Here is a 57,671-nt window from a genome sequence, read left to right on the forward strand (position 1 = left end):
AGGTCGTTGAGGCGGTGCACGGCTTGTTTGCCGATGTCCGAGAGACCGCCAAGGGCGTCGCGGGAATCGTTGAAAAACGGCAACGGTCGCGACGAATCAGCCCAGGCGTTATTGCCCACATAACTGAAGCCGAACATGCGCATGCCGCGTGCCGCCCACTTGTCGAGGGCGTTGAGGTCGTTGCCCAGCGGGTAGGCGTTGAGCATGCTCATGAAAATCGCAAACTTGCCTTCGCCGTGCAGGCGACGGAAATCGTCCGGGGTGTAAGCGATGGCGACCTGATGGGGGTAGTCGCGAACCATCGTGCTGATGATCTTGTAGCGGGTTTCCTGCTCGAAGCGGGCCTCGTCGACGAACCCGGCGGTGGGGCGATGCGGGGCATTGGCACCGTTCCAGATTTCCGGCCAGCCGAAGATGGTCAGCGCAGCGCCGGACAGGCGCCCGCGTCCGGTCTTGACCAGGTCAAACTGGCCGCTGCCGTCCTTGTCGGCTTCGTTACCGGCGGTGCCGAAGTCCATGGGCACAGTGATGTGGCTGTCGAACGAGAGAAGTCGCTCGTGCAGTTCATCCGCCTGTTTCATCACCTTGGCCGGGTAGCCGGGGTTGTCCTTGAACCAGTAATCCCAAGCCGCAAAGCCTGCTCCCGCGCTGATCGCCAGGGCCAGCGGCAGGCCGATGAAAAGAGCCTTTTTCGAACGTGGTTTTGTCATTGCCGTCTCAGTCAGGTGTGCCGCCCCGGTACAGGCGCAGGGGCCTTTCATATCTGGGAAGAACGAGTGGCTGGTCTTGGAATTTAGGTTGTCTCTAAAAGATCGCAGCCTCGTTTCACTCGACAGCTCCTACATGGAACGCAATCCCCTGTAGGAGCTGTCGAGTGAAACGAGGCTGCGATCTTTTAGGCTCACCATAAATTTTCGAGGGCAACAAACGTTCTAGCTTGGATAAAGCCTGCTTCATGGCTGACACAGGTAGGGCAATGACGATTTCTCGACGATGGTTCATGGCGGGCCTGGCGCTGACCGGCGCTGCCGTGCCTGCGGCTTTTTATGGGCATCGCGAATGGACGAAACCGGACCCCACGGTCACCCCCGGCGAGGCTTCGTTCGACGTGGCGGATGTCGCCGGTCAACGGTTGGCGGACACCTTGCGCGGTGTCTGGCAGATACGGTTCCAAGGGCGTGATGCGGGGCTTGAAGGCCTGCCGCCGGATGGGCTGGAGGTGTTTCTCGACATTGGCCAGAAAGGTCGCGGCCTGGTCGGTTTTGTCGATACCGCCGAACGGTTGCGCTCGAACGATGCCCCGCGTTACCGGGTGCTGGGCGATCTGGCCGGTGCCAAACCGGCGCAGCTGAGTTGGCGACTGCTCAGCGCCAACGGTACGCCGGATTACGAATTCAGCATGGCGCTGGATGAAGTCTGGGCCGGGTTTGGCAACGCCGGCAGCGGTACGCTCAGTGGGCGAGTATTGAACCTGGATCGACCGTTGATGATGAGCGCCCAGGACAATCGCTTCATCGCCGTCAAACGGGTATTCCCCGAGGCCCGCGAGCGCGCCGGCCTGAACCCGCCGCTGTTGGCCTGGCTGGTGTCACCTGAGCATCGGCTGTTTCACCAGCTCTGGCATGCGTCCCGGGACAAGTGGCACACCTTGCCGGAAGACAAGCGCAATGCCTTGCGCGGCATTGGCTGGCAGCCTGGCCCGCGAGACAAAGAGCGTGACGCCCGTGGTGCACGCAAGGATCGCAACGGCTCGGGTGTGGATTTTTTCTTCATGCACCGGCACATGCTTGGCACGGCGCGTTCGCTTCAGGACTTGCCGTCGTGGACGCAGTTCCCGTTGCCGCAACCAGAACTGGCCCGCGATCGTATCGGCTTCGCCAACTATTTCGATAACCATGACGGCACGGCGTTGCCCCCGACCTGGCTGGCCGACGACGATGCCGAATACTCGAAGTGGGTCAGCGACATCAAGACAGCCGAGACTTATCACAGCAACTTCCAGGTTTGGGAATCGCAGTATCGCGACCCGCGCTACCTGTCGAAGTTGAGCCTGGGGCAGTTCGGCTCGGAAGTGGAACTGGGATTGCACGATTGGCTGCACATGCGCTGGGCCTCGGTGCCGCGTGATCCGTCCAACGGTCAGCCGGTGCCATTTGCCCGCGACCCATCAGACTTTGCCGCGCGCTGGTTTGCGCCGGAAAACGACTTTCTCGGCGATCCGTTTTCGTCCCATGTAAACCCGTTGTTCTGGCATTTTCACGGCTGGATCGACGATCGCCTGGAAGACTGGTTCCGCGCCCATGAGCGTTTTCATCCGGGGGAGGTCAGTCGGCTGGAAGTCAACGGCGTGCATTGGTTTGCACCGGGTCGCTGGGTCGAAGTGGATGACCCATGGCTCGGCCCGAGTACCCATGGTTGCAGCACAACGCCGGGGTTACAGGCTGGCAAATCAGTGGAAATGGACCCGGAAACCATGAAGCTGGCGCTGCGGATTACCTTTGGCGAGGACGAGAAGAAGCTGAAGGATCTGTTGCGCAAAGTGCCGCAGCGGCCGTGGTATGCGCGGCATTTGAAGGCCAAGCAAAGTCAGGTTTGAAACCGCGTTCAATCGCGAGCAGGCTCGCTCCCACAGGTTATGTGTCATGCCCGAGTCCTGCGGCTAACGCAAAACCCTGTGGGAGTGAGCCTGCTCGCGAAAGCGGTCTATCAAACGCCGCAATTACAACGTCTGCCAACCACCACCCAACGCCTTGTACAACGCAATACTCGCCTGCAACCGCGACAACCGCAGTTGCACATTCAGATCCTGCGCCGCATAGAGCGTGCGCTGGGTTTCCAGCACCGTCAGCAAATCTTCGGCACCGGCCTGATAACGGCTTTGCGCGATGTTGAACGCGGTTTGCGCCTGGCTCAGTTCTTCACCTTGCCATTGCCGTTGTGCGTCCAGCCCGCGAATGCTGTTCAGCGCTTTTTCCACGTCGGCGAAGCCGTTGATGATGGCACCGCGATAGATTTCCAGCAGTTCCTCCTGACGGGCCGTGGCCTTGTCGCGTTCGGCACCCAGGCGACCGTTGTTGAACACCGGCGCAAGCAGGCCGGCGGTGAGGTTGTAGAACGGGCTGCGCAAAATGTCACCGGCGCGGTCGGCACCGGAACCGATGTCCGCGCTCAGGGTCACGCTCGGCAACATGGCGGCGCGGGCGACGGTGACGTCGGCCTGGGCAGCGGCCAGTTGCGCTTCGGCGCGGGCAATGTCCGGGCGACGGCTGAGTAATTGGCTGGGCACACCGGCGTCGATGGCCGGCCATGACAGTTGATCAAAATGCTCCTGGCCTAGAAACAGCTCCTGCACCGGCCGACCGAGCAGGGCGGCGAGGCTGATCTGCGCGTCCTTGGCCTGTTGCAGCACCAGCGGCAATTGCCGTTGCTGGGCCGCCACCAGGCTTTTTTGCTGGGCCAGTTCGAGGGCTGTCGCCGAGCCTGCGTCGAATCGGGTCTGCACCAGTTTCAAAACGCTCTGCGCATTCGCCAGATTCAATCCGGCAATGCGGCTCTGTTCCTGCAATGACAAAGCTTGCGCATAAGTGTTGGCAACGCTGCTGAGCAACGTCAGCTCCACCGTCGCCTGATCGAACTCGCTGGCCTGCAATCCGAACTGCGCACTGTCGCGGGAGGCCTGCTTGCCACCCCAGAAATCAATTTCATAACTGGCGCTGAGGTTGGCGTCGAAGTAATCCACGGCCTTGTTGCTGTTGTCGGCGTCCAGTTGGCTGTAGCCGTTGCCGCGCAGCAGTTTCTGCCGATTGGCGTTGGCGGCGGCCTTGACCTCTGGCAGCAATGAGCCGCTGGCGACGACGGTTTCTGCCTGTGCCTGGCGCACTCGGGCAACGGCGGCGGCCAGGTCGTAACTGCCAACCCGGGCCTGTTCGATCAGGCGATCCAGTTGCGGACTACCGAACCGGGTCCACCATTGCAGGTTGCTGTGGCTGGCTTGTTCACTGGGTGGCGATTGCCACGCGGCGGGCGATTGAAGGCCGCTGTCCGGGCGCGGGGCAGGGCTGCCGCAACCCGCGAGCAACAAACAAAGGGTCAATAGACTGAGTGGCGGCTTCATCGAAAGATCATTCACTGGTAAGGGCCGTGACCGGGTCGAGACGGGCAGCTTTGCGGGCCGGCATGAAGCCGAAGACAACACCGGTGACCAGCGCACAACCGAAGGCGCCCAGCACCGCTATCAAGGAGAATGCGACGGCGACTTCGCTGAGGATCAACACGCCGCCGACCATCAGTGCCAGGGCAATCCCGGCGAGCCCGCCGACCACCGAGAGCATCACCGCCTCGGTAAGGAACTGACGCAGGATGTCCCGTTGCCGTGCACCGGTGGCCATGCGGATGCCGATCTCGCGGGTACGCTCGCGCACGGTCATGAGCATGATGTTCATCACGCCGATGCCGCCCACCAGCAGCGAAATCGCAGCAATCGAACCGAGCATCAGCGACAAGGTATTTTGTGTGCGCGCTTCAGCCTGGATCATCGCGGCGTTGTTGGTCAGCTCGAAATCCTTTTTGCCGTTGTGCAGGCGCAGCATCAGTTGCTCGATGGCTTTTTCCGTGTCCTTGACCTTGCGCGCATCAGCGGCAGCGATAGCGATGTACTCGGGGTTGTGGGTGCCGAACAAGCGCACGCTGGCGGCGGAGTAGGGGATGGCGATGCGGTTGTCGCTGTCGGAATCGCCGGAGCTGGCGCCTTTTTCCGCGAGCACACCGACCACCTGAAATGGCACGTTTTCGATCAGGATGTATTGCCCGATGGGGTTGGCCACGTCCTTGAGCAACTTGGTGCGGACCTTGTGGCCGATCACCGCGACGGCAGCGGCGTTTTGCTCGTCGGCTTCGGTGAAGTAGCTGCCTTCCACCACCGGCCAGTTGAAGATCGCCGGGAAGTTGGTGTCGTTGCCGCCGACGTAGCTCAGGTGGTCGAGGTTGCCAAAACGCACCCCGGCTTCCTGACCGTTGACCGGCATGATTCGCATTACTTGGGGCAGGCTTGCGACGGCTTTGACTTCGTCCAGGGTGATGATACCCAGCGGTGTTCGCGGGTTGGGCGACGAGCCGCTGAGGTAAATGATGTTGGAGCCGAACGCGCCCATTTGTGCCATGACCTGGCGCTTACTGCCCTCACCGACGGCCAGCATCACCACCACTGATGCAACGCCGATGATGATCCCGAGCAGGGTCAGCGCGGTGCGGAACTTGTTGATCCACATCACCCGCCACGCCGCTTGCACGGCATCCAGCAGTTCGCCTTTCCAGGCACCGGTGGCTTGCGCGCCTTCGCTCAGGCGCTTGCGCAAATCGACGGCCTGCAAGGCACCGGGGTTGGCCGTATTCTGCGCGGTGGGGTTGTCACGAGCGCTGTCGCTGATGATCAGGCCGTCACGAATTTCGATGATGCGTTTGGCCCGCGCCGCCACTTCGCGGTCGTGGGTGATCAGGATGACGACGTGGCCCTGGCTCGCCAGCTCGTCCAGCAGGGTCATCACTTCGGCGCCGCTGTGGCTATCGAGGGCGCCAGTAGGTTCGTCGGCGAGGATGATGTGGCCGCCGTTCATCAAGGCGCGGGCGATGGACACGCGTTGCTGCTGGCCGCCGGAGAGCTGGTGTGGACGATTGCCGGTGCGCGTGGCCAGCCCGAGGCGGTCGAGCAGGGCGGCGGCGCGAGCGTGGCGCTCGGCGGCCGGTGTACCTGCGTAGATCGCCGGCATCTCGACGTTTTCCTGGGCTGAACCGGACGGGATCAGGTGGTAGCCCTGAAACACAAAACCGAAGGCTTCGCGGCGCAGCCACGCCAGTTCGTCGGTGTCGAGGGCGGCGACGTTTTCCCCGGCGAAGCGGTATTCACCCGACGTCGGGCGGTCGAGGCAGCCGAGGATGTTCATCAGCGTCGATTTGCCGGAACCGGAGGCACCGACAATCGCCACGAACTCGCCGGCATGGATCGACAAGTCGATGCCGCGCAACACGTGAACTTCGGGGGCGTCGCCTCCGCCGTAGGCTTTGCGGATGGCTTGCAGGTCAATCAGGGGCGTCTGCATTCAGCCGCCACTCCCGTCGGCCGGGCCGATCAACAGGTGATCGCCTTCCTGCAAGCCGTCGAGAATCTGCACCCGCAAGCGATCACTGATGCCGGTGCGGACGTTGCGTTGTTCGATGCTGCCGTTTTTCGCGACCACTTGCGCAGTCTGGCGGTCCGCTTGTGCACCGGCTTGCAGGGCGGCGATGGGGGCGGTCAACACGTCCTTCGCTTCATCGGCGACGAAAAATACCTGGGTGGTCATTTCCGCCATCAGTGCGTTGTCGGTGTTATCGACATCCAGCAGCACGGTGTACAGCACCACCCGGGCGCTGCCGCTTTTGCTGGTACTGGCGGGGCTGCCGCCGCCCTGGCTGGTTTGGTCCAACGGCTTGGGCGGCACCGGCAGAATCTGCCGCACGGTGCTTTTCCAGCGCCGGGTGCCGCCGCTGAGGGTGGTGAACCAGGCATTCATGCCGGGTTTGACGTGACCGATGTCGGCCTCGGAGACCTCGGCCCAAACGGTCATTGGCGACAGTTTGGCGATGCGCAAAATCAGTGGTGTCTGTTGCTGGGCATTGAGGGTCTGGCCTTCACGGGCGTCGAGCGCAACGACGGTGCCGGACATCGGCGCATAAATGCGCGTGTAACCCAGTTCGGCCTGATCGCTGCGCAAGCTGGCCTGGGCCTGGCGGATCTGCGCCTGGAACATGTCGATGCGCGCCTGGGTGGCGCGTAGCTCGGCCTGGGCGGTCTGCACGTCTTCTTCGCGGGTCGCACCACCGGCCGCGAGGTTCTGTTGGCGCTGGAATTTCTGCCGGGCGAGGTCGTGTTGCGCGCGTTGCTCCTGCAGCTGCGCCTTGAGGTTTTCGATGGAGAAACGCCCGGCGTCGAGTTTGGCCTGTTGCGTGGAGGGATCGATTTCCACCAGCAACTGGCCTTCCTTCACCACATCGCCGACTTCCACATGAATCTTGTGGATCTGCCCGGACGCCTGGGCGCCGACGTCGACATAACGTCGCGGTTGCAGGGTGCCGAGCGCCGTGACACTGCTTTCTATATCAGCACGGCTGACCTGCACCGTGGCGAACTGGTCGCGGCCGGGTGCATTGAACTGCCAGGCGGCGACGGCGATAACGGGAATCAGGCTGAGTGCAACAAGCAGGGCGCGTCGGGTCTGACGGGGACGTTTCATGCAGGGTTCCGGCCAAAGGGTATAGGCCCGTCGTACAGCGACGGGAAGCTGTCCTGTAAACGATGAAAGCCCCGCAGAATTTAGCCCCGGACACACGGCGTAACACCTGTAGAAGCTATGTAGAAGCTATGAAGGAGCCGTGTAGGAGCTGTGTAGGAGCTGTCGAGTGAAACGAGGCTGCGATCTTTTGATTTTTTCAATATCAATATCAAGATCAACATCAAGATCAAGATCAAGATCAAGATCAAGATCAAAAGATCGCAGCCTTCGGCAGCTCCTACAGTTGACTATTTGTCGGGCAATACAAAGCAACGCTTTAAATCTATATGAGAATTACTATAAATTACGCACCTCAATTGCCACTATCGTGCCACTGCCGTTTTTTTGGCCGAAACGTTGGCTCAAGGACAGAAACCGCACCCGTGCGGACGGGAGTCATGTTGGAAAACTACTATCGGGAGCTGGTGTGTTTCCTGAACGCCAAGCTCGGCAACCGTCAGGTCGCCGAAGATGTGGTGCATGACGCTTATCTGCGCGTGCTGGAGCGCTCCAGCGACACGCCGATCGAGCAGCCCCGGGCATTCCTTTATCGCACCGCACTGAATCTGGTGATCGACGATCATCGGCGCAATGCCTTGCGTCAGGTCGAGTCGCTCGACGTGCTCGACAACGAAGAGCGCTACTTCAGCCCATCTCCCCTCAATAGCCTCGATCACGGCCAGCGCCTGGACATGCTCCAGCGCGCCCTGGCGGAACTGCCCCGGCTGTGCCGCGAGAGTTTCCTGCTGCGCAAGATCGAAGGGCTGTCGCACCCGGAAATTGCCGAGCACCTGGGCATTTCCCGGGCGCTGGTGGAGAAGCACATCGTCAATGCGATGAAGCATTGCCGCCAGCGGATGCTGCATTGGGATGCGCATTGATCCGCCCTGATTGATAAAAAAACAGTATTAAATTTTGTTTCATTGTCCTCGTTCCCTTCAACAGACGATCTGCTGTCCTACTCAAGGCCGGTCAGGTCACTCAGGTTTATCTCCCCGCCGTTGAGGGGTTCATCCAGAGGACACTGGAAATGACACAGGCAATTGCATCGCCCATCGTTCACGACCTGATCGGCGTCGGTTTCGGCCCTTCCAACCTGGCGCTGGCCATTGCGCTGCAAGAGCGCGGGCCGACCCAGGGTGAGCTGGATGTGCTGTTTCTCGACAAGCAAGCGGACTATCGCTGGCACGGCAACACACTGGTGACCCAGAGCGAGTTGCAGATTTCCTTCCTCAAGGACCTGGTGACCCTGCGCAATCCGACCAGCCCTTACTCGTTCGTTAACTACCTCAAGGCCCACGGTCGCCTCGTGGACTTCATCAACCTCGGCACCTTCTATCCGTGCCGCATGGAGTACAACGACTACCTGCGCTGGGTGGCCGGGAAGTTCGAAAAACAGAGCCGTTACGGCGAAGAAGTGCTGACCATCGAGCCGGTGCTGCACAACCATCAGGTTGAAGCCTTGCGCGTGATTTCGCGCGATTCCACCGGTCACCAGCACGTGCGCACCACCCGTTCAGTGGTGGTCAGCGCCGGCGGCACCCCGCGTATTCCAGAAGCCTTCAAGGCTCTGAAAGATGACAGCCGGGTGTTCCACCACTCGCAGTACCTGGCGCAAATGGCCAAGCAGCCGTGCGTGAATAACCAGCCGATGAGCATCGCGATCATCGGCGGCGGACAGAGCGCGGCGGAAGCGTTCATCGACCTGAACGACAGTTTCCCTTCGGTGCAAGTGGACATGATCTTGCGCGGTTCGGCACTGAAACCGGCCGACGACAGCCCTTTCGTCAACGAAGTGTTCTCGCCGGAGTTCACTGACCTGGTGTTCCAGCAGCAAAGCAGCGAGCGCGAACGTCTGGTCAACGAGTACCACAACACCAACTATTCGGTGGTGGACATCGACCTGATCGAACGCATCTACGGCATTTTCTACCGTCAGAAAGTCTCCGGCATTGCCCGGCACGCGTTCCGTACCCTGACCACGATTGAAAAGGCCACCGCCACCGAACGCGGTATCGAACTGGCGCTGCGCAACAATGCCACCGGCGAAGTCGCGGTTCGTCATTACGACGCCGTGGTGCTGGCCACCGGTTACGAACGGCAGATGCACCGCAAGCTACTGGCACCGCTGGAACAGTACCTGGGTGATTTCGAGGTCGATCGCAACTACAAACTGATCACCGACGAGCGCTGCAAGGCCGGCATCTACATGCAGGGCTTCTGCCAGGCCAGCCATGGCTTGAGCGACACCTTGCTGTCGATCCTGCCGATTCGCGCCGATGAAATTGCCGGGTCGCTGTATGACCATGGCAAGAATCGTGGGCACAGCCGTTCTGTGGTGGATTTGTTGTTGGCCACGGCCAGCTGATTGCGACGCGGCTTGGAAAAAGATCGCAGCCTCGTTTTACTCGACAGCTCCTATATGGGGTCGGTGTGGGAGCTGCAACAGGCTGCGATCTTTTGCTTTTTATGGTCAAGCTGAACCCTTCCTGAAGAACCCCGCAATTCCCCCACCACACGCCAATGCCTGGTTTACTCTGCAAATATCGCGGCGTAAGCTTCGCGCGTTTTCATCCATAGCGGAGACCCACAGTGGGTACTTGTTCGAGTGACAGTAGTCGGCCGGTTGCGATAACCGGCACATCCTCGGCCAGATAACGCGCAGCCTTTTTTGTGCCGTTGTCTCGCCGTAAAAGCGAGCAGCGGCATCCCGATCACGGCCAGTTTCTGGTCTGTGTCCCGACGTCCCTCTCATCGACGCTGAACCGTGCGTGATGTTCGACTGTGTGTCGTCATCGCGGCGCACCGACACGCCTGCTCGACGGTTTCCTGGCCGACCCTGGGGGAACTGCCATGAACCTGACCCTGCTCAAAGAATTCTTCGCCGGATTCCTGCGCACCCGCCACATTGCCCGGCACTTCCGTCGTCTGGCGCTGCTGGAAAACTTCACCGACACCACGGTCAGCCGTGAGGTGCCGCCCACTCTGGCGCAAACCCTGGTCAGCGCCGCCACCAGTGACACCGGCCAGTTGCTGGACACCCTTGGCAGCCACACCGACGGCTTGAGCGAACTCGAAGCCGAGGCACGGCGCGAGCAATTCGGCCTCAACGAAGTCGAGCACGAACAGCCGCTGCCATGGTGGATTCACCTGTGGCACTGCTACAAAAACCCGTTCAACCTGCTGCTGACCTTGCTCGCGGTGATCTCCTGGCTGACCGAGGACATGAAAGCCGCCATCGTTATTTTCTCGATGGTGGTGCTCTCGACCTTGCTGCGCTTCTGGCAGGAAACCAAATCGAACCAGGCTGCCGATGCGCTCAAGGCGATGGTGAGCAACACGGCCACGGTGTTGCGGCGGGACGCTGCTCGCACTGAATTGCCGATCAAGCAACTGGTGCCCGGTGACCTGATCGTGCTCTCGGCGGGCGACATGATTCCCGCCGATTGCCGGGTGCTCAGCGCCAAGGATCTGTTCGTCAGCCAGGCGGCCATGACCGGCGAATCGATGCCGGTGGAGAAATTTCCGCGTCAGCAGGACAGCGACACCTGCAATCCGCTGGACCTCGACAACATCCTGTTCATGGGCACCAACGTGGTGTCCGGCACGGCCATGGCGGTGATCCTCACCACCGGCAACAGCACTTATTTCGGCGCGCTGGCGCAGCGGGTCGGTGCCACCGACCGTGCACCGACATCGTTCCAGACCGGGGTCAACAAAGTCAGCTGGCTGCTGATCCGCTTTATGTTCGTCATGGCACCGCTGGTGCTGTTCATCAACGGTTTCACCAAGGGCGACTGGACCCAGGCGCTGCTGTTTGCACTGTCGATTGCCGTGGGCCTTACCCCGGAAATGCTGCCGATGATCGTCACCTCGACCCTGGCCAAGGGCGCGGTGTTTCTGTCGCGCAAAAAAGTCATCGTCAAACGTCTCGACGCGATCCAGAACTTCGGCGCCATGGACGTGCTGTGCACCGACAAGACCGGCACCCTGACCCAGGACAAGATCTTTCTGGCGCGCAATGTCGATGTCTGGGGCAACGACTCCGATGACGTGCTGGAAATGGCCTACCTCAACAGCTACTACCAGACCGGCCTGAAAAACCTGCTGGATGTGGCCGTGCTCGAACACGTGGAAATCCACCGTGAACTGAAGGTCGGCACGGCGTTTCGCAAGGTCGACGAGATCCCGTTCGACTTCAATCGCCGGCGCATGTCAGTGGTGGTGGCCGAGCGTGAGCAACCGCATCTGCTGATCTGTAAAGGCGCGGTGGAAGAAGTGCTGGCGGTCTGCACCCGAGTGCGTCACGGCGAGTTTGATGAAGCATTGAGCGAAGCACTGCTGGCGCGGATTCGTCAGGTCACGGCGACCTTCAACGCCGAAGGGCTGCGGGTGGTCGCCGTCGCTGCACGGCCAATGATTGAAGGGCGTGACAATTACAGCCTGGCAGATGAACAGGAATTGACGCTGATTGGCTATGTCGCGTTTCTCGACCCACCCAAAGAAAGCACCGCACCGGCGCTCAAGGCCTTGGCCGCCCATGGCGTGGCGGTGAAAGTGCTGACCGGTGATAACGAACTGGTCACGGCCAAGATCTGCCGCGAAGTCGGCCTGGAGCAACAAGGCCTGTTGATGGGCAACGACATCGAACGCATGAGCGACGCCGAACTGGCGGTGGCAGTGGAGACCACCAACGTGTTCGCCAAACTGACGCCATCGCACAAGGAACGCATCGTCCGCCTGCTCAAAGGTAACGGTCATGTGGTCGGTTTCATGGGCGACGGCATCAACGACGCGCCGGCCCTGCGTACCGCGGACATCGGCATTTCCATGGACAGCGCCGTGGACATCGCCAAGGAAGCGGCCGACATCATCCTCCTCGAAAAAAGCCTGATGGTGCTGGAGGAGGGCGTGCTGGAAGGGCGGCGGACCTTCGCCAACATGCTCAAGTACATCAAGATGACCGCCAGCTCGAACTTCGGCAATGTGTTCTCGGTGCTGGTGGCCAGTGCGTTCATCCCTTTCCTGCCGATGCTGCCGATGCACCTGCTGGTGCAGAACCTGCTCTACGACATTTCGCAGATCGCCATTCCGTTCGATAACGTCGATGCCGAAATGCTCGCCAAGCCACAGCGCTGGCAGCCGGCGGATGTCGGGCGGTTCATGTTGTTTTTCGGGCCGATCAGCTCGATTTTCGACATCACCACGTTTGCGTTGATGTGGTACGTGTTCGACGCCAACACGCCGGACCATCAAACCCTGTTCCAGTCGGGCTGGTTCGTGGTCGGCTTGCTGACCCAGACGCTGATTGTGCACATGATTCGCACGCCGAAAGTGCCGTTCCTGCAGAGCCGCGCGGCAATGCCGTTGATGGTCATGACCGGGATCATCATGGCCGTCGGGATTTTCCTGCCGATGGGGCCGTTGGCGCACTACTTCAAATTGCAGGCGCTGCCATCGCTGTACTTTGTGTTCCTGCCGGTGATTCTGTTGGCCTATATGGGCCTGACTCAGGCGGTGAAGGGCTACTACATCCGGCGATTCGGATGGCAATAGCTGCCAACGGTAGGAGCTGGCGCAGGCTGCGATCTTTTGATCTTTCTTTTCAAAAGCCAAGTCAAAAGATCGCAGCCTGCGGCAGCTCCTACAGGAGTACCGGGACGAGGGCGCGGGATTTAGGAAAAGTCCTACAGAAAGCTCAATGGGTCTTCCGTAGCCTTGCGTCCTCACTATTCTGACTCGCTTCCGGGGGCCACGTTGTCGAACAAGTCCTTACGCATTCTGATCGCCGACGAACAGCACTTTAACCGGTTGAGAGTTGAGCGCTGGTTCAACCAGCTCGGTTACTACCGGGTGGCACCGGTGCAAGACCTCGAAGAACTGCTGAGCCTGGTTGAATATGGTTGCCAGCCATTCGACCTGCTGGTCATCAATGCTGCATTGCCGGGCGGGAAGCTGGATTTGCTGGACTTCTGCCTCGATAACCGGCAGTTGGATCGCGTGTTGATCTACGACGGTCAGCAGGCGCAACTGCCGCCCATCCCGCCTTGCGAGCAACAGAAAGTTCAGGTGAGTCACGCTTCGCTGCCTGATTTGCTGTCGATTCAGCGGCTGATGGCGATCATTGATCGACAACGACCGTTTGTCGGCACTGTCATTTCTGTCAGGTAGTTCACCAAGGCTTTCCATGCAACAGTCTACGCGCAGCTACTGCGTCTAATTCGGGCCTTGCCCATGGGCAGTCAGTGCTCAATCGTCGTGTTTTTTACACAGGGAGTTGCCATGAAGTGTGCGCTGATCGTGGACGATCACCCGGTGATTCGCGGCGCAGTCAAAATTTTACTCAAGCTGGAGGGGTACAAGCGCATCCACGAAGCGGCGAGCGGTAATGAAGTGTTGCCGATGATCCGCGAATACAAACCTGAACTGGTGATACTGGACCTGAACATACCATCGCTCGACGGGCTGGATGTGCTCGCACGGATCAAGGCTGGCGAGGTGCCGTGCCGGGTCGTGGTCTTCACCTCTCAGGAACCGATGTTTTATCAGGATCGATGCATGCGGGCCGGTGCCTCGGCCTACGTTGCCAAGACCAACGACCTGCAACATTTGCACAAGGCAATACATGCCGCGTTGGGTGGATACACCTATTTCACACGGCTTCCCACGAGTTCTGTATCGATGAGTACGCTGCAACGCAGCGAAAAACAGATGATCGATAAACTCTCGGATCGCGAACTGTCAATCTTCCAGCATCTGGCCCGAGGCATCAGCAACAAAGCCATTGCCGAAATCATGCACCTGAGCCACAAGACCGTCAGCACCTACAAAACCCGTTTGACGGAAAAACTCAACGTGGAGTCGTCGGTGCATCTGCGCGATCTTGCCCGGCGCAATCATTTGATCTGAATGAAATCCTTCCGACGCCTGCGCCAACTGAGAAACCTTTTTCTGCTGGGCCTTTGCCTGTGGGCAACAAATGTTTGCGCGCAGGTGCAAACACTGGAGTTGCTGGGGCGTTCCAGCGTGGAGGGTTACAGCGCCAGACTGTCGCAAGCCGACACGCGCTGGCTGCAGCAAAAGGGCCGTTTGGTGCTGGCTGTCTCGGCCCCGGACTATCCGCCTTTCGACATCACGACCACGGGTCTTGCGTGGGAGGGGATTACCGCAGACTACGCCGGCCTGCTCAAACAGTTGTTGCAGGTGGAGATTGAGATTCAACGTTACGACTCGCGGGCAGACGCGGTGCAAGCGCTCAAGCATGGAGCTGCAGACCTGCTGGGTACGGCCAACAGTTTTGAAGCGCAAGACCCGCAGTTACAAATGTCCAGCGCCTATGCCGTCGATCAACCGGTACTGGTGACCCGCACCGATACGCCTCAGGTATCGGACCCGACGCTGGGCGGCGAGCGTCTGGCCATGCTCTATCACTATTTGCCCGAGCAAAACGTGCAGCAGTTTTACCCCGAAGCGGATGTTCAGCTTTTTCCCTCGGCGCTGGCGGCGGTGGGGGCCGTGGCTTTCCGTCAGGCGGATGTCTATCTGGGTGATGCGATCAGCGCCCATTACCTGATCAGCAAAAACTACCTCAACAACGTTCAGCTGGCTGATTTCTCGCGCATGGAGTCCGGCCGCTTTGCCTTCGCGCTGACTCGCGACAACCCGCGGTTGCTGCGCATCGTCAACCAGGCGTTATCGGCGATTGCCCCCAATGAGCAGATGAACATTCTGCGGCGCTGGGGGGCCAACGGGGTATCGATGCCGGGCACTCAGTCCTTGCAACTGAGCGTGGCCGAGCAGCGCTGGCTCGAGCAACACCCTCGCGTGCGGGTGGCGATCAACGAGAACATCCCGCCGATTACCTTCATCGACAGTGAGGGCCGGTTTCGCGGTATCGGTGTTGATGTGCTGGCAAAAATCAGCCTGCGTACCGGTTTACAGTTCGACATCCAGGCCATGCGGTCAGTGACCGAGATGTTGCAGGGCATCCAGAGCGGCCAGGTCGACGTGCTGGCCGGGATCGGCCTCAGTTCCCGACGTGAAGAAGCGTTGCTGTTTACCCGGCCATTCCTGACCAGTCCTTCTGTGCTGGTGACCCGGCTAGCACCTGACAGCCCCCGGACGCTGGATGAAATGGCCGGAAAAACCCTGGCGCTGACCCAAGGCAATATTGCCGGTGAGTTCATTCGGCAACACTTCCCGCTGATCCGCTGTGCGGATGCGCCACTGTCGGCAGACGCCATGGCAATGGTCGCGCAAGGCAAAGCCGAGGGTGCCATCAATTCATTGATCAGCGCCCGTTACCTGATTTCCCGGCAATACCGTGATCGCCTGCAAGTGACCAGTACGGTGGGCACCGATCCCGCCCGCAGCACCTTGGCCACCAGTCGCGAGGCGACCGAGCTGCATTCGATCCTGGACAAGGCGTTGCTGAGTATCACCCCTGAAGAAATCGACGAGCTGACACTGCCCTGGCGCAATGACTTGATGGTGGAACAGAGCTATTGGCTGCGACATCGGCAGAGTATTTTCCAGGCCTTCGCTGCTGCTGGCGTCTTGCTCATGATCGCGTTCGCCGGGATCGTCTGGCAGCGCCGACAAATCCGACAGCGCCAACAGTTGCTGGGGCAATTGCAGCAGGCCAAGGACGCCGCCGACGATGCCAATCGGGCCAAGACCACATTCCTGGCGACCATGAGCCATGAAATTCGCACACCCATGAATGCCTTGCTCGGCATGCTCGAACTGGCGCTGAAACGCGCGGACGAAGGCATCACCGACCGCGCCGCCATCGAAGTGGCGTCGAATGCCGGGCAACAATTACTGGGGTTGATTGGCGATATTCTGGACATCGCCCGTATCGAGTCCGGGCATTTGTCGCTGACGCCGGAACGCTGCAATTTGCAGGCGTTGGTGGCGTCGGTGTGCCGGGTATTCGAAGGGCTGGCACGGCAGAAGAACCTGCAATGGCGGGTTGAGCTTGATGATCACAGCAACTGCGACGTAATGATTGATCCCACGCGCTTCAAGCAAGTGCTGTCCAATGTGTTGAGCAATGCGATCAAGTTCACCCGTGAAGGCGAGGTCAACTTGACGCTACGGGTAGCGCCAGCGTCGGCGGAACGCCTGGCGATCAGCGTGCGCATTGCGGACAGCGGCATCGGTATCAGCGCCTTCGACCAGCAGCGCTTGTTCAGCCCGTTCGTGCAGGCCGGGAATAGCGAGCAGTCAAGCCGACAAGGTTCCGGGCTGGGGCTGGTGATCAGCCGCACCTTGTGCGAAATGATGGGCGGTCAGTTGCAGCTCGACAGTGCGTTGGGGCATGGCACGCAGGTCGACATCAGCCTTGAACTGATCGCGCTGCAACCGCTGTCTGCCAATGAAGTACCGGACCACGAATTACCGCAGCCGATCCGAGCCCTGACGATTCTGGTGGTCGACGATTACCCGGCCAATCGCTTGTTGCTCTCGCGGCAGCTGAGTTATCTCAGGCATCAGGTATTGACGGCGGAGGATGGGCGGCAAGGCTTCGAACTGTGGCGTGACCACGAATTCGATCTGGTTATCACCGACTGCAACATGCCGCTGGTCAGCGGTTACGAGTTGGCGGGGGCGATCCGCGATGAAGAGCGATTCAAAGGTATGCCGCCGACAGTGATTCTGGGGTTCACCGCCAATGCGCAGCCTGAGGAAAAAATTCGCTGTATCGAGGCGGGCATGGACGATTGCCTGTTCAAACCGATTCGCCTGGTGGATCTCAGCGCCTGGCTGGCGACTCAGTTTTTGGGCGAGCCGGCCGTAGCGATCGAAGAACCGTCACCTGCGGAAATTGATTTGAGTGGGCTGGAGCGCTACGTAGGTTCGGACCGCGAGCTGATTACCCAGCTATTGCACGATCTGTCCGTGAGCAATCGCGAGGATCGCCAACGCCTGATGCAGGAACATGCCAGCGGCAATCGTCATGGCGTGCAGGAACTGGCGCACCGCATCAAGGGCGGCGCGCTGATGGTCCGGGCGCTAAATCTGGTCGAGTGTTGCGAGCAGCTGGAGCGTGCATGCGGCGAGGGGGATGCCGCACTGATCGACGCGGCCGTCGATCAGTTGCAACACGCCATGGGGCGCCTGGACCATCATTTGAGCCGGGTTGGCGCTTAGTCCCAGTTTGGCGCAATGCCTTTGGGGCTGGTCAAGCGCTGGCCGCGATCCAGCCCGGCGATCAAGGCCATGTCAGACTCGCTCAACTTCAGGGCACCGGCTTCGAGGTTGCTGGCGAGGTTGGCGCGCTTGGTGGAAGAAGGAATCACGGCGTAACCCAGCTGCATGGCCCAGGCGAGGGTGACTTGTGCCGGCGTCGCTTGCAGGCGGTCGGCGATCTGTTGGATGACCGGGTCCTTGAGTACTTCGCCGTAGGCCAACGTCATGTACGAGGTGATCTGGATGCCCTGGCTCTGGGCGAATTCGACAACTTTGCGGTTTTGCAGGTACGGGTGCAGTTCAATCTGGTTGGTGGCGATGTTCTCGGCACCGACGGCGGCGATGGCTTGTTTCATCAAATCGATGGTGAAGTTGGACACGCCGATCTGCCGAGTCAGGCCCAGGCGCCTGGCTTCGAGCAGGGCGCCCATGAACGCCTCGACGGGCACCTGGTCTTCCGGCGATGGCCAGTGAATCAACGTCAGGTCGAGGTAGTCGGTCTGCAGTTTTTGCAGGCTTTCCCTGAGGCTGTCGATCAACCGATCCTTGGCGAAGTTGGCAACCCAGATCTTGCTGGTGATAAACAGCTCTTCTCGGGCGATGCCGCTGGCGGCAATCGCCTCGCCGACCTCGGCTTCGTTTTCGTAGATTTGCGCGGTATCGATGACGCGGTAGCCCAGTTCCAGGCCAGTGCTCACCGAGTCGATGACCACCTGGCCTTGCAAGCGAAAAGTACCCAGACCGAATGCAGGGATAGACATGTATGACTCCAGAGGTTGCAGTGGGAATGGACGCGAGTATCCGCGTCTGTATCCGTGGGAAAAACCTCTGGAGCAGCAAAGCAATGTTTACCGGAAATCAAAGATAAAAAGGATCGCAGCCTCGTTGCACTCGACAGCTCCTACAGGGGAATGCGTACCCTGTAGGAGCTGTCGAGTGCAACGAGGCTGCGATCTTTTGACTTCTTCTTTCATCATCGTTCTACAAATAGAACGATTAAGCTGATTTTTGCGGTCTAGTACCCAATTGGTATCAGTTTTAAGCTCTATTCATGGCTTCAATCACCTCACCAGGAGACACCATGAAAAACCTCATCGGTATCTACACCAGTCCACGCGCCCATTGGGTCGGCGACGGTTTTCCGGTTCGCACCCTGTTTTCCTACGACAACCTGGGCAAACACATCAGCCCGTTCCTGTTGCTGGATCACGCCGGTCCGGCTGAATTTACCCCGACCACCGAGCGACGTGGCGTGGGTCAGCATCCGCACCGTGGTTTCGAAACCGTGTCTATCGTTTACAAGGGCGAAGTGGAACATCGCGACTCCACCGGCAGTGGTGGCAAGATCGGCCCCGGTGACGTGCAATGGATGACCGCCGCTTCGGGCATTCTCCATGAAGAGTTTCATTCCACAGATTTCGCCAGAAGCGGCGGCACCCTGGAAATGGTGCAGTTGTGGGTCAACTTGCCAGCCAAAGACAAAATGGCCGACGCCGGTTACCAGACCATTCTCGACGGTGATATCCCGAGTCTTGCCCTGAAGAACGACACCGGCAGCCTGCGCCTGATTGCCGGTAAGTTCGATGGTCACAGCGGTCCGGCGCGCACCTTCACCCCGATCGATGTCTGGGATATTCGCCTCAATGCCGGCAAGTTGCTCAACCTCGACCTGCACGAAGGACGCAATACCGCATTGGTAGTGCTGCGCGGTACGGTTCAGATCAATGGCCTGGAAATGGCGCGCGAAGGACAGTTGGCCTTGTTCGAACGCAATGGTGATCAACTGAGCCTGCAAGCCAGCGGCGACGCAGTGGTGCTGTTGCTCAGCGGCGAGCCGATTGACGAGCCGATTGTCGGTCACGGCCCGTTCGTGATGAACACCGAGCAAGAGATTCACCAGGCATTCGCCGACTTCCAGTCCGGACGCTTCGGTCAAATGTAGGGTTAAACAAATAACGCTGACCCACATCGCCCTCTGTAGGAGCTGCCGCAGGCTGCGATCTTTTGATCCTGATCTTCGGCAGCTTTCAACTCCCTAAAATCAAGATCAAAAGATCGCAGCCTGCGGCAGCTCCTACACTGTACGATATTTGCGTATTGGCCTGCGCTGGAGCTGCTTGATGCTGTCATTGCTTACCGAACACCCGCTGATTTGCGCGATGTTGCTGATCCTGATCGATCTGGTGTTGTGGCGCTTGATCGGTACCGATGGCCACAATTGGAAACTGGTCTTGCGGGTGGTGATCTTTTCGCTGTTCAGCCTTTTGCTGTTCAACGAAGGCATGAACCCGCTGGAGCCGGCACCCTGGGCTGACAACGTGCCGCTGCATCTGGCGGCTACCGGGCTGCAGATCGGTTGGTGGCTGTTCGGCGCGCGAACGCTGACGGTGCTGATCGGCGCGGTGATGATGCAGCGGGTCGGGCATACCGGGCGATTGTTGCAGGACTTGCTCGGCGCGGTGATTTTCCTGGTCGCGGTCATCGCGGCCCTGGCCTACGTACTCGATCTGCCGGTCAAAGGGGTTCTGGCGACATCCGGTGCCTTGGCGATCATCGTCGGCCTGGCCTTGCAAAGTACGCTCAGCGATGTGTTCTCCGGGATCGTCCTGAACACCACCAAGCCCTATCAACTGGATGACTGGATCGCCATCGACGGCACCGAAGGCCGGGTCATCGACATCGATTGGCGTGCCACGCGGCTGCAAACCTCCCAAGGCAGCATGATCGTGATTCCCAACTCGTTGGCGGCCAAGGCCAAGATCACCAACTTCAGCCGGCCCAGCGATATGTTCGGCGTCTCGATCAGTTTGCAGGTCAGCCCCCATGTCCGGCCGAATACAGTGATCGATGCCCTTGAACGGGCGATGCAAGGATGCCGCATCCTGTTGAACAAGCCGTCACCCAAAGTGGCGCTGAAAAACTCCAGCCCTGCTGGCGCAGAATATGAAATCAGCGGGTTTGTCGCCTCGATGAGCGAAAAGCGCGAGGTGCGCAATCAGCTGTTCGATCTGGCTTACCGGCATTTGCAGGCGTCCGGGGTCAATTTGTTGTCGAGCGTGGAGCCCAACCCGCCGGGCAACCTGTCGCGGCCACGGGCGTTGCTCGACAGTTCGCCGATTTTTTCCACCTTGCGGCAGGAAGAGAAAGAAACCTTCAGCCAGAACATGGCCCTGAAAACCTTTCGCACAGGCGAGGTAATCCTGGCAGCGGGGGAGGTCAGTGATCACTTGTTTATCATTGAGTCCGGCGTCGTGACGGTGACGCTGAGCCGCCACGGTACGCCATTCGAGTCCGGGCGGATGGGGCCGGGCGAAGTGATCGGGGAGGCCGGCATTCTGGAGGACAGTTCAGTACCCGCCACGTTTGCAGCGAAAACGCCCTGTGCGCTTTACCGGATCGAAAAGGCCTATCTCAAGCCCTGCCTGGCTGCCCGCCACGACATCAACGATGCAATGAAGACCTTACTGGATTTCCGTTTGCACAAGGCACAAACGCTGACTCAGGACGTGCCGGTGATTGTGCCGAAGAAAGGCTTTTTGCAGTGGTTGCGTAATCGGGTATGAATGGCCGCTACGCGAATCGCGAGCAGGCTCGCTCCTACAGGGTCATGCGATCAAATGTGGGAGCGAGCCCCGCTCGCGATAGCGGTATCAATAGCGCGACAAATATCGGAATGCGCCTCAGACCCTCGGTTCAACCGATAACCAATAACGCGTCAGACGACTGATGTTCAGCGGCAGGGTATCGCTGAGCAGACGCAGGCTGGCGTCGGTGTCGCGCAGGGAGAATGCCCCCGACACCCGTAACGCCGCGACATCCGGATGACAGCGCAGCACACCTGGCCGGTAGCGACTCAACTCGCCGAGCAATGCGTCCAGACGCATATTGTTGGCCAGCAACATGCCCTTGTCCCAGGAAACGGCGGCGACGTCGAAGCTTTCCGCAACATCGAACCGGCTCAATTTGAAGCTTTGGCGCTCGCCGGCATTAAGGGTCGTGCTCTGCTGCAGCACCTGCGGCGTGACCACCACTTGCCCTTCAAGTACCGACACCTGGCTGCGAGAACCTTCGGTTCGCACACAAAACCGGGTACCCAGTGCACGGGCGATACCTTGGGGCGTTTCGACGATAAACGGGCGGGCGCCGGGATCGGTGGCGGTGCTGATCAGTACCTCGCCGTTGAGCAACATCACACGACGTTCGCGCAGGTTGAAGGCGATATCTACCGCACTGTCGGTGTTGAGCAGCAACTGGCTGCCATCGGGCAATTTCAGGTTTTTCTGTTCACCCACGGCGGTGCGTTGATCGGCGGTCCATTGCTGCCAAGGCAGATGCTGCGAGGCGATGCCCAAGGGACCGGCCATCAGGAACAAACCCAGGCGGGTGATTGTTTGCCGGCGGCTCAAGCCGTCTTTGCGCGAAGCCCGTTGCAGGGTTTTTATCGCGAGATTGGCCGGCACACTGCGAAAATCCCCGAGCAGGGCTTCGGCCCGTTGCCAGGCCTGGGCATGCTCGGCACTGCGGCGGCGCCATTGCTCAATGGCCTGGCGGTCAGACGGGGTAGCCGCACCGGAATGTAACTGGACCAGCCAGTCGGCGGCCTCGCCAAGAATTTGCGGGTTGATCATCGACGAATTCATCAGGCAACACTCAGGCAGGCAATGAATGCCGCGCGCATGTGTCGCTTGACGGTGATCAGCGAGACATTCAGGCGGGTGGCGATCTGGGCGTAGGTCAGGCCCTCAATCTGCGACAGCAAAAACGTGTCACGGGTAACGGCGGGCAGTTCGCGCAGCAACGCTTCGATGCGCCCCAGGGTTTCGAGGATCAGCAGGCGGGTTTCCGGCGACGGTACGTCCGCCACAGGCAGATCGGCGATGATCTCCAGGTAGGCGCGCTCAAGGTCCTGACGCCGCCAGCGGTCAATCACCAGACCTTTGGCAATGTGCGTCAGCAGCGCTCGCGGTTCACTGCCCAAAGGCTTGACCACCTGGCGTGTCAGCAGGCGCAGGAACGTATCGTGGGCCAGGTCCGCCGCATCACAGCGGTTACCCAGTTTGCGGTGCAGCCAACCCTGGAGCCAACCGTGGTGTTCGCTGTAGAGGTTATGGATTTGCTGATTCAAAGGCTGGTCGGCGGACGACATGGCAGGCAGGTACTCAATTCGGGCATCCGTGGCCTGAGTGCAATTAAGAATTGATCGCATTCTAGTGGCCATGACCGATTGATGGCAATTCTCATTTAGTACTTTATTCAAGGACAGTGGTCAGTGGCCTCCTCAACTTCTGAAATATTGGCTATTTGTGCAATGGGTCCGGGAGGCTAACGTATCTACACACCCACTTGCCCTGGAGCACGCCATGAAAGCCCGCATCGATTTCTACACCGCCTCGCCTGACGCCCTCAAGGCGATGATTGCCCTGGAAACCGCCGTTTCGAAACTGCCGCTGGAAAAGACCCTGATCGAACTGGTCAAGCTGCGCACTTCGCAAATCAACGGCTGCGCGTTCTGCCTCGACATGCACAGCGCCGATGCCCGCAAGGGCGGTGAAGACGAGCGTCGTCTGGCCACCCTGTCGGCCTGGCGCGAAACCCCTTTCTTCACTGACCGTGAACGCGCTGCCCTGGCCTGGACCGAGTCCGTGACCCTGGTGAGCCAGACTCATGCGGCAGACGAAGACTACGAACTGGCCGTCGCTCAGTTCAGCGCCAAGGAAATGGTCGACCTGACCGTCGCCATTACCACCATCAACGCCTGGAACCGCCTGGCGATTGGTTTCCGCAAAATGCCTCAGGCCTGATCGTTCAGGCACAGTGTCGAGGCTCAATGCGCATCGGCACTTGGCGCGGCGGGTGGTTGCACCTTGCGCATCAAGGGCACCATCGCCGTGGCGATAATGAAGCAGACCATGATCATCAGAAACGCGTCGCCGTAGGTTTGTGTCTGCGCTTCGCGATAGGTCAACAGCCAGAGTTGATGCAGGCTGGCGGTCACACCAACATCGCCGCTCTGGCCCAGGGCGGCGAAGTTGTTTCCGACCTGGGACAACCACTGGTTGAGCGCCTCGTTGGTGCTGTTGAGGTTCTCCGCCAACCGTGTGAAATGCAGGTTGGTGCGGTCATTGAGAATGGTTGCGCACGCGGCTATGCCGATGGCTCCCCCCAAATTTCTCATCAAATTGAACAACCCTGAAGCATGTTTGAGCCGTGCGGGCGCCAGTCCGCCGAGAGTCAGGGTCACCGCTGGCGGCACCGCCAATTGCTGGGCAATCCCGCGCAGGGCTTGCGGCAACATCAATTCCCTGGCCCCCCAGTCATGGGTGATGGGACTGAAATCCCACATCGATAAAGCGAACAAGCCAAGGCCGGTCATCATGATCCAGCGCAGATCGACACGGTTGGCCAGAAAGGCGTACAGCGGAATCGCCATGATCTGGAACACCCCGGTGGAGAAAACCGCCAGACCAATGTCCAGCGCACCGTAGCCACGCACCCGGCCGAGAAACAGCGGCGTCAGGTAAATGGTGGCGAACAGGCCGATGCCGGTGACGAAGGAAAAGAAACAGCCGAGCGCGAAGTTGCGGTCTTTCAAGGCGCGCAGATCGACGATCGGGTTGGCCACATGCAAGGTCCGGCCAATGAATGCCAGACCAGCCAGGCCACTGATCCACGCTGTGGTCAGAATTGTGCGGTCGCTGAACCAGTTCCAGCGCGGGCCTTCTTCCAGGGTGTATTCCAGGCAGCCGAGAAACAGCGCCAGAAACACCATGCTTATATAGTCGGCGCCTTTGAGCAGCGAGAGTTCCGGCTGGTCAATCTTCACCAGCATCGGCACCGCGACCGCGACGAAAATCCCCGGCAAGAGGTTGATGTAGAACAGCCAGTGCCAGGAGGAAATATCAGTGATAAAGCCTCCGATCACCGGGCCCAGGGTCGGCGCCAAGGACGCCACTGCGCCGATGGTCGCGGCGGCGATTACCCTTTGCTTGCCGGTGAAGAAAAAGAACGCGGTGGTGAACACCAGCGGAATCATCGAACCGCCAAGAAACCCTTGCAGAGCACGAAAGGCGATCATGCTCTGGATGTTCCACGCCGCGCCGCAGAGCAGGCTGGCGAGGGTGAAGCCCACGGCGGAGGCGCAGAACAACCAGCGCGTTGAAAACACCCGCGACAACCAACCGGACAGCGGGATCACGATGATTTCGGCGATCAGGTAGCTGGTTTGCACCCATGCGGTTTCGTCGGTGCCGGCCGACAGCCCGCCGCCAATGTCACGCAACGACGCCGAGACGATCTGAATATCCAGCAGCGCAATGAACATGCCGATGCACATGCTGGCGAAGGCGAAAACCTTGGTCGCCGTCGCCATGTTGGTGGGGTTGAACGGTTGCGCGGGGGCGGCGATTGAACGGCTCATGGTGCGCTGGCCACGGCTGGCGTTTCAGGCTCCTTGCCGGTGTCCACTTCAGCGGTGACCGAAAGGCCTGGGCGCAGATGGCCGAGCACGCCGTCGGCCGGATCGAGGTGGATGCGCACCGGCACCCGTTGCACGATCTTGGTGAAGTTGCCCGTGGCGTTTTCTGGCGGCAGCACGCTGAACTGCGCGCCGCTGGCGGGGGCGAGGCTGTCCAGGTGACCGTGGAACTCCTGCCCGGACAGCACGTCGGCGTGAATGATTACCCGTTGTCCGGGCAACATGCGCGCCAGTTGGTCTTCCTTGAAGTTGGCGTCGACCCACAAACCGCTGCTCGGCACCACCGACAGCAGTTGCGAACCGGCCTGAGCATAAGCGCCGAGCCGTGCCCGACGATTGCCGATCACGCCATCCACCGGCGCCCGCAGTTCGGTGTAGCCAACGTTTAATTGCGCCAGATCACGTTCGGCCTTGGCCTGGATCAACGCGGCGCGAGCTTGCTGTTTTTGGGTTTCGATCACGTTCAACTGACGTTGGGAAGCCAGCAGCTCAGCCTGGGCGCGATTGCTTTGGGCCTGGGCGGTCTTGAAGGTGGCGTTGGCGCGTTGGGCGCTTTCCACCGAGACGGCGTTGGTGGTGACCAGTTTTTTGTAGCGTGCATCGTCGTCCCGGGAGCGGGCGGTTTCGGCGCCGGTGGCATCAATGCCGGCGCGGGCCTGGCCGATAACGGCTTGTTGCAGTTGCTCGGTGGCGTCGAGGTTGGCGAGCAAGGCTTCCTGCGCTGCTACCGCGCCTTCGGCCTTGGCCAGGTTGGCGCGGTAATCGCGGGAGTCGAGACGGATCAGCACGTCACCGGCCTTGACCTTCTGGTTGTCGGTCACCAGCACTTCATCGATGTAACCCGCCACTTTAGGGCCGATCACTGTCACGTCGCCACCGATATAGGCATCGTCGGTTTCTTCGATGAAACGACCGGTTGTCCACCAATGCGCGGCGTACACACCGGCCAGCACCAGCACAGCGATGCCCACCGTCGGCAGCAGCACGCGTTTGATCAGGGGGCGCTTGGGAGTGTTCACCGGCACAGCAAGGTCGGGTTCAACGGTGGGCATGCTGGTCATGGAGAGATTACCTGTCGAAAGCGGCGTTTAATTACGTACGTAATATGACGCATGTCATATTTTGTAGCAATTGGTTTTTGATGCCGGTCGTCAGGTGCTGTGTTGGGTCGGGGGACTGTGCAAAAAACCATGTAGGAGCCGCCGCAGCCTGCGATCTTTTGATCTTGATCTCAACGACAGGATCAAAAGATCGCAGCCTCGTTGCACTCGGCAGCTCCTACAGGGATAGCAGGCATCGCAAATGTTCGGGTGTCCCTTGCCAATGTAGGAGCTGCCGAAGGCTGCGATCTTTTGATCTTGATCTCAACGACAGGATCAAAAGATCGCAGCCTCGTTGCACTCGGCAGCTCCTACAGGGATAGCAGGCATCGCAAATGTTCGGGTGTGTCTTTCCAACGTAGGAGCTGCCGCAGGCTGCGATCTTTTGATCTTGATCTCAACGACAGGATCAAAAGACCGCAGCCTCGTTGCACTCGGCAGCTCCTACAGGGATTGCAGGCATCGCAAATGTTCGGGTGTACCTTGCCAATGTAGGAGCCGCCGCAGGCTGCGATCTTTTGATCTTGATCTCAACGACAGGATCAAAACATCGCAGCCTCGTTGCACTCGGCAGCTCCTACAGGGATCGCAGGCATCGCAAATGTTCGGGTGTGTCTTGCCAATGTAGGAGCTGCCGCAGGCTGCGATCTTTTGATCTTGATCTCAACGACAGGATCAAAAGATCGCAGCCTCGTTGCACTCGGCAGCTCCTACAGGTATCGCAGGCATCGCAAATGTTCGGGTGTGCCTTGCCAATGTAGGAGCTGCCGAAGGCTGCGATCTTTTGATCTTGATCTCAACGACAGGATCAAAAGATCGCAGCCTCGTTGCACTCGGCAGCTCCTACAGGGATTGCAGGCATCGCAAATGTTCGGGTGTGTCTTGCCAATGTAGGAGCTGCCGCAGGCTGCGATCTTTTGATCTTGATCTCAACGACAGGATCAAAAGATCGCAGCCTCGTTGCACTCGGCAGCTCCTACAGGGATAGCAGGCATCGCAAATGTTCGGGTGTGTCTTTCCAACGTAGGAGCTGCCGCAGGCTGCGATCTTTTGATCTTGATCTCAACGACAGGATCAAAAGACCGCAGCCTCGTTGCACTCGGCAGCTCCTACACAGCTCCTGCACGGAGGTGGGGGATTAGGTGCGTTCGAAAATCGCCGCAATCCCTTGGCCACCACCAATGCACATGGTCACCAGTGCGTAACGACCATTGGTGCGATGCAGTTCGTGGATGGCTTTGGTGGCGATGATTGCGCCGGTTGCACCGACTGGGTGACCGAGAGCAATGCCCGAGCCGTTCGGGTTGACTTTGGCCGGGTCCAGATCGAGTTCCTGGCTGACGGCGCAGGCCTGTGCCGCGAAGGCGATGTTGGCTTCGACTACGTCCATGTCGGCGACGGTCAGGCCCGCACGCTTGAGCGCCAGGCGCGTAGCGGGGATCGGGCCCAGGCCCATCAGTTCAGGTTCGACACCCGCATGCGCGTAGCTAACCAGGCGGGCGAGGGGGCGCAGGTTGTTGACCTGAACCGCAGCTCCGGTGGCCATGACCAGCGCGGCGGCACCGTCGTTCAGGCCGGAGGCGTTGCCGGCGGTGACCGAGCCGTCCTTCTTGAACGCCGGCTTCATCCCGGCCAATTGTTCCAGGGACGTGGCGCGCGGGTGTTCATCGACGCTGAACAGTTTGGTGCCCTTGCGATCCTGGATTTCCACGGTAGCGATTTGCTCGCTGAAGTAGCCGTTGGCAATCGCATGAGCGGCGCGCTTCTGGTCTTCGAAGGCCAGCGCATCCTGCATTTCGCGGGTGATGCCGTTGCGCGCAGCGACGTTTTCGGCAGTGATGCCCATGTGAATGTTCTGGAACGGGTCATGCAGGATGCCGAGCATGTAGTCGATGGCCTGAACGTTACCCATGCGCGCGCCCCAACGGGCGGACGGCAGCAGGTACGGGCCACGGCTCATGGATTCGGCACCGGCACCGATGGCGATGTCCGCGTCGCCGAGCAACAGGGTTTGCGCCGCGCTGATGATGGCTTGCAGGCCGGAGCCGCACAGGCGGTTGACGTTGTAGGCCGGGGTTTCTTTCGGGATGCCGGCGTTCATCGCCGCGACACGCGAGATGTAGGCGTCGCGGGTTTCAGTCGGGATCACGTTGCCCATGACCAGATGCCCTACCAGCGCCGGGTCAACGCCGGCCCGTTGCAGGGCGGCTTTCACGGCCGTGGTCGCCAGGTCGGCCGGCGGCACGTCCTTGAGGGAACCGCCAAAGGTGCCGATGGCGGTACGGGCGGCGCTGACAACGTAGATTTCTGGGGTGTTCATGGCTGGTTTCCTTTCGGTGAATTCTTATCAGTACTGCGATTGAGCAGGGCGTTCAAGGCCGTTTTCGCTTCATCGCTGTTCAGGCGCTGGATGAACAACAGGTTCTCCTCGCGCAGGGTGGCTTGCAGTTCGGCCATGCCGGGCTGCTTCATCAATTGTCGGGATAGGCGCAAGGATTCCTGGGGCATGGCCAGTAGACGATGGGCGAGGCGGGTCGCCGCCGCCAGGCATTGCGACCCGTCGTCGAACGCTTCATTGGCCAAGCCCCACGCCACCGCTTGGCTGCCGTCCAGGCTATCGCCCAACAGCAGCAAGCGCGCGGCGCGGGCCTGACCGACCAGACGCGGCAACAGCAGGCTGGCGCCGAATTCCGGACACAAGCCGAGGTTAACGAAAGGCACGCGCAGCTTGGCATTACGGGTCACCAACACTTGATCGCAATGCAGCAGCACGGTGGTGCCGATGCCCACTGCGGCGCCGCACACTGCGGCAATCAGCGGTTTCTGCAGGTGGGTCACGGCGCGCATCAGGCGAAATGCCGGGCTGTCCAGGTGGGTGGGCGGCTGCTCCAGAAAATCCACCAGGTCGTTGCCGGCGGTGAAGCAGTTCGGGCCACCGGTGAGGATGATCACTCGGACTGCATCGTCCTCGTCAGCCGCAAACAGCAGGTCGGCCAGGCGTGTGTACATGCCGTTGGTCAACGCGTTGAGCTTGTCGGGGCGGTCGATGGTCAGCGTCAGCACGCCATCGTTATGTTCTTGTTTGATCAGGTCAGTCATTGATGGCTCTGGCAGAGTCGATTCAGTGGGCACTTTAAGCGTCAGGCAAGCCCCGCAGCTATGACAAAACGGGTCAACCGGCCTGATGCTTTTTGCCATATGGCAGTGCAAACCGGGGCACACACCCATTCGGGGTATGGTGCCGCCCGGTAAATCCGCCAATAGTTGCTGCATCCGCTCATCCAGAGCCGAACTCGCTTGATAAGGTGAATGTGCAATGCGCAAGACACTGAGGGTGATTTCCAGTCTGTTCGTTTTTCCGTTGATGATGAATGCCCACGCCGCCGAAGTGGACGACAGTAAAACGCTGCGGCTCTACAACTGGGCGGATTACATAGGCGAGAAAACCCTGGCGAATTTTGAAAAAGCCAGCGGTATCAAAGTCATCTACGACACCTTTGATTCCTATGAAACGGTGCAGGCCAAGTTGCTGACCGGCCACTCCGGTTACGACCTGATCGTGCTCAATGCGTCCCTTGCGCCGCCGCTGATCCAGGCCAAGGTGTTCCAGCCGCTGGATAAAAAATTGCTGCCGGGCTGGAGCAATCTTGACGGGAAAGTCTTGCATGACCTGCAAGGGTATGACCCTGGCACGGCGTACTCCGCGCCCTATACCTGGGGCAGCAATGGCGTGACCTACAACGTCGACAAGATCAAGGAACGCATGCCGGACGCGCCGATCGGTTCGTTGGCGATGATCTTTGATCCGAAGATCGTTTCGCGCTTTGCTGACTGCGGCGTGACGTTGCTCGATGCCCCCACCGAAGTCATTCCCATGGCCCTTAAGTACCTGGGGCGTGATCCCCTGAGTGCTGCGCCGGAAGATCTGAAAGCCGCGCAGGATTTGCTGTTGTCGGTCAGGCCTTACATCCGCAAGTTCGACTCGGTCAATTACCTGACCAGCCTGCCTAATGGTGACGTGTGCATGGCCATGACCTGGTCCGGCGACTACGCGACGGCCATGGCCCGAGCCGAAGAAGCCAAGAAGGACATCAATCTTGCCTACTTCATTCCCAAGGAAGGTTCGCTGATCTGGTTTGACAACATGTACATCCCGGCCGATGCGCCGCATGTCGCCAATGCCCACAAATTTCTTGAGTACCTGATGCAGCCACAGGTGATGGCCGATGTGAGCGATTTCATCAATTACGCCAACAGCAACGCGGCGGCCACCCCATTGCTCAATGCCAGTGTGCGCAACAACCCGGCGATTTATCCCGATGACGTCATTCGTCAGCGGCTGTTCCCGCAGAAAACCCAGGATGCGAAAGCCATGCGCGCCATGACACGCGTCTGGAGCACGGTGAAAAGCGGGATCTGATCGTTCAATTATTCTCTTTGAGGTTTTTGTATGGCGACTCCAACCAAGAAAGTGTTCTCGACAGCGGAACAGGCGGCACTGGTCAAGGCTGACAAAGCCCATCACATGCACGGTTACCACGTATTCGACGAACACGCCGAGCAAGGCTCCCTGAATATCGTCGCCGGTGACGGTGCCTATATTTACGACACCCAGGGCAACCGCTTTCTCGATGCAGTGGGCGGCATGTGGTGCACCAATATTGGTTTGGGCCGTGAGGAAATGGCCGAGGCGATTGCCGATCAGGTCCGCCAGTTGGCTTACTCCAATCCGTTTTCCGACATGTCGAACAACGTGGCCATTCAGTTGTGCGAAAAACTCGCCAGCCTGGCGCCCGGTGATCTCGATCATGTATTCCTGACCACAGGCGGCTCCACCGCCGTGGACACCGCCTACCGGTTGATCCAGTACTACCAGAACTGCCGAGGCAAACCGGAAAAGAAACACATCATCGCTCGTTTCAATGCGTATCACGGCTCAACCACGCTGACCATGTCCATCGGCAACAAGGCCGCCGACCGCGTGCCGGAATTCGACTACGCCAACCCTCTGATTCACCACGTCTCCAACCCCAATCCGTATCGCGCACCGGACGGCATGGACGAGGCGCAGTTCCTGGAGTTTCTGGTCAAGGAATTCGAAGACAAAATCCTGTCGATTGGCGTGGATAAGGTCGCCGGTTTTTTCGCCGAGCCGATCATGGGCTCGGGCGGGGTGATCATTCCGCCAAAGGGTTACCTCAAGCGCATGTGGGAAGTCTGCCAACGCTACGACATCCTGTTCGTCGCCGACGAGGTGGTCACTTCGTTCGGTCGCCTGGGCAAGTTCTTTGCATCGCTGGATGTCTTCGATGTGCAGCCCGACATCATCACCACTGCCAAGGGCCTGACCTCTGCGTACCTGCCGCTGGGCGCGTGCATCTTTTCCGATCGTATCTGGAAGGTCATCGCCGAACCGGGCACCGGGCGCTGCTTTACCCACGGTTTCACCTACAGCGGCCATCCGGTGTGCTGCACGGCGGCGTTGAAGAATATTGAAATCATCGAGCGGGAAAATCTGCTGGCGCACGTCGACGACGTGGGCGGCTATCTGGAGCAGCGTCTGGCCACGCTCAGCGATTTGCCGCTGGTGGGTGATGTGCGTTGCCAGAAATTGATGGCCTGCGTGGAGTTCGTCGCCGACAAACGTACCAAGGCGTTGTTCGCCGACGAGATCAATATCGGCGAGAAAATCCATTCCCGCGCACAGGCGCGGGGCCTGCTGGTGCGGCCGATCATGCACCTCAATGTCATGTCGCCGCCGCTGATTCTGACCTATGAACAGGTCGATGAAATTGTGGAAATCCTGCGGGTGTGCATTCTCGAAGTGGCGGCCGAGCTGGAAGCGAGCGGCCAGTACTTCGGCCAATGAGTTCGCCACACAGGCTTTTACCAACGCCCTGCGGACCCGCTAGACTGCGGGGCATGACCAAACCAAACGACGATACGCTGATCGCAATGCCCTTCGGGGCATTGCATAAATGGCATGGGGGAATGCGCGAGGCATTCGCCCATATCGACGAGCCTGACGCGCTGCAATATCTGGCGTGCGCGTTGACGCGATTGGTGTCCGTCGAATCGATGATGATCAGCCTGGAGCGCAAGGATCGCGCGCCACAGTTGCTGCATCAGCGCGGTATTCCACAGGAGTATCAGAGCTCGATGCTCGACCGCTATTTTTCCGGGGGCTATTTGCTCGACCCATTCTGCCTGGCGGTGGAGCAGGGGTTGGCGCAAGGGTTCTATCATCTGGAGGAAATTGCCCCGGACAACTTCTTCGACAGTGACTATTACAAGACCTATTACCTGAAGGCGAACTGTTCGGAAGACAGCTACTACATCGTCGATACCGGCAATGACACGAAGATTTCCGTCAGTCTCTTTCAAGGTTCCGGCGGGGAATGCTTGCGGGTTGAACAGCTGAATCTGCTGCGCGCGGTCGAGCCGCTGGTGCGCGAATTTGTCAGCGAGTTCAGTCAGCGTGGCCTGCAGCGCAATAGCGAAATCCAGAGCGAAGAGGCCCAGGGGCTACGCGACGATCTCAAACATCGGGTGCAGTCGGCGTTCGAGCAATTCGGCTGTGATCGGTTGACCGAGCGCGAGCGGCAAGTGGCGCACATGGTGCTGAGGGGGCACTCGGTGAAGTCCACCGCGAGTCAGATGGGCATCTCGCCGGAAACCGTGCGCATGCACCGCAAAAATCTGTATGTGAAGCTGGAAGTGGGGTCGCAGTCGGAACTGTTTGCGTTGTTTATCGAGTGGTTGCGCAAGCATTAAAGTCAAAAGATCGCAGCCTTCGGCAGCTCCTACATGGACGATGAACATCCGCGATTTCGCGGGCGTACACAAACCCTGTAGGAGCTGCCGAAGGCTGCGATCTTTTGATCTTTCTGGGGAGCGAGCAAGCTCGCTCCCCAGAAACTTACTCCTCGCGCTTAACCACCAAGGTCAAAATGTCATAACTGGCCACCAGCTCACCCAACTGGTTGGTCACCTCCACATCCCACGCCACCACCCCTTGCGGGACGCCCTGCGGGCTCTTTTTGCCCTGGTCGATCTTGCGTTTGCAAGTCAGGCGCGCCTGGATGGTGTCGCCGATGCCCACCGGGTTGATGAAGCGCAGGGTGTCGAGGCCGTAGTTGGCCAGCACCGGGCCGACGCCGGGGGATACGAACAGCCCGGCCGCCGCCGACAGCACGAAGTAACCGTGGGCGATGCGCTTGCCGAATTGCGATTCCTTGGCGGCGATGTCATCGAAGTGCATGTAGAAGTGATCGCCCGACAGGCAACCGAAGTTCACCAGATCCGCCTCGGTGACGGTGCGGCGGTGAGTCAGCAGCGACTCGCCGATCTGCAGGTCCTGGAAGAAGCGACGGAACGGATGGACCTCGGTTTCGATGACCTTGGCGCCACGTACGTATTCGCCAGTCACTGCCGCCAGCATGGTCGGCGAACCTTGTACCGCCGCGCGTTGCAGGTAGTGCTTCACCGCACGCAGGCCGCCGAGTTCTTCACCGCCACCGGCGCGACCGGGGCCGCCGTGCTTGAGCTGTGGCAGAGGCGAACCGTGACCTGTGGATTCGCCCGCGCAATTGCGATCCAGCACCAGCAAACGCCCGTGCAATGCAGCCGCTACCGGGATCGCTTTAGCAGCGATCTGTGGATCTTTAGTGATCAGACTCGCCACCAGACTGCCTTTGCCGCGAGCGGCCAGAGCCAGTGCTTCGTCGAGATCGTCGTAAGCCATCAAGGTGCTGACCGGACCAAACGCTTCGATATCGTGGGCGCCGCCTTCGGCATGCGGGTCGCGGGCTTGCAACAGGGTCGGGGCGAAGAATGCGCCCTTGTCGACATGTTCACCACGTGGCTCGAAGCCGTCGCGGACGCCGAACAGCATGTCGCTGCTCTGCAACAGGCTTTCCAGGCGCTCGGCCACGTCTTTCTGTTGATCGTGGGACGCCAGTGCGCCCATGCGCACGCCTTCCACCGACGGGTCGCCGACCACGACTTTGGCCAGACGATCACGCAGGCGCGTGGCGACCGCATCGATGTGTTTGGCCGGGACGATGGCGCGGCGAATGGCGGTGCATTTCTGTCCGGCCTTGGTAGTCATTTCCCGAGCGACTTCCTTGATGAACAGCTCGAACTCTTCATCATCCGGGGTCACGTCCGGCGCGAGGATTGCGCAGTTCAGCGAGTCGGCTTCAGCGGTGAACGGCACCGAATTACGGATCAGGTTCGGGTTGACCCGCAGCTTGGCCGCTGTGTCGGCGGAACCGGTGAAGGTCACTACGTCCTGGCCTTGCAGGCGGTCGAGCAGGTCACCGGTGCCACCGATGATCAATTGCAGACTGCCCGTTGGCAGCAGGCCGGATTCGTCCATCAGGCGCACCACGGCTTCGGTCAGGTAGCTGGTGGCGCTGGCCGGCTTGACGATGCACGGCATGCCGGCAAGGAAGCTCGGCGCGAATTTTTCCAGCATGCCCCAGATCGGGAAGTTGAACGCATTGATGTGCACCGCGACGCCGCCGCGAGGCACCAGGATGTGGGTGCCGGCGAAGGTGCCCATTTTGCTCAGCTGCATCGCCGGGCCTTCATGGACGACGTTGCCCGACGGCAGTTCCCGCGAGCCGAGGCCGGCGTAGGTGAATAGCGTGCTGTTGCCGCCTTCGATGTCGATCCAGCTATCGGCGCGGGTGGCGCCGCTGTGGTGGGAAATCGCGTAGAGCTGTTCTTTGCGTTCGCTCAGGTACAGGGCGATTGCCTTCAAGCGTTGGGCACGCTGTTGAAAGTCCAGCGCCATCAGCCCGCTGATGCCTTGACGGCGGCCGTGCTCGATGGCTTCGGCGAAGTCCGGGCGCTCTTCATGGGTGTACGCGATTTCATGGCCGTCGATGGCGCTGCGCAGCACCTGGGCGCCGTGTTGGCCGATCCAGCGACCAGCGATGAAACTTTGCAGGGTAGGGGCGTGAGACATGTTGGCTCCTGGAATCAAAATATGAGGTTGCCGGGCTTGTTCGAACATGTAGGAGCTGCCGAAGGCTGCGATCTTTTGATTTTTGTTTTCAAAATAAAGATCAAAAGATCGCAGCCTTCGGCAGCTCCTACATGTTCTGCGCGGTGTCAGAGCTGGTCGAAATCCAGCACCACTTTGTCGCTGATCGGGAAGGCCTGGCACGACAGCACGTAGCCGGCGGCCACTTCGTAGTCTTCCAGCGCGTGGTTGCTGTCCATTTCCACTTCGCCTTCGATGACTTTGCATTTGCAGGTCGAGCACACGCCGGCCTTGCACGAGTAGGGCAACTCGGCACCCTGGGCGTTGCCGGCATCGAGGATGCTCTGGCTGTTGCGCGGCAGATCGAACGCCAGGGCGCGGCCGTCACTGATCACGGTGATCTGGCTCACCGCGGCGTCTACCTGACGCGCCGCCTCGCGGGCTTCGCGTTTTTGCTGGCTGCCAGCGGCGGCGAACAGTTCGAAATGGATGCGCTCAGGCGCCATGCCCTTGGCCTTGAGGCTGTCGCGCACGGTCTCGGTCATTTCCTGCGGGCCGCAGATGAACGCGGCATCGAGGGCTTTGACGTCGAGCCAGCGGCTGAACAGTTGCTCGCATTTCTCGGCGTTGATTCGGCCGTTGTACAGGTCGACATCCTGCTGCTCGCGGCTGAATACAAAGATCAGGTTCAGGCGTTGCAGGTAGCGGTTTTTCAGGTCTTCGAGCTGTTCGCGAAACAGCGCGCCGGAGCTGGAACGGTTGCCGTACAACAGGGTGACGCGGCTGTGGGGTTCGGTTTCCAGGGTAGTCTTGATGATCGACAGGATCGGCGTGATGCCGCTACCGGCGGCTACTGCCAGATAGCTGCCATGGCGAGTCGGGTCGAGTTCGACGCAGAAATGCCCGGCCGGCGGCATCACTTCCAGGCTGTGCCCGGCCTTGAGCTGTTCGTTGGCAAATGCGGAAAAACGCCCGCCCGCCACACGCTTGATCGCGACCCGCAGTTCACCGTCATTGACCCCGGTGCAGATCGAATAAGAACGACGGACTTCTTCGCCATCCAACTGGGTACGCATCACCAGGTGCTGGCCCTGGGTGAAGTGAAAGCTGTCTTGCAGATCCTGCGGAATCTCGAAGGCGATGGACACCGCATCACGGGTCTCGGTGCGCACGTCCTTGATGGTCAGGCTGTGAAATTTACTCATTATTGTTCTCCTGCTGGGACGGCCGATCGCCGCTCAGATGCACTTGAAATAGTCGAACGGTTCCCGGCAATCGACGCAGCGATACAGCGCCTTGCACGCGGTGGAGCCGAACTCGCTGAGCACTTCGGTGTGGGCGCTGCCGCATTGCGGGCAGAGGATCACCGGGCTTTCACCGAGCAGGCTGCGTTTGCTGCTGCTGCCTTCGGGCGGTGCGATGCCGTAGGCGCGCAGGCGCTCACGGCCGCTGTCGGTGATCCAGTCGGTGGTCCAGGCCGGGGTCAAGCGGCGTTCCAGGTTCGGTGCGTTGAAACCGGCGTGTTCCAGCGCGGCACGGATGTCGCCCTCGATCACTTCGGTAGCGGGACAGCCGGAGTAGGTCGGGGTGACCACCACATGCAGATGACCGGCCTGCCAGTCGAGATCGCGGACAATGCCCAGGTCGACCACGCTGACCACCGGCACTTCCGGGTCCATGACTTCTGCCAAAATCGCCCACGCGGCGGCCAGGTCAGTCGGTTGTGCCGACCGGGCGCCGAGGTCGCTGGCGATCAACTCACCAGGTTGCATCGGGGTACGCTCGTGGCAGGAATTGCATTTCGGCCAGCAGAATGCCCAGGTGTTCGGTGTGCAGACCCTTGCGTGCATTCAGGTAGAAATAGCTTGGTGCGGCGGGCACGGGCAGGGTAGCGCTGGCGAAAATCGCTTCTACTTTGGCCTGCCAGGCCGCAGCCACTTGCGCGGTGTCCGGGGTGATGCCGGCGGCGCACAGGCGTTGTTCGCTGTCGTCGGCGCTGGTCAGTTCGACGGTGAAACGCCAAACCTCAGGGATCGCCGCGAGCATGCGCTGGTGACTTTCCTTGGTGCCGTCGCCCAGACGCTCGACCCATTCGCCGGAACGGCGCAGATGGTAAGTGACTTCCTTGACGGCTTTGGCGGCGATTCCGGCGATGCGCTCATCGCTGGACTGGCTCAGGCCGCTGAGCACTTGCAGGTGCCAGGCGTCATATAGGAACTGCTTGAGGATGGTCACCGCGTAGTCGCCGTTGGGTTGTTCCACCAGCAGCAGGTTGCGATAGGCGCGCTCGTCACGGCGGAACGCCAGGTGATCGGCGTCGCGGCCGTCGTCCAGCAGTTCGGCGGCGTAATCCAGCCAGTTGCGCGCCTGGCCCACGAGGTCGAGGCCGACGTTCATCAGCGCCAGTTCTTCTTCAATCGCAGGGGCGTGACCGCACCATTGGCACAGGCGCTGGCCCTGGATCAGGGCGCTGTCGCCGAGACGCAGCAGGTATTCGATCAGATCGGTCTTGTTATTCATGGTCGACCTCACATGTGCCCGACTTCGGCCGGCAGATCGTAGAAGCTGGCGTGGCGGTAGACCTTGTCGTCCGAGGGATCGAACAACGGGTCTTTTTCGTCAGGGGACGAAGCGGTGATCAGCGCCGAAGGCACGACCCACAGGCTGACGCCTTCGCTGCGACGGGTGTAGAGCTCGCGCGCGTTCTCGATGGCCATCGCGGTGTCGGCGGCATGCACGCTGCCGACATGCTTGTGGTTGAGACCGTGCTTGCTGCGCACGAAGACTTCGAAGAGGGTCCACTCGGACATTTCAATTACTCCAAATCGTTTGCTTCTGTAGGCGCTGCCGCAGGCTGCGATCTTTTTTGGCGGCTTTGAAACCGTCGAAGATCAAGATCAAAAGATCGCAGCCTTCGGCAGCTCCTACATGGTTTGACCGGCTCCTGTAGGAGCTGGCGTAGCCTGCGATTTTTTGGCGCCCAGGAAGCCGCCGCAGATCAAGATCAGGCAGCGTTCTTGTTTTGTTTTTTACGGGCGTGGGCAACAGCGGCTTCACGAACCCAGGCGCCGTCTTCAATCGCCTTGCGGCGAGTCGCGACGCGTTCCTGGTTGCACGGGCCGTTGCCCTTGAGCACTTCGTAGAATTCGCTCCACTGGATTTCGCCGAAGTCGTAATGGCCGCGCTCCGCGTTCCACTTCAAGTCCGGATCGGGGCAAGTGCAGCCCAGCAGCTCGAGTTGCGGGATGGTCTGGTCGATGAAGCGCTGGCGCAGCTCGTCGTTGCTCTGGCGCTTGATTTTCCAGGCCATGGATTGAGCGCTGTTCGGCGAGTGTTCGTCACTTGGGCCGAACATCATCAGCGACGGCCACCACAGGCGGTTGATCGCGTCCTGGACCATGTCTTTTTGCGCCTGATTGCCATGACGCATCATGGTCAGGAGGATTTCGTAGCCCTGGCGCTGGTGGAAGCTCTCTTCCTTGCAGATGCGCACCATGGCCCGGGAGTAGGGGCCGTAGGAGGTGCGCTGCAATACCACTTGGTTAACGATTGCCGCGCCATCCACCAGCCAGCCCACCGCACCCATGTCGGCCCAGTTCAGCGTCGGGTAATTGAAAATGCTCGAATACTTGGCCTTGCCGCTGTGCAGCTTGGCGATTTCTTCATCGCGGTCGGCACCCAGGGTTTCCATGGCGCTGTACAGGTACAGGCCGTGACCGGCCTCGTCCTGAATCTTTGCCATCAATTGCAGTTTGCGTTTGAGCGACGGCGCACGGGTGACCCAATTGCCTTCAGGCAGCATGCCGACGATTTCGGAGTGGGCGTGCTGGGAAATCTGCCGGATCAGGGTTTGCCGATAAGCATCTGGCATCCAATTCTTGGCTTCGATCTTGATTTCTGAATCGATTTTTTCCTGGAAGGCGCGTTCCTGTTCGGACATCTCCGACAGGTCCTTGATGCGCTTTACGCCGGTTTCTACGAGCTGTGCGTACATGGGGGGTCTCCCGCCTTGAATCTATTCGAGGGCATGGAGAACTTTATAAGCGATACAGAAATTAATATCAAACATAAAATAACGTGTCGTATATGTTTTTGTATCGCTTTGGGATGGATGGTTGGTTTTTGGGATTGGTTATGGGGGAATGTCCGATTCTTCGGTAACGGCATCTTATGGTTTCGCCCTTACGGCGAGTCACTTTGGAAAAGCCCCAAAGTAACCAAAGGGCTCTTGCCCCTTTCGTTCGGTGCCTCGCTAATGCTCGGCATGCCCTCGCTCCGGTCCTGCTCCGTGGGCCCGCCGCGATCGGCCATCCATGGCCGTGCGCGGCTAACCCGGCATCCATGCCGGGTTGCCCACTGCGCAGAACCTGCGCTCGGCCTCTCGATGGGGCAAGAAGATCAAAAGCCAAAGCAAAAGCGAGGCGGCCTGACAGCCGACCTGATTCCAAGCGAACGCATTCCCTGTAGGAGCTGCCGAAGGCTGCGATCTTTTGATCTTGCTGTTGCTGTTGCTGTTGGCTCGGCTTGGAACCCGTCATTTTTTTGCTTTGCCTCCAGGGATAGAGGTAGATCCAAAGCCATGCAAAATTAAAATCAAAAGATCGCAGCCTTCGGCAGCTCCTACAGAGGGAAATGCGTACTCACCCCGACCAGGCCGGCCGGTAGGCCGCCTCGCATGCTTTTGCGATACACGCCTCCTCACGCCCTGAGCCTGGGCGAAGGGCGTGAGGGGGCAAGAGCGCTTGGTTACTTGGGGCCGGGCGGCGTTCCGTTTCTCCAAGTGACCCGCCGTAAGGGCGGAACCAGTAGTCGCCATAACCAAAGAAATGGATATGCACTCAAAAAAAACCCCGCAAAAAGCGGGGCCATAAAGGGTGCAGCAGTCATGCTTTAGGACGTTTATCCAACACGTGGCAAGCCTTGCCCTCAGACCGTTTGATCGAATGAAACGGCTGCAAAACGATCCGCGAACTGATCCCGATATACGTCTTGATGTGTTTACTCAACTCCCCACAAATCGCCTTCTGCTGTTCATCGTTCAGATGCTGATGTTCAGCCTTCAACTCGACATGCACGTCAACGCTGTCCAGGTTGCCATTGCGATACAGATGGATCTCATAGCACTCGGCAAGTTGTTTGACTTTCAGCACCTGCTCCTCGATCTGCGTCGGGAACACGTTGACCCCGCGAATGATCAGCATGTCATCGCTGCGTCCGGTGATCTTGTCGATGCGTCGCATCGGCCGTGCAGTGCCCGGCAGCAGGCGCGTCAGGTCGCGGGTGCGGTAGCGGATCATCGGCAGGGCTTCTTTGCTCAGGGAGGTGAACACCAGCTCACCCATCTGACCGTCCGGCAGCACTTCGCCGGTGACCGGGTCGATGATTTCCGGGTAGAAGTGGTCTTCCCAGATGGTCGGGCCGTCCTTGGTTTCCGCGCATTCCATGGCGACACCCGGCCCCATGATTTCCGAGAGCCCGTAGATGTCCAGGGCGGTGATGCCCAGGCGTTGCTCGATGGCGCTGCGCAGCTCGGCGGTCCACGGCTCGGCGCCGAAGATGCCCAGGCGCAGGGCCAGTTTGTGCGGGTCGATACCCTGGCGCTCGATTTCATCGGCGATGTTGAGCATGTAGGACGGCGTGACCATGATGATGTCCGGCTGGAAATCCTTGATCAACTGAACTTGTTTTTCAGTCTGGCCGCCAGACATCGGGATCACAGTGCAACCCAGGCGTTCGGCACCGTAGTGCGCGCCCAGGCCGCCGGTGAACAGGCCGTAGCCATAGGAAATATGCACTTTGTCGCCCCGACGCCCGCCAGCGGCGCGAATCGAACGCGCGACCACGTTGGCCCAGGTGTCGATGTCGTTCTGGGTGTAGCCGACGACGGTCGGTTTGCCGGTGGTGCCGCTGGACGCGTGCAGGCGCACGATGTCGTGCATCGGTACGGCGAACATGCCGTAGGGGTAGTTGTCACGCAGGTCGGATTTGGTGGTGAATGGAAATTTCGCCAAATCGTCGAGGGACTTGATGTCGTCCGGGTGCACGCCCAACGCATCAAAGCGCTGACGGTACAGCGGCACGTTGTTGTAGGCGTGGTTCAGGCTCCAGCGCAGGCGTTCCAGCTGGTGCTGACGGAGTTCGTCGACACTGGCGGTTTCCAGCGGGTCCAGCACAGGATCAAGCACGGATTGGGCAATTGGCATGTTCATGACTTCACTCGAATTGTTTTTGTGTTCCAGCCCTTTCGCACAAGGGCTTTGAGTGCATGACCCAAGGATACCTCTCGGCTCCTCGGGAATCGCGGTTCTTTAGTGGGATAGACGTTCGATGATCAACGCGATCCCCTGGCCGACGCCGATGCACATGGTGCACAGCGCGTAGCGGCCATTGCGTTCCTCAAGCTCATGCAGGGCGGTGGTCACCAGCCGTGCGCCGCTCATGCCCAACGGGTGGCCGAGGGCGATGGCACCGCCGTTGGGGTTGACCCGTGGATCGGTGTCGCTCAGGCCCAATTCACGCAACACCGCCAGGCCTTGAGCCGCAAAGGCTTCGTTGAGTTCGATGACGTCCACGTCTGCCAGGCTCAGGTTGGCCAGTTCCAGTACCTTGCGGGTCGCTGGCACCGGGCCGATGCCCATGATGCGCGGTTCGACGCCGGCCGTGGCCATCGCCACGACCCGGCCACGGGCAATCAAGCCGTGACGTTTGGCGACTTCCGGGCTGGCCAGCAGCAGCGCGCAGGCACCGTCGTTGACCCCGGAAGCATTGCCGGCAGTGACGCTTCCGCCTTCGCGGAACGGCGTGCCCAGTTTGGCGAGCTGCTCAAGCGTGGTATCGCCGCGCGGGTGTTCATCGTGCTCGACCACTTTGGCCGGGCCTTTGCGCTGGGGTATTTCCACCGCGACGATTTCCTTGGCCAGACGCCCGTTGGCCTGGGCGGCTGCAGCGCGTTGCTGGCTGCGCAGGGCGAAGGCGTCCTGATCGGCCCGGGAGATGTTGAATTGCTCAGCGACGTTCTCGGCGGTTTCCGGCATCGAGTCGATGCCGAAAGCCTTTTTCATCAGCGGATTGACGAAGCGCCAGCCAATGGTGGTATCGAAAATCTCAGCCTGACGGGAAAACGCCTGTTCAGCCTTGCCCATTACCAACGGCGCGCGGGACATCGATTCCACACCGCCCACCAGCATCAACCCGGCCTCGCCACTGCGAATCGCCCGGGCCGCCGTGCCGACCGCATCCAGCCCGGAACCGCACAGGCGATTGAGGGTGGTGCCGGGCACGCTGACCGGCAACCCGGCCAGCAGCGCCGCCATACGCGCGACGTTGCGGTTGTCTTCGCCGGCCTGGTTCGCGCAGCCGTAGATCACGTCGTCGACGCGGCTCCAGTCGACTTGCGGGTGACGGCGCAGCAGTTCGCGCAGCGGCACCGCGCCGAGGTCGTCGGCGCGCACGCTGCTCAAGACTCCGGCGTAACGGCCGATCGGTGTCCGTACCGCATCGATGATCAGGGCGTCATTCATTCGGGTTCTCCTGCGTCAGCACCGGGCCGCGCACTTTGTAGGATTTGCCATGGAACAGGGCGATCAACTGGCCCTGCTGGTTTTCAATACGCACGTCGTAGTTGCCGGTGCGACCGGAGCGGCTTTGCTCGATGCAATCGGCATTCAGCGTGTCACCGAGGCGGGCCGGGGCGATGTAGTCGATGCTGCAACCGATGGCCACCGTGGCCTCGTTGTAGCTGTTGCAGGCGAAAGCGAACGCCGAGTCGGCCAGCGCAAACAGGTAGCCGCCGTGACAGGTGCCATGGCCCTGGAGCATGTCGGCGCGAACGGTCATGCCCACGCGGGCTGCACCTGGGCCGGCGGAGAGCAGGCGCATGCCCATCGCCTGGCTGGCGGTGTCGCGCTCGAACAACGCTTGGGCGCAGGCGCTGGCCAGGTTCATCGCTTCATGGTTAGTCATGGAATGTTCTCCCTTCAGCGATGCGGCGACGCAACAGCAGCGATGGCCGATAGCGTTCTTCGCCATAACTGGCTTGCAGGTTTTCCAGCACGTTGAGGATGTGCGAAAGGCCAATCGCATCGGCCCACGCCAGCGGGCCTTGTGGGTAGTTGACGCCGGCACGCATGGCCAGATCGATGTCGGCGGCCGAGGCGACGCCTTGCAGCAGGGCGTCGGCCGCTTCGTTGGCGAGCATTGCCACCGTGCGCAAAACAGCCAGCGCCGGGCTGTCGCTGAGCGGGCTGACTTTGAAACCGGCTCGTTGCAGCAGGGCAATGCCTTGGTCGAGGGCTAGCGGGTCAATGCCTGCTGCATAGCTGATGGCGATGCGTTGGGCCTTGCTGTAATCGAGGGTCAAATCCAGCAGGATCAGGTTGCGCAGGCCATCTTCACGCGCTCGCTGGCATGCCATGCGCCCGTCGCTCAGGGCCAGCACCGCATCACCGACGCGCAGCAAGCCCGAGCCATCGCGCTGGATGACTTCGACGCCTTGTTCGCGGAGACGCGCAAGCAAACCCCGGGCGATCCCCAGGTCTCCTTCGGCCATGCAGACTTCTACGCTCGCCGTGCTGCTGATCTCAGCGGCTTGCGGGCGTTCTGCGCCCTGGGCGTAGCTGTAGAAACCCTGACCGCTTTTACGCCCCAGACGTCCGCCGTCCACCAGTTCTTTCTGGATCAGCGAGGGCAGGAAACGGGTGTCGTTGTAATAGGCGTCGAACACCGAGCAGGTCACGGCATAGTTAACGTCGTGGCCGATCAGATCCGTCAGCTCGAACGCGCCCATGGCAAAACCACCGGCCTCGCGCATCAGCGCATCCAGCGTTGGGCAATCGGCCGCGCCTTCCTGCAACAGGCGCAGGCTTTCGGCGTAGAACGGTCGGGCTACGCGGTTGACGATAAAGCCCGGCGTGGAGCGGGTGTGTACCGGTTTTTTGCCCCAGGCTTTGGCGGTGTCGTACAGGCATTGCGCCAAGGCTGGATCGCTGGCCAGGCCCGAGACGATTTCCACCAGCGCCATGACCGGCGCCGGATTGAAGAAGTGCAAACCGAGCAGACGTTGCGGGTGATCCAGTTGCGCGGCGATGCGGGTGATCGACAGCGACGAAGTGTTGCTGGCCAGAATGCAGTGTTCGCCACAGATGCTTTCCAGTTGGCGGAACAGCGCACGCTTGACCTCAAGGTTTTCGACGATGGCCTCGATGATCAGATCGCAATCAGCCAGGACTTCGATGGCTTCCACGGCTTGCAGGCGGGCAATGGTCGCGCTGCGCGAGTCTGCGGAGAGCTTGCCGTTCTCGACCCGTTTGCCCAATTGCCGGTCAATACCTTCGATGGCCTGAGCAGCGGCGCCGGGACGGTTGTCCAGCAGCAATACCGGATGACCGGCCTGTGCCGCGACTTGGGCAATGCCCGCGCCCATGGCGCCGGCACCGATCACGGCGATGCGTGCAGAGGTATTCAATGCGCTCATGACTCAGCGTCCCTTGAAGCTAGGGGTGCGTTTTTCCATGAAGGCGCCGACGCCTTCGCGGTAGTCCTCGCTGCGCCCGGCCAGGCGTTGCAGGTCGCGTTCCAGTTCCAGCTGTTCGTCGAAGCTGTTGCTCAGGCTGGCGTTGAGGCTGCGCTTGATCAGCGCCAGGCCGTAGGTCGGCTGGGTGGCCAGGTGTTGCGCGAGTTTCAGCGCTTCGTCGCGCAGTTCGGCGTCTTCGACGCAGCGGTAAATCAAGCCCCATTGCTCGGCCTGTTCGGCGGTCAAACGGTTGCCGAGCAACGCCAGCGCCTTGGCGCGCGCCATGCCGACCAGGCGCGGCAGGGTCCAGGTGCCACCGGAATCGGGAATCAGGCCGATTTTGCAGAACGCCTGAATGAAGCTGGCCGAACGCGCTGCCAGCACCAGGTCGCAAGCCAGCGGAATGTTGGCACCGGCACCGGCCGCCACGCCGTTGACTGCGCAGATCACCGGCATTTGCAGATCACGCAATTGGCGGATCAGCGGGTTGTAGAACTTCTCGATGGACTCGCCCAGGTCCGGCACGGCGCTGCCCGGCGCGACATTGCGGTCGCTGAGGTCTTGCCCGGCGCAGAAGCCGCGACCTTCACCGGTCAGCAGCAGCACGCGCACGTCCGGGTTCTGCCGGACTTGCTTGAGCGCTTCCTTCACTTCGCCATGCATCTGCGTGTTGAAGCTGTTCAGTTGGTCCGGGCGATTGAGGCTGAGGAGGGCGACGCCGGCCTCGATGGAAAACAGGATGTGTTCGAAATTCATGGTCTTGGCGCTCTCTGAGAGGTCGTTCGAATTCAGTGATGGACGGCGGATTACTGACCGGTGAAGGTCGGCGTGCGCTTTTCCTGAAAGGCTGCAATGCCTTCGTCGCGGTCGCGGGTGCCGGCCAGGACAGTGAAGGCGTGGCGCTCGAAACGCAGGCCGCTGGCCAGGTCGGTGTCCATGGCCTTGAGCAATGCTTCCTTGGCCAGCCGCACGGCCAGTGGTGCTTTGCCGGCAATATTGCGGGCGATCTGTACGGCGCGTTCGACGGTGAATTCCGGCTGGGTCACTTCGCTGACCAGGCCAGCGCGTTGTGCCTGACGGGCGTCGATTGGCTCACCGGTCAACACCATTTGCATGGCCATGGATTTGCCGACGGCGCGCAGCAGGCGTTGGGTGCCTCCGGCGCCGGGCATGATCCCGAGGTTGATTTCCGGCTGGCCGAAACGGGCGTCTTCGCCGGCAACGATGATGTCGGCGTGCATCGCCAGTTCGCAGCCGCCACCGAGGGCAAAGCCGTTGACCGCGGCAATCAGCGGTTTGCTGAAGCGGGTGATGGCCTGCCACGACGCCTGGCGCGGGTCGTCGAGGATGCCGACAAGATCGCGTTCGGCCATTTCCTTGATGTCGGCGCCAGCGGCGAAGGCCTTGCGACTGCCGGTGATCACTACCGCGCGGGTATCGGCATCGGCTTGTGCGGCGCTCAATTCGTCCGCCAGTTCGCCCAGCAGTTGGGTGTTCAAGGCATTCAAGGCTTGCGGGCGCTGCAAGGTAATCAGGCGGACGCCGGGCTCGATCAGTTCGACGGCAAGGGTTAGAGGCATGGCAGATGCCCTCACGGTGCGCGCTCGGCGGTGATGCCGGCTTGTTATTGGATCGACCACAGGGGCCGGTTTTGCCCGAGTATACCTGTAACGTGATACGTAAATGCAATACTAAAATTGATTTAATGTGTCTTATTGGTGTGAGTTTGGTTTTATAAGGCAGCTTTTTTGTGAAGGGGAACTGAGAGGATTAACCATATTTTATTGGTTTAAAGGCTCTTTCAGGCCACTTGCAGCGACTGACTGGCCGGCTGCATTTCAAGTGATACGGTTTTTTGTCTTTGTGCTGGTAAAAGCGATGTGATACAAAATAGGCCATTATCGGCATCGCTTTGTGAAGGAACCTTCCATGACCTGCTACAGCCTTGATGGCCTGACCCCGGTGGTTGATCCGAGCGCCTATGTGCATCCGTCCGCCGTGCTGATCGGTGACGTGATCGTCGGCCCGCATTGCTACGTCGGGCCCCTGGCGAGCCTGCGCGGTGACTTCGGGCGGATCGTGCTGGAGGAGGGTGCCAACCTGCAGGACACCTGCGTGATGCACGGTTTTCCGGACAGCGACACCGTGGTCGAGCGCAATGGCCACATCGGCCACGGCGCGGTGTTGCACGGTTGCCGGATCGGCACCGATGCACTGGTGGGCATGAATGCAGTGGTGATGGACAACGCACGGATCGGCCCGCGCTCATTCGTGTCGGCGGCGGCGTTCGTCAAGGCCGGTTTTGAGTGTCCCGAACAGTCGCTGGTCATGGGCGCACCCGCCAGCATCAAGCGCACGCTCAGCGATCAGGAAGTGGCGTGGAAACAGGCGGGCACCCGCGAGTATCAAGCGTTGGCCAAGCGTTGCCTGGAACAGATGCAAGCCTGCGAACCGTTGACCGAACCGGAAGCGGATCGCCCGCGCATCAGCGACAGCGGCCTTCGACCAAAAGGCTGACCCCTGTAGGAGCTGCCGCAGGCTGCGATCTTTTGATCTGGATTTTAAAAAAAACAAAATCAAAAGATCGCAGCCTTCGGCAGCTTCTACATGGATTTTAGGTATATTCCTTTTCTTTTTTAGCTCGGTACGCCCATGTCGTCCCTGACACCGTTGAACCATTTGATTACGCGCTTCCAGGAGCAGACGCCGATTCGCGCCAGTTCCTTGATCATTACGTTGTACGGTGATGCCATCGAACCCCATGGCGGTACTGTGTGGCTGGGCAGCCTGATTCAATTGCTCGAACCGATCGGCATCAACGAACGGCTGATCCGCACCTCGATTTTTCGCCTGACCAAGGAAGGCTGGCTGACCGCCGAAAAGGTTGGGCGGCGCAGTTACTACAGCCTGACCGGCACCGGGCGCCGGCGTTTCGACAAGGCGTTCAAGCGGGTCTACAGCACCAGCATGCCGGCGTGGGATGGTTCCTGGTGCCTGGTGATGCTCTCGCAACTGACCCAGGACAAGCGCAAACAAGTGCGCGAAGAACTGGAATGGCTAGGTTTTGGTGCGATCTCGCCAGCGGTGCTGGCCTGCCCACGCAGCGACCGCACTGACGTCAACGCGACGTTGCTCGACCTCGGCGCCCTGGAAGAAACTATCGTCTTCGAAACCACCGCCCAGGACGTACTCGCCTCCAAGGCCCTGCGTCTGCAAGTGCGCGAGAGCTGGAACATCGAAGAGCTGGCGACCCATTACAGCGAATTCATCCAACTGTTCCGACCGCTCTGGCAAGCGCTTCGCGAGCAGGAAAACCTGCAACCGGCCGACTGCTTCCTGGCACGGATCCTGCTGATTCACGAGTACCGAAAACTGCTGTTGCGCGACCCGCAATTGCCGGACGAGTTGTTACCCGGTGATTGGGAAGGGCGTGCGGCCCGGCAGTTGTGCCGCAATATTTACCGTTTGATCTACGCCAAGGCCGAAGAGTGGCTCAACTCTGCTCTGGAAACGGCCGATGGTCCGTTGCCGGATGTGGGCGAAAGCTTTTACCGGCGGTTTGGCGGACTGAAATAGCACGTCATTGTTCAAGGACCCGAAGCACCCCGATGTCGTGTGGATTGACGTAGACAATAAAAATAAGCCTGCGCGAGGCCTGACATGATTTCTACAATTGCACAGCGCCAAAATGGGTTCGATCAGTGGATCCATCAGATCAACCAGATTTGCGGTGCGTTCAACGCTCAGCCGCTGGGCGGCGGGTTTGCCGGCCAGATCCGCGAGTACCACAGCGATGCGCTCAAGATCAGCGTCGTCGATGCCTGCCAGGCGCGGCTCTTTCGCACGCCGCAGGAAGTCGCGGCGGGCGAGGGCGGCAAATATTTTGCGGTGTTCCAGCTCGATGGTACGGCGGGCATGGCCCAGGGCGACGATAAGGCGATGTTGTCGGCTGGCGACATCACACTGATCGATGCGTCAAAGCCCAGTGACTTTACCTACAGCGAAAACTCCCGGCAGTTGTCGCTGATCCTGCCGTATCAACTGGTCGAGCAAACCCTGCGCTTCAACCAGGTCAAGTGCGGCCAGCGCATCGCCGGGACATCGCCCATCGCGATGTTGTCGCACCGCTTGATCCTTGATGCCACTCGCCAGCCAAACCTGAGCCGCCAGGAAAGCGAAGCGACGCTGGAAGCGGTGGTCAGCCTGTTGCGCCCGGCCATCAGCCAGGCTGACGACAGCTCGGATTTGCACGAGCGCACGTTCCGCAAAACCCTGGGTTTTATTGACCAGCACATTCGCTCGGAAGAGCTGTGTCCGGAATGGCTGGCGCGGGAAGTCGGCATGTCCACCCGAGGCCTGTACCGGATGTTTGCCAAGAAGGGGCTGGTGGTCGCGCGTTACATCAAGAACCGTCGGCTGGACCTGTGCGCCGAATCCCTGCGTCAATCGAGCAAGGAACAGAAGTTGTCGGTGTTGGGGTATTCGTGGGGGTTTTCCGATTCGAGCTATTTCTCGACGGCATTCAAATCGCGCTTCGGTATCGCGCCGGGGGAGTACCGCAAGCAGCATGCTTAATATTTCACTGAAGAAACAAATAACCCTGTAGGAGTGAGCCTGCTCGCGATGAGGGCAGTACATCCAGCATTCATGTTGAATGTTCCGCCGCCATCGTGAGCCGGCTCGCTCCTACAGGGATTTTTGTGTGATCGATAACTTACGGCTTGAGCAACTGACTGAACGCCTCCAGCTCACTTTTCTCCACATCGGAAACCAGCACAAAGCGCATGTGGTTCTCTTGCCAGGACACTACGTTAAAGCCGCGTATCGCCTGACTCTGCGGCGGCTTGTCGGCCTCCTGCGTGGGCAGGATAAACACATTGATAATGTGCTTGTTGCGTCCATAACTCAGGGCCGCGGTGGTCTGGTGTTGCAGATAATCCAGGCGCCCACCCAGCAACGGAAATCCCTGAGTCGCGTAATCGAACACCGGCGGCGAAAAGTCGAGTTTGCCAGTGAACCAGGGCTTCACGGTATGGCGGTCGGACGAAACCACATCGTTCAAATGCTCGCCCATCAACGAGCGAACATGGCTGGAAACCGCCTCATCCATCAACGGCTGTTCGCTGGCCGGCGTCGCGACATAAAGCACCATGGCCAGGGCCAGCGCAGCTGCTGAAAAAACCGGTGCGAACCAGGTTCGCCATCGCGCAATGGTGCGAGTTGCCGGGGCAGCAGGCGCAACGGCGGCGAATACACTGGCCGTCAACGATGCCGGCGCTGCGTAATACGGTGCATGGCGCTTCACGCTAACCATTAGCCGCTTCGCCTGATCCTGCAGCCGCGCACACTCGGTGCACCCGGCCAAATGCCCGGCCACGTCCGCAGCCGTCGGCGGATCAAGTTCTTCGTCCAGATAGCCCTGCATCAGCCTCTGGCAAACCGTGCACTGGAGTTCATTCATGATCGTGCAACTTCAATAGTTCGAGCTTGAGCATGGCGCGAGCCCTGGCCAGTCTCGACATGACGGTGCCGATGGGAATGTCGACCACCAGGGCGATGTCCTTGTAGGGCATGTCTTCGAGTTCCTTCAGCACAATTACCTCCCGAAACGCTGGCGGCAGGGCGCGCAGGGCTTGCTGGATCTGCGCTGCATTTTCTGTGTGAATGGCCAACAGTTCCGGGGTTTGGCTATGGCTCAGTGCCTCGCTTCCTTCGCAAAACCCGTCATCGAAAGCGACCCAGTGGTGTCCGGCCGAGGCCTTGAGCCAGGTGTAGCTTTCATTGCGCACGATGGTCAGAAACCAGGCTTTGGCGTTGCCGTCGGCGAAGCGGTGCAAAAACCTGAAAGCGCGCAGGGCGCTTTCCTGCACGACATCGCGCGCGGCGCTGTCGTTGCCGGTGAGCCAGCGCGCGAGGTTGTAGGCGGCGTCCAGGTGGGGCGCAAACAATTCCTCAAATCGCTTCATAGTGGTTCCCGCACTGTCCCACCTCTATAACCGTGCAGCGTTGCGGTTTATTCCCGGGGAAAAATATTTTTTCGACGGGGAATAAACACCCGTCCGGCCAGGTTTTACCTCGTGTCAGTTTCATCACTGTAGCTCTCCAGCGAGGCAAACCCGATGGACATTCATTCAAAACACCAACGACGGTTCGACGGCCCGTTGAACCCTGATCGCCGAACCTTGCTCAAGTGTTCGGCATGGGCCGGGGCGGGCGTCATCTGGGCCCTGAGCGGCGGTATTCCCCGGGCTTTCGCACTGGATGAGGCGGGTAACGTTTCCGACCCCAAGGCGTTGGCCAGTACGTTCCACTTCGTGCAGATCAGCGACTCGCACATCGGTTTCAACAAGGAGGCCAACCCGGAACCTGTGAAAACCTTGCAGGTGGCCATCGACAAGGTCATCGCGCTGCCAAAACGGCCGTCGCTGATCCTGCACACCGGCGATATCACCCACCTGTCCAAACCCGAAGAGTTCGACACCGCCGCGCAGTTGCTCAAAGGCTTGCCTTCTACCGTGCACTACGTGCCGGGCGAGCATGACACCCTCGACGAGGGCGGCGGCAAGCTCTATCTGCAACGTTACGGCAAGGGCACCAAAGGCAATGGCTGGTACAGCTTCGATGACCACGGCGTGCATTTCATTGCGCTGGTGAATGTCTTCAATTTTCAGGCGGGCCATGAAGCGACCTTGGGCACCGATCAACTGGCCTGGCTGGCCGATGACTTGCGCGCGGTGTCGAGCAGCACGCCCATCGTGGTGTTTACCCATATTCCGTTGTGGACGGTTTATCAGCCGTGGGGTTGGGGCACCGAGGACGGCGACCAGGCGATTGCCATGCTGCGCAAGTACGGTTCGGTGACGGTGCTGAACGGGCATATCCATCAGGTCATTCAGAAGGTCGAAGGCAATATCACCTTCCACACCGCTCGGGGCACGGCTTACCCACAGCCTGCACCGGGTGCGGCACCCACACCAGGGCCGATGACGGTCGCGGCCGATCAACTGCGCAATTATCTGGGGATCACCGACGTGCGAGCGACGCAGGGCGATCATCCGCTGGCATTGATCGATTCGACACTGGTTTAGGGGGAGGGGATCGGATGAAAACGCGAGTATTAGCCGTTTTCTGCCTGATGCTATCGACGCCGGTTTGGGCTCAGGAGGTGAAGATCGATATCAAGGAATTCATGTTCGGGCCCAAGGATTTGACCGTGGCCGTGGGCGACAAAGTGACGTGGGTGAACGACGACGAGATCCCGCACACCGTGGCGGAAACCCACAAACTGTTTCGCTCCGGGGCGCTGGATACGAGTGACAGTTTTTCCTGGGTGTTCAACACGCCGGGGGAGTTTGAGTATTTTTGTGCGCTGCATCCGCAGATGATCGGGAAGATTGTGGTTCGCCAGTAGATCAAAAGATCGCAGCCTGCGGCAGCTCCTACAGGGAAATGCATTCACAATGTAGGAGCTGCCGCAGGCTGCGATCTTTTGCTTTTACTTAGGTGCGCTGAGGTTCAAGGTCGGCGTTTCATCGAAGAAGTTCCACGGCTTCAGCAGCACGTGCACCCACTCGGTCGGCATGATCGGCCATTCCTCAGCCCGCGCGATGTGCGTGGTGCCGGTGGTCAGCCAGACCACGTCGTCGGTGTTTTCAATCGACTGGTTGTCCTTGGTGAACTGCCCAAGGCCCGAGTCTTTGTCCGAGCGGTTCGGGTACTTGCCTTCCGGGTACTTCTCTTCAGGGTTGTAACGGGTCACCCACAGCTGCTTGTCCATGAAGCTCAGGCGGTGGTAAAGCCATTCGTCCTGGCCGAAGTTGGCGCCCTTGGCCACCGGGTGCGTGCCGCCGGCATACGGGATCAACTGATAGGAAACCGGGTTGCCGACTTTGTTTTCCTTGCTGAAGTTGGTCATCAGGCGAACGGTCGACGGGTCGAATTTCTGCGCCGCTTGCTGCTCGGTGCTGACTACTTTGGTTTCGGTCTGCATGGTGCTGGTGCGCGGGCCGCCACGGTCGTTCGGGGCGATAACCGGGTTCACTTCCACCAGCGAGTTGTTTTCACCATCCACGTCCATGTCCAGACGGAAGTTGTAGATGTGCTGGTGCGTGGTGCCGACGATGTTGTGGTCGAGCAGGGTGCCGTAGCGGGTGTCTTCCTTGGCGGTGTCTTCGTGCATGGTCTTGGACTTCACGCCTTTGACTGCTTCGATACCGGTGGCACCGGCGTCGATGCCGATGGTGCCGTTCTGCTGGAAGACCCAGTCGAAGATGTAGTCGTAGTTGCCGACAGTGCTGATCCAGCGCACTACCAGTTCACGACGTTCGGTGCTGAGGTTGGGCTGGCCCATTTCCTGGTGTTTGTACTCGGGGCCGGCATAGCGCTCGAACACGGCCATGGCGCGCGGGATTGCGGTGGGTGCGCCGGTGTAGTCGGCGATGGTGGCGTCCAGCAGCACGGCGTTTTCCGGGGCGTCTTTGCCGCGGGCAATCGGCGAGGTCAGGGTGCCCATGCCGTAGTCGCCTGAATCGAGGTAGGCCTTGAAATACCAGCCGACATCCGGGTCGCCGTAAGGCACGATCATGCCGCCCAGCGAGCCTTCGTACATGATTTTGCGTTTCTTGCCCTTGTCGTCATAGGTGACGGTGGACAGGATCGGGCCAACGCGCGAATCGAGGCGAACGTGGAAGTCCCAGTTCTGCCAGTGAATGCTGTTGCCGGTGATGGTGTAGTTCTTGCCTTCGGGCTCGATGATTTCCAGCGGCTTGACCTGCGTGCCTTTACGTCCGCGACCGTCATACGGCGTCGGCTTCATTGGCACCGGGATAAGCGCTTCGTCTTCGATCTTGATCAGCTTTTTCTGTTCCAGATCGACGATGGCCACCAGGCCCTCGATCGGGTGCGCCCAATAGTTGCCGTCATCGGTATTGAGGTAGCTGACGATTTTCAGCAGGCGTTTGTCCTGCGCCAGACCGTCCTTGCCATCGAAATAGCCGACGGTCAGCGGCGTGGCCACGACCTTTTTCACATCATTGATGCCACGCTTGGCCAGGGCCTGCGCATATTCCGGGCTGTTCTCGACGGCCGATTGCACCGTGGCGAAATCGTCCAGCAGCACCATGCCGTGCGCGCCTTCAATCGGAGCCCAGGACTTGAGGGATTTGCTGTCGAGATCAACCAGCGCTTCGATCACATGCTTGCCGTCCAGCACGACGATATTGGCCTGGCGCGGTTGGGTGACGTTTTGTCCGGTGTAGACGAAGTTCCACACCTGATCCTTTGGCGGCTCCTTGACCGAGACTTCGGTGAAGCGGAAACCGGGTTGGTAATGTTCGGACTTCTTGACGATGTCCACCGCCGCGGTGATTTCGGCTGCCGTCAGCGGGTTGAGCGGGCTAGGGCGGGTTTCAACGACAAAAGTCTTGTCCAGGCCCGACTGGAACACCTGGTTGATGAAGTCTTTGGACATAAACGCCGTGTGGTCCTTGAACACCACCGGCACGGTCAGCTCTATGCGCTTGCCGTTGAGCATGGCCACTTTGCTGTTCGGCTTGACCTTGAGGTAGACCCCGTCCTTGGCGATGGTGAACAGGTTGGAATAGTCGTCCCATTTGACCGTGGCGCCAAACTCCTCAAGGCCCGCTTGCAGCGGCACCATTTCGGCATGGCCGCCGTGAGCCTGGGCAGTGCCCGCCCAGAAAGGCAGGCCGATGGCGCTCAGGGTGATGGCCAGGGCGAGGCGGGTCAGCGGTTTTTTATTAAGCGACGATTTAGAGCTGAACATGTGTGAATTCCTGGGGAAAAGCCGGTGACAGGCATGACAGCACTTTGCTACAGCCTATGAATGGCTGCTTTGGGATTCCTGCCAGAATCCTTTGTTTGTGTGCCTGATTCAGCTTTCCCGACTGGCGGTGGATTGGCAAGCAGACAAAGCGCTTTGACGTGGGCTGCAAACCATTGCTTCCAGTTAATAGGAAGCATTACTATTCACGCCCCGTTTACACAGCATGCCGCAATGACCCCCAAGCTGCCCCGCAGACACGGCTTTTTCGAGCATTACGAAGAGTTGGTTGGCACCTGGACCCGTCGCCTGAGAAATCGTCAGCAGGCCGAGGATCTGGCCCACGATACCTTTGTGCGGGTGCTTGAGTCCGATTCTGCGGCGGTACAGCAACCTCGGGCGTATCTGCACCAGACCGCGCGCAATATCGCAGTGGACGGTTATCGGCGTGAGGATCGGCGGGGTGCCATGGAGTCAGAGGCGATTGATCACAGTGAGTCGCCAACCGGCGACCCGGAGCATTTCATGCATGCGGTCCAGTTGGCTGATTCCATCGAGCGGGCGCTCACCGAGCTGCCGGTCAACTGCCGCAAGGTGTTTGTCTGGCAGAAAATCGAAGGCCTGACCCAGGCTGAAATCGCCGAACGCCTGGGACTGTCCAAGAACATGGTGGAAAAGTATATGATCCGCACGCTTCGGCATCTGCGTGACCGCCTGGACGGGTTGCAATCATGATGCGCGGTGACTTCTGTAGGAGCTGCCGAAGGCTGCGATCTTTTGGCGGTCTTGAAATCGCCGAAGATCAAAAGATCGCAGCCTGCGGCAGCTCCTACATAAAGCGGATCGGCCGCGCCTTCTCATCCCCAGCCAAACAGGAACTTCCATGATGGATACTCGTGATTGTGCGTGCGGGCAAACAACGGTTCGCGACGAAGCGGCGCGGTGGTTTGTGCGTTTGCAGGAACCTGCCGTCGATGTCGAAGCGTATCGCCAGTTCGAAACCTGGCTGGGCGAACACCCTCAACACCGAAATGAATTCGAATTGCTCCAGGGCCTGTGGACAGCCGCCGACCTGGTGCCGGCCGCGCGTCTGAAAGCCCTCTGTGAAGAAACGCCGACTCGCAATAAACGCCGCCCGATAATGCGTTATGCGGTGGCTGCCAGCGTGGTGGCGGTGGCACTCGGGTTGGGGCTGTTCAGCGGCTTGAATCATCCTGCGACTTACACCGCCGAGTTTTCCACAGCGCTGGGCGAACGTCGCCATGTCGCGTTGCCGGACGGTTCGGTGGTCGATCTGGACAGCCGCAGCCGGATTCAGGTGCGCTTTGAAAAGAATCGCCGTGGCATTGAACTGACCGAAGGCGAAGCGATGTTCAGCGTCGAACACGACACCCGCCGGCCATTCGTGGTCGAGGCCGGTAGCGGCAAGGTCACTGTCACCGGCACGCGTTTCGACGTGCTCCATGGCAGCGCCGAAACCCGGGTCGTGGTCGAGCAGGGCACCGTCAAGGTTCAAGGGCACTCGGCGGCCGACAATGATTTCGTCAGCCTCACTGCCGGCATGGGCAGCCACGTCGATGCGCAAGGCAAAGTCGCGGCAGCCTATGCGGTCAACCCGGCGGAACTGACGGCGTGGCGCAGCGGCAAACTGGTGTTCAACAACGCCAGCCTGGCCGATGTCGCCGAGCAGGTCTCACGTTATCGGGAGAAGCCACTCAGGATTGGCAACGCGGCGGTGGGCAATCTGCGCCTGACCAGCGTGTTCAAATCCGACAACACCGATGCGCTGCTCAAGGCCTTGCCGAGCATCCTTCCGGTGGCCGTGCGCACTCTGGATGACGGCAGCCAGGAAATAATTTCAAAATAAATTCAGGTTTTTTTCGAGTTCATCGTCTTCCTGTTCAACTGCAACTGGTTTGCATTAACAAGCGCACACTCTTGCGATCCACAGGACTACGTTCGACGTGAAGAAATCCACCGCAAAAAACAACAAACTCCCTTGGTTGCCGCTGGCGCTCGCGCTGGCGGTCAACGTTGCGATGCCCCGGGCATTCGCCGCTGACGCCATTCACATCCAGGCGCAGCCATTGGGTCAGGCCTTGAGTGAGCTGGGCCAGCAAACGTCGTTGCAGGTTTTTTTCAGTCCTGAACTGGTGGCCGGCAAACAGGCCCCGGCGGTGGACGGCAATATTTCGCCGGAAGAGGCGCTGCGTCTGTTGCTGCAGGGCAGCGGCCTGCAATACCAGATCGATGAAGGTTCGGTGACGCTGCTGCCGGCGCCGGCTTCGGCGGCCAATGGCCCGATGGAACTGGGCGTGACCGACATCAAAGTGGTCGGCGACTGGCTCGGCGACGCCGATGCCGCCGTGGTGCAGAACCACCCCGGCGCGCGTACCGTGGTCCGCCGCGAGGCGATGGTCGAGCAAGGCGCCATGAATGTCGGCGACGTGTTGAAGCGCGTGCCGGGTGTTCAGGTGCAAGACGCCAACGGCACCGGCGGCAGCGACATTTCCCTGAACGTCGGCGTTCGCGGCCTGACCTCACGCCTGTCGCCACGCTCCACCGTTTTGATCGACGGCGTACCTGCCGCGTTCGCCCCGTACGGTCAGCCTCAGTTGTCCATGGCACCGATTTCCTCGGGCAACCTGGACAGCATCGACGTGGTTCGCGGCGCCGGCTCCGTACGCTACGGGCCACAGAACGTCGGTGGCGTGATCAACTTCGTGACCCGCGCGATTCCTCAACAAGCCTCGGCGGAAATCGGCACGACGCTGGAAACTTCCCGGCACGGCGGCTGGAAACACATCGACACCGCGTTTGCCGGCGGCACCGCCGATAACGGCATCGGCGTCGCGCTGCTGTACTCCGGCGTCAACGGCAATGGTTACCGTGAGCGCAACAACGGCAACGACATCGACGATGTGATCCTCAAGACCCATTGGGCGCCGACTGATTTCGACGATTTCAGCCTCAATTTTCACTACTACGATGCCAGCGCCGACATGCCCGGCGGCCTGACGCAGGCGCAGTACGATGCCGATCCATTCCAGTCCGACCGTAACAACGACAACTTCAGCGGCCGTCGCAAGGACGTGTCGTTCAAGTGGGCGCGGGAAATCGACGACCGTACCCAGGCTGAAGTGCTGACCTACTACTCGGACAGCTTTCGTGGCAGCAACATCGCCGCGCGGGACCAGAAGACCCTCGGCTCGTTTCCGCGTACCTATTACACCTTCGGCATCGAACCGCGGGTCTCCCATGTGTTCGACGTCGGCCCGACCACCCAGGAAGTCAGTGTCGGTTATCGCTACC

Annotated in this window: 47 protein-coding genes (2 of these 47 cut by a window edge); 21 read left to right on the top strand and 26 right to left on the bottom strand. The window is 60.0% G+C overall.

Annotation, left to right across the window (positions count from 1 at the left end; translation table 11 throughout):
- On the bottom strand, positions 1-710 hold the 5' portion of the coding sequence (gene pvdM / locus KUF73_RS23580; protein ID WP_218440411.1) for a pyoverdine-tailoring dipeptidase-like protein PvdM. Its footprint begins 640 nt before the window's first position; the window shows 710 of its 1,350 coding nt (coding positions 1-710); its start codon is at positions 708-710; its stop codon lies off the left edge, out of view.
- Positions 711-976: 266 nt separating this feature from the next.
- Here pvdM and KUF73_RS23585 point away from each other — a divergent pair, with 266 nt between their 5' ends.
- Positions 977-2,596, top strand: coding sequence for a PvdJ/PvdD/PvdP-like protein (locus KUF73_RS23585; RefSeq protein ID WP_218440412.1), 1,620 nt, complete (start codon positions 977-979; stop codon positions 2,594-2,596).
- A 123-nt stretch (positions 2,597-2,719) separates the two neighbouring features.
- Here KUF73_RS23585 and KUF73_RS23590 read toward each other — a convergent pair whose 3' ends face one another.
- Genes KUF73_RS23590 through KUF73_RS23600 form a run of 3 tightly spaced genes read right to left on the bottom strand, consistent with a single transcriptional unit; the run spans position 2,720 to position 7,268 of the window.
- A complete protein-coding gene (locus KUF73_RS23590; protein WP_218440413.1) occupies positions 2,720-4,114 on the bottom strand; it encodes an efflux transporter outer membrane subunit in 1,395 nt (464 codons plus the stop codon).
- A gap of 7 nt (positions 4,115-4,121) precedes the next feature.
- Positions 4,122-6,095: a MacB family efflux pump subunit gene (locus KUF73_RS23595; protein WP_218440414.1), complete on the bottom strand. Its 1,974-nt coding sequence runs from the start codon at positions 6,093-6,095 to the stop codon at positions 4,122-4,124.
- The gene (locus tag KUF73_RS23600; RefSeq protein WP_218440415.1) at positions 6,096-7,268 is read right to left on the bottom strand and encodes an efflux RND transporter periplasmic adaptor subunit; all 1,173 of its coding nucleotides are present in this window, start codon (positions 7,266-7,268) and stop codon (positions 6,096-6,098) included.
- A gap of 437 nt (positions 7,269-7,705) precedes the next feature.
- On the opposite strand from KUF73_RS23600, the gene KUF73_RS23605 reads away from it, so the two are divergent.
- The 6 genes from KUF73_RS23605 (at position 7,706) to KUF73_RS23630 (ending at position 17,462) form a co-directional block, all read left to right on the top strand.
- The gene (locus tag KUF73_RS23605) at positions 7,706-8,188 is read left to right on the top strand and encodes a sigma-70 family RNA polymerase sigma factor (protein WP_305516114.1); all 483 of its coding nucleotides are present in this window, start codon (positions 7,706-7,708) and stop codon (positions 8,186-8,188) included.
- A gap of 149 nt (positions 8,189-8,337) precedes the next feature.
- Entirely contained in the window at positions 8,338-9,675 is a 1,338-nt protein-coding gene (locus tag KUF73_RS23610) for a lysine N(6)-hydroxylase/L-ornithine N(5)-oxygenase family protein (protein ID WP_218440416.1), read from the top strand.
- 485 nt (positions 9,676-10,160) lie between these two features.
- A complete protein-coding gene (gene mgtA / locus KUF73_RS23615) occupies positions 10,161-12,863 on the top strand; it encodes a magnesium-translocating P-type ATPase (RefSeq protein ID WP_218440524.1) in 2,703 nt (900 codons plus the stop codon).
- Between the two features lie 201 nt (positions 12,864-13,064).
- Positions 13,065-13,478, top strand: a complete 414-nt coding sequence (locus KUF73_RS23620) for a response regulator (protein WP_218440417.1) — start codon at positions 13,065-13,067, stop codon at positions 13,476-13,478.
- 111 nt (positions 13,479-13,589) lie between these two features.
- Positions 13,590-14,216 carry a response regulator transcription factor gene (locus tag KUF73_RS23625; RefSeq protein ID WP_218440418.1) on the top strand — a complete coding sequence of 209 codons (627 nt, stop codon included), beginning with the start codon at positions 13,590-13,592 and terminating at the stop codon, positions 14,214-14,216.
- Positions 14,217-17,462, top strand: a complete 3,246-nt coding sequence (locus KUF73_RS23630; RefSeq protein ID WP_218440419.1) for a transporter substrate-binding domain-containing protein — start codon at positions 14,217-14,219, stop codon at positions 17,460-17,462.
- Here the strand turns inward: KUF73_RS23630 and dkgB are convergent.
- Positions 17,459-18,262 carry a 2,5-didehydrogluconate reductase DkgB gene (gene dkgB, locus KUF73_RS23635; RefSeq protein WP_218440420.1) on the bottom strand — a complete coding sequence of 268 codons (804 nt, stop codon included), beginning with the start codon at positions 18,260-18,262 and terminating at the stop codon, positions 17,459-17,461. The two genes, KUF73_RS23630 and dkgB, sit on opposite strands and share 4 nt — an antisense overlap.
- Positions 18,263-18,582: 320 nt before the next feature.
- Between dkgB and KUF73_RS23640 the strand changes: the two genes are divergently transcribed.
- Positions 18,583-19,443: a pirin family protein gene (locus KUF73_RS23640; protein WP_218440421.1), complete on the top strand. Its 861-nt coding sequence runs from the start codon at positions 18,583-18,585 to the stop codon at positions 19,441-19,443.
- A 178-nt stretch (positions 19,444-19,621) separates the two neighbouring features.
- Complete coding sequence (locus tag KUF73_RS23645) at positions 19,622-21,064, top strand: mechanosensitive ion channel domain-containing protein (RefSeq protein WP_218440422.1); 1,443 nt, start codon at positions 19,622-19,624, stop codon at positions 21,062-21,064.
- A gap of 117 nt (positions 21,065-21,181) precedes the next feature.
- Here the strand turns inward: KUF73_RS23645 and KUF73_RS23650 are convergent, their stop codons facing one another.
- Both KUF73_RS23650 and KUF73_RS23655 read right to left on the bottom strand, forming a co-directional pair.
- On the bottom strand, positions 21,182-22,141 hold the full coding sequence (locus tag KUF73_RS23650) for a FecR domain-containing protein (RefSeq protein WP_218440423.1): 960 nt from the start codon (positions 22,139-22,141) through the stop codon (positions 21,182-21,184).
- Complete coding sequence (locus tag KUF73_RS23655; protein WP_218440424.1) at positions 22,141-22,647, bottom strand: sigma-70 family RNA polymerase sigma factor; 507 nt, start codon at positions 22,645-22,647, stop codon at positions 22,141-22,143. The genes KUF73_RS23650 and KUF73_RS23655 overlap by 1 nt, the downstream gene beginning before the upstream one ends.
- Before the next feature lie 214 nt (positions 22,648-22,861).
- Here KUF73_RS23655 and KUF73_RS23660 point away from each other — a divergent pair, with 214 nt between their 5' ends.
- Positions 22,862-23,302, top strand: coding sequence for a carboxymuconolactone decarboxylase family protein (locus tag KUF73_RS23660; protein WP_218440425.1), 441 nt, complete (start codon positions 22,862-22,864; stop codon positions 23,300-23,302).
- 23 nt (positions 23,303-23,325) lie between these two features.
- Here KUF73_RS23660 and KUF73_RS23665 read toward each other — a convergent pair whose 3' ends face one another.
- From KUF73_RS23665 to KUF73_RS23680, 4 genes are all read right to left on the bottom strand, one after another.
- Positions 23,326-24,918 (bottom strand): DHA2 family efflux MFS transporter permease subunit, encoded by a 1,593-nt coding sequence (locus KUF73_RS23665; protein WP_218440426.1) that lies wholly within the window; start codon positions 24,916-24,918, stop codon positions 23,326-23,328.
- Positions 24,915-26,036 (bottom strand): HlyD family secretion protein, encoded by a 1,122-nt coding sequence (locus KUF73_RS23670; RefSeq protein WP_218440427.1) that lies wholly within the window; start codon positions 26,034-26,036, stop codon positions 24,915-24,917. Before KUF73_RS23670 ends, KUF73_RS23665 begins: the two co-directional genes overlap by 4 nt.
- A 1,177-nt stretch (positions 26,037-27,213) precedes the next feature.
- A complete protein-coding gene (locus KUF73_RS23675) occupies positions 27,214-28,395 on the bottom strand; it encodes an acetyl-CoA C-acyltransferase family protein (RefSeq protein WP_218440428.1) in 1,182 nt (393 codons plus the stop codon).
- Positions 28,392-29,174 (bottom strand): enoyl-CoA hydratase-related protein, encoded by a 783-nt coding sequence (locus KUF73_RS23680; protein WP_218440429.1) that lies wholly within the window; start codon positions 29,172-29,174, stop codon positions 28,392-28,394. The genes KUF73_RS23675 and KUF73_RS23680 overlap by 4 nt, the downstream gene beginning before the upstream one ends.
- Positions 29,175-29,391: 217 nt before the next feature.
- Between KUF73_RS23680 and KUF73_RS23685 the strand changes: the two genes are divergently transcribed.
- Genes KUF73_RS23685 through KUF73_RS23695 form a run of 3 tightly spaced genes read left to right on the top strand, consistent with a single transcriptional unit; the run spans position 29,392 to position 32,849 of the window.
- Positions 29,392-30,495: a polyamine ABC transporter substrate-binding protein gene (locus KUF73_RS23685; protein WP_218440430.1), complete on the top strand. Its 1,104-nt coding sequence runs from the start codon at positions 29,392-29,394 to the stop codon at positions 30,493-30,495.
- A gap of 30 nt (positions 30,496-30,525) precedes the next feature.
- The gene (locus KUF73_RS23690; RefSeq protein ID WP_218440431.1) at positions 30,526-31,944 is read left to right on the top strand and encodes an aminotransferase; all 1,419 of its coding nucleotides are present in this window, start codon (positions 30,526-30,528) and stop codon (positions 31,942-31,944) included.
- Positions 31,941-32,849 carry a LuxR C-terminal-related transcriptional regulator gene (locus KUF73_RS23695; protein ID WP_218440432.1) on the top strand — a complete coding sequence of 303 codons (909 nt, stop codon included), beginning with the start codon at positions 31,941-31,943 and terminating at the stop codon, positions 32,847-32,849. The genes KUF73_RS23690 and KUF73_RS23695 overlap by 4 nt, the downstream gene beginning before the upstream one ends.
- A gap of 145 nt (positions 32,850-32,994) precedes the next feature.
- Here KUF73_RS23695 and paaZ read toward each other — a convergent pair whose 3' ends face one another.
- From paaZ to paaF, 12 genes are all read right to left on the bottom strand, one after another.
- On the bottom strand, positions 32,995-35,049 hold the full coding sequence (gene paaZ / locus KUF73_RS23700; RefSeq protein ID WP_218440433.1) for a phenylacetic acid degradation bifunctional protein PaaZ: 2,055 nt from the start codon (positions 35,047-35,049) through the stop codon (positions 32,995-32,997).
- A 146-nt stretch (positions 35,050-35,195) separates the two neighbouring features.
- Positions 35,196-36,272: a 1,2-phenylacetyl-CoA epoxidase subunit PaaE gene (paaE, locus tag KUF73_RS23705; RefSeq protein ID WP_218440434.1), complete on the bottom strand. Its 1,077-nt coding sequence runs from the start codon at positions 36,270-36,272 to the stop codon at positions 35,196-35,198.
- A gap of 33 nt (positions 36,273-36,305) precedes the next feature.
- Positions 36,306-36,839 carry a 1,2-phenylacetyl-CoA epoxidase subunit PaaD gene (gene paaD / locus KUF73_RS23710; RefSeq protein ID WP_218440435.1) on the bottom strand — a complete coding sequence of 178 codons (534 nt, stop codon included), beginning with the start codon at positions 36,837-36,839 and terminating at the stop codon, positions 36,306-36,308.
- Positions 36,826-37,587, bottom strand: coding sequence for a 1,2-phenylacetyl-CoA epoxidase subunit PaaC (gene paaC / locus KUF73_RS23715; protein WP_218440436.1), 762 nt, complete (start codon positions 37,585-37,587; stop codon positions 36,826-36,828). Before paaC ends, paaD begins: the two co-directional genes overlap by 14 nt.
- A gap of 8 nt (positions 37,588-37,595) precedes the next feature.
- Positions 37,596-37,877: a 1,2-phenylacetyl-CoA epoxidase subunit PaaB gene (gene paaB, locus KUF73_RS23720; protein ID WP_218440437.1), complete on the bottom strand. Its 282-nt coding sequence runs from the start codon at positions 37,875-37,877 to the stop codon at positions 37,596-37,598.
- A 194-nt stretch (positions 37,878-38,071) separates the two neighbouring features.
- Positions 38,072-39,061: a 1,2-phenylacetyl-CoA epoxidase subunit PaaA gene (paaA, locus tag KUF73_RS23725; protein WP_008032385.1), complete on the bottom strand. Its 990-nt coding sequence runs from the start codon at positions 39,059-39,061 to the stop codon at positions 38,072-38,074.
- An 889-nt stretch (positions 39,062-39,950) separates the two neighbouring features.
- Positions 39,951-41,276, bottom strand: a complete 1,326-nt coding sequence (gene paaK / locus KUF73_RS23730; RefSeq protein ID WP_218440438.1) for a phenylacetate--CoA ligase PaaK — start codon at positions 41,274-41,276, stop codon at positions 39,951-39,953.
- Positions 41,277-41,375: 99 nt separating this feature from the next.
- Positions 41,376-42,587, bottom strand: coding sequence for a 3-oxoadipyl-CoA thiolase (pcaF, locus tag KUF73_RS23735; RefSeq protein ID WP_218440439.1), 1,212 nt, complete (start codon positions 42,585-42,587; stop codon positions 41,376-41,378).
- Positions 42,580-43,029, bottom strand: a complete 450-nt coding sequence (paaI, locus tag KUF73_RS23740; RefSeq protein ID WP_218440440.1) for a hydroxyphenylacetyl-CoA thioesterase PaaI — start codon at positions 43,027-43,029, stop codon at positions 42,580-42,582. Before paaI ends, pcaF begins: the two co-directional genes overlap by 8 nt.
- Positions 43,022-44,539, bottom strand: coding sequence for a 3-hydroxyacyl-CoA dehydrogenase PaaH (paaH, locus tag KUF73_RS23745; protein ID WP_218440441.1), 1,518 nt, complete (start codon positions 44,537-44,539; stop codon positions 43,022-43,024). Before paaH ends, paaI begins: the two co-directional genes overlap by 8 nt.
- A 3-nt stretch (positions 44,540-44,542) precedes the next feature.
- Positions 44,543-45,334, bottom strand: coding sequence for a 2-(1,2-epoxy-1,2-dihydrophenyl)acetyl-CoA isomerase PaaG (gene paaG, locus KUF73_RS23750; protein WP_218440442.1), 792 nt, complete (start codon positions 45,332-45,334; stop codon positions 44,543-44,545).
- 50 nt (positions 45,335-45,384) lie between these two features.
- Entirely contained in the window at positions 45,385-46,158 is a 774-nt protein-coding gene (paaF, locus tag KUF73_RS23755) for a 2,3-dehydroadipyl-CoA hydratase PaaF (protein WP_218440443.1), read from the bottom strand.
- Between the two features lie 349 nt (positions 46,159-46,507).
- Between paaF and paaY the strand changes: the two genes are divergently transcribed.
- The 3 genes from paaY (at position 46,508) to feaR (ending at position 49,153) form a co-directional block, all read left to right on the top strand.
- Positions 46,508-47,095 (top strand): phenylacetic acid degradation protein PaaY, encoded by a 588-nt coding sequence (paaY, locus tag KUF73_RS23760; RefSeq protein WP_218440444.1) that lies wholly within the window; start codon positions 46,508-46,510, stop codon positions 47,093-47,095.
- 135 nt (positions 47,096-47,230) lie between these two features.
- A complete protein-coding gene (gene paaX / locus KUF73_RS23765; RefSeq protein WP_218440445.1) occupies positions 47,231-48,154 on the top strand; it encodes a phenylacetic acid degradation operon negative regulatory protein PaaX in 924 nt (307 codons plus the stop codon).
- Positions 48,155-48,238: 84 nt separating this feature from the next.
- On the top strand, positions 48,239-49,153 hold the full coding sequence (gene feaR, locus KUF73_RS23770) for a transcriptional regulator FeaR (protein WP_218440446.1): 915 nt from the start codon (positions 48,239-48,241) through the stop codon (positions 49,151-49,153).
- Between the two features lie 139 nt (positions 49,154-49,292).
- Here the strand turns inward: feaR and KUF73_RS23775 are convergent, their stop codons facing one another.
- Complete coding sequence (locus tag KUF73_RS23775; protein ID WP_218440447.1) at positions 49,293-50,039, bottom strand: anti-sigma factor; 747 nt, start codon at positions 50,037-50,039, stop codon at positions 49,293-49,295.
- Positions 50,032-50,544 (bottom strand): sigma-70 family RNA polymerase sigma factor, encoded by a 513-nt coding sequence (locus tag KUF73_RS23780; RefSeq protein ID WP_218440448.1) that lies wholly within the window; start codon positions 50,542-50,544, stop codon positions 50,032-50,034. The genes KUF73_RS23775 and KUF73_RS23780 overlap by 8 nt, the downstream gene beginning before the upstream one ends.
- 153 nt (positions 50,545-50,697) lie before the next feature.
- Here KUF73_RS23780 and KUF73_RS23785 point away from each other — a divergent pair, with 153 nt between their 5' ends.
- Together KUF73_RS23785 and KUF73_RS23790 are read left to right on the top strand one after the other, a co-directional pair.
- Positions 50,698-51,666: a metallophosphoesterase gene (locus tag KUF73_RS23785; RefSeq protein WP_218440449.1), complete on the top strand. Its 969-nt coding sequence runs from the start codon at positions 50,698-50,700 to the stop codon at positions 51,664-51,666.
- A 14-nt stretch (positions 51,667-51,680) separates the two neighbouring features.
- Complete coding sequence (locus KUF73_RS23790; RefSeq protein ID WP_218440450.1) at positions 51,681-51,989, top strand: cupredoxin family copper-binding protein; 309 nt, start codon at positions 51,681-51,683, stop codon at positions 51,987-51,989.
- Positions 51,990-52,073: 84 nt separating this feature from the next.
- Here KUF73_RS23790 and tynA read toward each other — a convergent pair whose 3' ends face one another.
- Positions 52,074-54,362: a primary-amine oxidase gene (gene tynA / locus KUF73_RS23795; protein WP_218440451.1), complete on the bottom strand. Its 2,289-nt coding sequence runs from the start codon at positions 54,360-54,362 to the stop codon at positions 52,074-52,076.
- A 231-nt stretch (positions 54,363-54,593) separates the two neighbouring features.
- Between tynA and KUF73_RS23800 the strand changes: the two genes are divergently transcribed.
- The 3 genes from KUF73_RS23800 to KUF73_RS23810 all read left to right on the top strand — a co-directional run.
- A complete protein-coding gene (locus tag KUF73_RS23800) occupies positions 54,594-55,094 on the top strand; it encodes a sigma-70 family RNA polymerase sigma factor (RefSeq protein ID WP_218440452.1) in 501 nt (166 codons plus the stop codon).
- A 148-nt stretch (positions 55,095-55,242) separates the two neighbouring features.
- On the top strand, positions 55,243-56,226 hold the full coding sequence (locus KUF73_RS23805) for a FecR family protein (protein ID WP_218440453.1): 984 nt from the start codon (positions 55,243-55,245) through the stop codon (positions 56,224-56,226).
- Positions 56,227-56,323: 97 nt separating this feature from the next.
- Positions 56,324-57,671, top strand: the 5' portion of a protein-coding gene (locus tag KUF73_RS23810; RefSeq protein WP_218440454.1) for a TonB-dependent receptor. It continues 1,076 nt past the right edge of the window; only the first 1,348 of its 2,424 coding nucleotides appear in the window; its start codon is at positions 56,324-56,326; the stop codon falls past the right edge of the window.

The organism is Pseudomonas sp. PD9R, from assembly GCF_019200975.1.
Lineage (GTDB): Bacteria > Pseudomonadota > Gammaproteobacteria > Pseudomonadales > Pseudomonadaceae > Aquipseudomonas.

Excerpts from the sequence above, each read along its gene's own strand:
- KUF73_RS23585 (WP_218440412.1), top strand. The coding sequence starts at position 977 with ATGACGATTTCTCGACGATGGTTCATGGCGGGCCTGGCGCTGACCGGC.
- KUF73_RS23590 (WP_218440413.1), bottom strand. The coding sequence starts at position 4,114 with ATGAAGCCGCCACTCAGTCTATTGACCCTTTGTTTGTTGCTCGCGGGT.
- KUF73_RS23595 (WP_218440414.1), bottom strand. The coding sequence starts at position 6,095 with ATGCAGACGCCCCTGATTGACCTGCAAGCCATCCGCAAAGCCTACGGC.
- KUF73_RS23600 (WP_218440415.1), bottom strand. The coding sequence starts at position 7,268 with ATGAAACGTCCCCGTCAGACCCGACGCGCCCTGCTTGTTGCACTCAGC.
- KUF73_RS23605 (WP_305516114.1), top strand. The coding sequence starts at position 7,706 with ATGTTGGAAAACTACTATCGGGAGCTGGTGTGTTTCCTGAACGCCAAG.
- KUF73_RS23610 (WP_218440416.1), top strand. The coding sequence starts at position 8,338 with ATGACACAGGCAATTGCATCGCCCATCGTTCACGACCTGATCGGCGTC.
- mgtA (WP_218440524.1), top strand. The coding sequence starts at position 10,161 with ATGAACCTGACCCTGCTCAAAGAATTCTTCGCCGGATTCCTGCGCACC.
- KUF73_RS23625 (WP_218440418.1), top strand. The coding sequence starts at position 13,590 with ATGAAGTGTGCGCTGATCGTGGACGATCACCCGGTGATTCGCGGCGCA.
- KUF73_RS23630 (WP_218440419.1), top strand. The coding sequence starts at position 14,217 with ATGAAATCCTTCCGACGCCTGCGCCAACTGAGAAACCTTTTTCTGCTG.
- dkgB (WP_218440420.1), bottom strand. The coding sequence starts at position 18,262 with ATGTCTATCCCTGCATTCGGTCTGGGTACTTTTCGCTTGCAAGGCCAG.
- KUF73_RS23640 (WP_218440421.1), top strand. The coding sequence starts at position 18,583 with ATGAAAAACCTCATCGGTATCTACACCAGTCCACGCGCCCATTGGGTC.
- KUF73_RS23645 (WP_218440422.1), top strand. The coding sequence starts at position 19,622 with ATGCTGTCATTGCTTACCGAACACCCGCTGATTTGCGCGATGTTGCTG.
- KUF73_RS23650 (WP_218440423.1), bottom strand. The coding sequence starts at position 22,141 with ATGAATTCGTCGATGATCAACCCGCAAATTCTTGGCGAGGCCGCCGAC.
- KUF73_RS23655 (WP_218440424.1), bottom strand. The coding sequence starts at position 22,647 with ATGTCGTCCGCCGACCAGCCTTTGAATCAGCAAATCCATAACCTCTAC.
- KUF73_RS23660 (WP_218440425.1), top strand. The coding sequence starts at position 22,862 with ATGAAAGCCCGCATCGATTTCTACACCGCCTCGCCTGACGCCCTCAAG.
- KUF73_RS23665 (WP_218440426.1), bottom strand. The coding sequence starts at position 24,918 with ATGAGCCGTTCAATCGCCGCCCCCGCGCAACCGTTCAACCCCACCAAC.
- KUF73_RS23670 (WP_218440427.1), bottom strand. The coding sequence starts at position 26,036 with ATGACCAGCATGCCCACCGTTGAACCCGACCTTGCTGTGCCGGTGAAC.
- KUF73_RS23675 (WP_218440428.1), bottom strand. The coding sequence starts at position 28,395 with ATGAACACCCCAGAAATCTACGTTGTCAGCGCCGCCCGTACCGCCATC.
- KUF73_RS23680 (WP_218440429.1), bottom strand. The coding sequence starts at position 29,174 with ATGACTGACCTGATCAAACAAGAACATAACGATGGCGTGCTGACGCTG.
- KUF73_RS23685 (WP_218440430.1), top strand. The coding sequence starts at position 29,392 with ATGCGCAAGACACTGAGGGTGATTTCCAGTCTGTTCGTTTTTCCGTTG.
- KUF73_RS23690 (WP_218440431.1), top strand. The coding sequence starts at position 30,526 with ATGGCGACTCCAACCAAGAAAGTGTTCTCGACAGCGGAACAGGCGGCA.
- KUF73_RS23695 (WP_218440432.1), top strand. The coding sequence starts at position 31,941 with ATGAGTTCGCCACACAGGCTTTTACCAACGCCCTGCGGACCCGCTAGA.
- paaZ (WP_218440433.1), bottom strand. The coding sequence starts at position 35,049 with ATGTCTCACGCCCCTACCCTGCAAAGTTTCATCGCTGGTCGCTGGATC.
- paaE (WP_218440434.1), bottom strand. The coding sequence starts at position 36,272 with ATGAGTAAATTTCACAGCCTGACCATCAAGGACGTGCGCACCGAGACC.
- paaD (WP_218440435.1), bottom strand. The coding sequence starts at position 36,839 with ATGCAACCTGGTGAGTTGATCGCCAGCGACCTCGGCGCCCGGTCGGCA.
- paaC (WP_218440436.1), bottom strand. The coding sequence starts at position 37,587 with ATGAATAACAAGACCGATCTGATCGAATACCTGCTGCGTCTCGGCGAC.
- paaB (WP_218440437.1), bottom strand. The coding sequence starts at position 37,877 with ATGTCCGAGTGGACCCTCTTCGAAGTCTTCGTGCGCAGCAAGCACGGT.
- paaA (WP_008032385.1), bottom strand. The coding sequence starts at position 39,061 with ATGTACGCACAGCTCGTAGAAACCGGCGTAAAGCGCATCAAGGACCTG.
- paaK (WP_218440438.1), bottom strand. The coding sequence starts at position 41,276 with ATGAACATGCCAATTGCCCAATCCGTGCTTGATCCTGTGCTGGACCCG.
- pcaF (WP_218440439.1), bottom strand. The coding sequence starts at position 42,587 with ATGAATGACGCCCTGATCATCGATGCGGTACGGACACCGATCGGCCGT.
- paaI (WP_218440440.1), bottom strand. The coding sequence starts at position 43,029 with ATGACTAACCATGAAGCGATGAACCTGGCCAGCGCCTGCGCCCAAGCG.
- paaH (WP_218440441.1), bottom strand. The coding sequence starts at position 44,539 with ATGAGCGCATTGAATACCTCTGCACGCATCGCCGTGATCGGTGCCGGC.
- paaG (WP_218440442.1), bottom strand. The coding sequence starts at position 45,334 with ATGAATTTCGAACACATCCTGTTTTCCATCGAGGCCGGCGTCGCCCTC.
- paaF (WP_218440443.1), bottom strand. The coding sequence starts at position 46,158 with ATGCCTCTAACCCTTGCCGTCGAACTGATCGAGCCCGGCGTCCGCCTG.
- paaY (WP_218440444.1), top strand. The coding sequence starts at position 46,508 with ATGACCTGCTACAGCCTTGATGGCCTGACCCCGGTGGTTGATCCGAGC.
- paaX (WP_218440445.1), top strand. The coding sequence starts at position 47,231 with ATGTCGTCCCTGACACCGTTGAACCATTTGATTACGCGCTTCCAGGAG.
- feaR (WP_218440446.1), top strand. The coding sequence starts at position 48,239 with ATGATTTCTACAATTGCACAGCGCCAAAATGGGTTCGATCAGTGGATC.
- KUF73_RS23775 (WP_218440447.1), bottom strand. The coding sequence starts at position 50,039 with ATGAATGAACTCCAGTGCACGGTTTGCCAGAGGCTGATGCAGGGCTAT.
- KUF73_RS23780 (WP_218440448.1), bottom strand. The coding sequence starts at position 50,544 with ATGAAGCGATTTGAGGAATTGTTTGCGCCCCACCTGGACGCCGCCTAC.
- KUF73_RS23785 (WP_218440449.1), top strand. The coding sequence starts at position 50,698 with ATGGACATTCATTCAAAACACCAACGACGGTTCGACGGCCCGTTGAAC.
- KUF73_RS23790 (WP_218440450.1), top strand. The coding sequence starts at position 51,681 with ATGAAAACGCGAGTATTAGCCGTTTTCTGCCTGATGCTATCGACGCCG.
- tynA (WP_218440451.1), bottom strand. The coding sequence starts at position 54,362 with ATGTTCAGCTCTAAATCGTCGCTTAATAAAAAACCGCTGACCCGCCTC.
- KUF73_RS23800 (WP_218440452.1), top strand. The coding sequence starts at position 54,594 with ATGACCCCCAAGCTGCCCCGCAGACACGGCTTTTTCGAGCATTACGAA.
- KUF73_RS23805 (WP_218440453.1), top strand. The coding sequence starts at position 55,243 with ATGATGGATACTCGTGATTGTGCGTGCGGGCAAACAACGGTTCGCGAC.